This is a genomic window from Streptococcus pseudopneumoniae IS7493, from assembly GCF_000221985.1.
GTDB lineage: Bacteria > Bacillota > Bacilli > Lactobacillales > Streptococcaceae > Streptococcus > Streptococcus pseudopneumoniae.
Genome location: NC_015875.1, coordinates 1,429,113 through 1,485,869 on the forward strand (window position 1 = coordinate 1,429,113; position 56,757 = coordinate 1,485,869).

Genomic DNA, 56,757 nt, shown 5'->3' on the forward strand with positions numbered 1-56,757 from the left:
CATAGACCTTGCCAATCATATAAGACTTTCTCTGCTCGACAATCCTTAAAAAGAGTAGAATATCCCGAATGACATAGTATTTTTGGCTATTGATTTGGCCGATTCTCAGAGTCCACAAGATATGATTGCTTCCTGCTTCCACCTGACCCACAACTGATAACTCATAGGCGCATTCTGATTTTGGAGATAAAATTCGATCCAAAAACTTGCCACCCAAGGTCACCTTGGTTTCAATGGCCTCTTTTTCTTCATGACCTTCTTCCAGACTCCACAAGATTTCCTGACCACGCTCATCATTTTTCAGAAAATGCTCTAGCGCTGCCAAATGCACACAGTAGCCCCTCTTTTGAAAAAAATCACAGGCACAAAAAACCAAATCATCCTCTAAACTATAGCGCAGTTCTTCTTCTGCAACGCGAGCGTAGAGCCGATTGTTCTTTTCCTTGATGATATCAACCTTACCAGTTTCATAAAGGGCAACACCTTCGATACGAACTTTCCCCGGAATCAATTTAGCCATATTTTCACCTTTACCTTATCTTTTTATTATACCATATTTTCGCCTATGAAAATAGCCTTCTAGGAAGACTTTTCTCCTAGAAGACTGGATTTTTAACGTTTGGCAAAAGTAGCCACAATCCGCTGACAGACTTCTTGCAATAGAGATTTGGGCATAGCTATATTGATGCGGGCATGGAGACTTCCTTCCTCTCCAAAATCCAAACCACGGTTGAGGATAACCTTGGATTCATTTCTCAACAACTCTTGCAATGTTTCATCAGTCAGGTCATAGGCTGAAAAGTCAAGCCAAATCAAGTAGGTACCTTGCGGTTTCATGACCTTGATTTTAGTCTCTTTTCCAAATAGATCCACCACATAATTGATGTGATCTTCAAAGACTTGCTTGAGTTCCTCTAGCCAATCTTTACCGTATCGATAGGCAGCTTCTGTCGCCAAATAACCCAAGCCTGAAATTTCATGCTGATTATTGGCCAACAGGCGTTTCTGGAAAGCCAGTCTCAACTTAGGATTTTCAATGACTGCATAGGAATTTTTTGTCCCAGCAATATTAAATGTTTTAGTGGCACTGGTCAAGACGATAGCAAAATTTTTGAAGGCAGGATTGATGGTATTGAAAGACTGGTGTTTGTGACCAAAGAGGGTCAAATCTTGGTGAATCTCATCTGAAACTAACAAAACACCGTGTTTTTGGCAGAGTTGGCCAATCTTCTCCAACACTTCTTTTTCCCAAACACGTCCACCAGGATTGTGAGGGTTGCAAAGAATATAGAGTTTAACCTCCTCTTCCACCAAATCCTTTTCAAGTTGGTCAAAGTCAATCTCAAACAGACCATCCTTTTCCACTAAGGAATTAGTAATCAATCTACGATTGTTCAACTTGACACTGCGAGCAAAGGGTGGGTAGACAGGCGTGTTAATTAAAACCGCCTCGCCTTCTTTTGTAAAGGTTTGAATAGCTGTTGAGATGGCTGGTACCACACCCTCGATAAAAACAAGAGCCTCTTTGTCAAAGTTGTAACCGTATTGTGTAGCTTCCCACTTTTGAACTTCCTTAATTAAGTCTTCACTGGCATAGGTATAACCATAAACCAGTTGGTCTGCGTAAGTTTGCACGGCTTGGCGGATTTCAGGCAAGACCACAAAGTCCATATCCGCTATCCAAGCTGGTAGAACTTCACTATCCGTTTCTGTTTCTTTCCATTTATAGGTATGGTGCCCTAAACGGTTGGGCAGGCTTGTAAAATCATATTTTCCCATCTTTGTCTTATCCTTCTAAAGCTTGGCGCAAATCTGCAATCAAATCTCTAGCATCCTCAATCCCAATTGACAAGCGCAAGAGGTCATCTGTCAAACCATAAGAATGGCGCACTTCTGCTGGAATATCAGCGTGGGTTTGTGTCGTTGGATAAGTAATAAGACTTTCTACACCACCCAAACTTTCCGCAAAAGAGAAGACCTTAAGACTGTTCAAAATATGTGGAATGCGCGTTTCATCGGCTACTTTAAAGGAAATCATGCCCCCACGACCAGTGTAGAGAACTTCCTTAACTACTGGAGAATCCTTCAAAAAGGCAACCACTTCTTGGGCATTGGCTGTTGAGCGCTCCATACGAAGAGACAAGGTCTTGAGACCACGAAGCAACTGGTAGCTGTCAAATGGAGACAAGACTGCCCCTGTCGTATTGAGATTGTAAAAGAGCTTCTCGTATAGTTCTAAACTATTGGTTACAACCACTCCAGCCAAGACATCATTGTGGCCTGCTAGATACTTGGTTGCTGAATGGAGAACCATATCTGCTCCATCTTCAATCGGACGTTGGTAGATAGGGCTATAGAAGGTATTGTCCACCACCACTTTGGCACCCTTAGCATGAGCCAATTTTGCTAGTTTTTCGATATCAAATTCCAACATTAAGGGATTGGTTGGGGTTTCGATATAGAGAACATCCACATCCTTTTCTAACTCGGCAATCAACTCTTCTTCTGTATTGGCATAGGTAAAATGGAAACGACCTTCCTGCTCCACTTGGTTAAACCAGCGAAAAGAACCACCGTAAAGATCACGCACTGCCAAGACCTTACTTCCTACTGGAAAGACGCTAAAGGCCAGTACAATAGCTGACATCCCTGAGCTAGTCGCTAGGGCATAGTCTGCTGACTCAATAGCCGCCAAGACTTCCTCAGCCTTACTACGAGTTGGATTTTTAGTGCGCGTATAGTCAAACCCAGTAGATCGACCAAACTCTGGATGCTGATAGGTCGTTGAAAAATGGAGCGGTGTCACCAATGCACCTGTCGCTTCATCTGACTTAATGCCCGCCTGGGCCAAAATTGTGTTAATGTGTAATTCCTTGCTCATACAATACCTCCAAATCTATAGTAACTATTGTACCACTTATTTTCATCAACTCATTTTCTTCTTTTCAAGAGCTAGCTATAGTTTCAAACTATAGACTTATACTCTTCGAAAATCTCTTCAAACCACGTCAGCGTCGCCTTACCGTATATATGTTACTGACTTCGTCAGTTCTATCTGCAACCTCAAAACCGTGTTTTGAGCTGACTTCGTCAGTCTTATCTACAACCTCAAAACACTGTTTTGAGCAACCTGCGGCTAGCTTCCTAGTTTGCTCTTTGATTTTCATTGAGTACTAGCTAGTAAAACTAAAAAGAATCCAGAAAAGCTTCCAGATTCTTTTGTGAAAATCCTTGCTAGGGCTTACTTAGACTGAAAGAAATCCTGTTTGACTAAATAGTCATAATGCTCTTTGTTAAATTGATACTGACCTACATGCTGACTAATCTGACCAACATCCACAGAAAAAATATAGGCTTCATTTTGATAGTTCCAGTTCAGCCTAACTGTATTCAAGACTGGCTTATAAGTAAAATCTTGAACTTGATTCCAAGGCATCTCTACGACTTGATTAGAACGATTTTCAGTTATATCACTGATGTCCATCAAGAAAATCCCCTTAGGTGTGAATGCCAGAATTTTAGGCTTCACACTCGACTGAACATAGTAGGAACCACCTATAATGAAAAAATCAATAAAGGATTTCAACCATGTCTTTTTCTTGAAAGCCATCAGAAAATTCTTTTGCCCTTCAATGCGGCAAGTTGAGAGAAAGGATGCAATCTGTTTTTCTGTCGCAAATTCCATAATCGCGCCCATGATGATACCTTCATAAAAATCACTAAATAGGCAGATAAGAACTCTTCACATAAAAGAAGAACTTATCATTTGTTGCGTTTTATCTTACTTTTTCAGTAGACGGCATCCCTCCTATAACATTACCCTAGCATATGCATACTTCAATCAACATTGGGTAGATTTTCGAAAATAGCGTCTCACATTTATGTTATATTCATTATAACATAAACTCAAGAAACAAAGAAAAAAATGTGAGATTTTTCTTCCAAATTTACTATCATTCTATTAAAAAACGACAGCTTCCTTCGAAACCATCGTTTTTCTTGAAAAATCCTTATTTGACATGTTTTGCCAATTCTTCTTGGGCTTTTTTATTAGATTCTTCTTTTTCTTTCAACCATTTTTCTCTGGCTTTTGCATATTCGTCTGTTGTGACAATCTTATCTTGTACTTTGAGGTACTTAAATGATTCGACCCCTTTATTACCAGCCAATGAATAAGGTGCTGAGAAAGGAACTGTTTTTCTCAAGCCAGGTGTTCCACCCAATGAAACATTTGGAATCGCTAGAGAACTATCTATCAACCATGCTTGAATATCAGCATATTTTTCATAACGTTTGGCTGGGTCTTGCTCCTTATTAGCCTCTTCCAACATTTGAGTATAAGTGTCAAGTCCAACTGCCTTAGCCTTGTCGTTGGCTTCACCAGGCTCGAGTCCAAGATTTTGTAGAACCCCACCATTCTTGACACTAAAGATATCAAGATAGGTTGATGGATCTAAGTAGTCAGGACCCCAACCACCATTGTAAAGGTCATAATCTTTTTGAGCTGCTGTTTGAGCAAAGTAACTTGAGTTATGATAGTCCTCTGTTGATAACTGTTGGATATCAATAACGACGTTCTCCGTACCTAAAGCTGCTTCAATAGATTGCTTCATAGAGCTTACTTCTTGAATCCCCTTCTTAGAAGCTTGGTCAACTGTCGCATCCAAATGAATAGGGAATTGAACTCCCTTAGCTTCTAGCTCTTTCTTGGCCTCAGCAAATTTAGTCTTGGCTTTCTCAGGATTGTAATAAGGGTCTTGACCATCCGCAAAGTTGATACCTTGCCATTCCTTACCATAATTGACCATCTTAGAGGCTACTACTTCACCAAAGTCTTTTCCCTTGATACTTACAAAGGTTGGAGGAACAACCAAGTTACGCAAAATCTTAGTCGCTCCGTCTTCTCCCTGAGTTTGAGCCCCATAGGCTGTACGATCATAGGCAAAGTTAATAGCTTGACGGAAGTTTTTATTAAGAACTGCTTCCTGAGTTGATTTCTTTTCAATGTCGGTCGTCTTAGAAGTAAATTTATAAGCTTGTCTATCTAGGTTAAAATTCCAGTAATAAGACGTAGCAGTCTGCATACTGTAGATGATATCATCTTTGTATTTTTCTTTAATCCCTTCAAAACTTGAACTATTTGGATAGAGACGAGCGTAGCTATAGGCTCCGTCTGTAAAGTTACGAACAAGAGCATCTTGGTCACTACCATCATAGTAGGTCAATTTAACATCATCTACAAAGACATTCTTAGCATCCCAGTAGTTAGGATTTTTCTTGTATTCGATGACAGATTTTGAAACAAAAGCTTTCATCAAGAAAGGTCCACTGTACAAAATATTAGCAGGGTCTACCTTGCCAAAATCATCCCCTTTTGATTTTAGGAAATCCGCATTGACTGGGAAAAGAATGGTTGATGTCGTTTTTGAGTTCCAGTAAGGTTCTGGTCGAGCCAAGGTGTATTGAACCGTTTGGTCATCAAGAGCCTTGACACCGACAGTTGAAAAGTCGCTTGTTTTACCAGTGATATAGTCATCCAAACCTGCAACAGAGTCCTGCACTAGATACAAGGCTTCTGATTTTTTATCAGCCGCATATTGCAAACCTGTCACAAAATCTTGGGCAGTTACAGGAGCATATTCTTCTCCCTCAGAAGTAAACCACTTGGCATCCTTACGAAGTTTGTAGGTATAGGTCAAACCGTCCTTAGAAACACTCCAATCCTCTGCCAAGGATGGCACATAGTTCCCATATTGGTCATTTTCCATGAGACCATCTACCAGGTTGGTCACAATATCATTTGTTGTTGCGCGGTTTTCTGCTAGATAGTTCAAACTAGATGGATCACTTGAATAAACATAGTTATAGGTTTTTGATCCTGTGCTAGAATTTCCACACGCGCTCAATAAAATTCCTGTACCCAGGACAAGACCTGCCAAGGTTAGATATTTGCTCTTAGACTTTTTCATTTCCAGAACCTCCTGCTTTAAAGATTTGTTTTATTATACAACGTTTAGTTTGTTTAGTCAATGATTTTGTCCAAAAAAATCGAAAAAGGCCTCATCTTCTACTCTTAAAAGATAATTTTAGCTGTTTTGACGCTAAAAAAAGGAATAAGTTTCAAGTTCTCCTAAAAGATTGTTCAACTTATTCCTTTTATTTATAAATGCTATCTTAAGAAAACTTAAATTTTGCTCGCAACTGGGCAGCTTTGGCCTGTCCAATAACCTTATCTAAGAGACGAGTATAGAGACTCATGAATCCGTAGAGTCCACCCCCCATGGCACCGACAAGAGCTACATAAAAGAAGCTCCACAAACGTCCACTTGGTTGGAAAACAAATCCTAACAGCCACTGGATGGTTCCTATTAACAGAAACATGACTAGGGTCAGCAAACTGATTAAAATGATTCGCTTCACAATCACCTTGCGCTTAACACCCGTTACTTTACAAATATCCCGATACATCAAGACGTTAGGAATGATAAGAGCGATGGTTGTTGAAATCAAGGGACCATAACTGTGGAAAAGGGCGATGGTAGGCAGTTGCAAGACCAGCTTGGCAATAGAACCATAGATAAAATAGAGAACGGCCTTGCGGTTGCGGAACATGGCTTGAAGCATGGGGGACAAGACCATGTACAAGCCTAAAATAATAGACTGCAAAACTGCAAAGACAAATAAGCCCATGGACAAACTATCTGGCTTACCATAGAAGACCGTATAAAGAGGTTCTCCTACCATGACCACTCCAACCGTTGCTGGTAGCAGGAATACAAAAAGCATGGTAATGCTGTCCTGAACGAGACGAGAAGCTGCCTTCAAGTCCCCCTTAACATAGTTCTCCGTCAAAAGTGGCAAGCCTACACTCCCAATCGAAACCCCAACAGAAATCAAAATCATCGTGATTTTATTAGGATTGGCTGAGAAATAAGAAAACATGACAACCAAGTCCTCGTTGCTGTAGTTGGTAAACCAGCTCATACTATTGATAAAGGTCAGCTGATCCAAAATCTGGAAAAGCTGGATGGCAGACCCTGTCAGGATAAAAGGAATGGCTTCCTTAATGGTATCGACCAAAAGACGCTTGCTATTTATCTTATCTCCTGTTTCAAGGACTCTTTTGAGTAAACCTTCTTTGGCAAGGAAATAGATCAAGACTGCAAAACTGGCTACCATACCGACAAAGGCAGCAAAGGTGGATTGGGTAACCGCTACTAGGTAATCTCCTGAACCGAGCTTCATAATGATAAAGGTTGCTAGAAGCATCCAGATAACACGAATGACCTGCTCAGCAATTTGACTCATGGCATAAGGTTTGAGATTATTCATCCCTTGGAAAAATCCTCGGATAACACTCATAGATGGGAAAATCAAGACTCCCCAACCCAAGCTTTGCATGATTGGGATCAAGTCTTTGCCCACGCCAGACAAGTCTGCTAGCCAAGGAGCAAAGAGATACAAGACTAAAGCAAAAACCAGGCCAAGTCCCGTCATAAAGCCTAAAAAGCTCCGAATCAGGGCAAAGCTATGCTCCTCTTCTCGCATGGTATTATACTTGGCAACTTGCTTGGCCACCGCAACTGGAATCCCTGCTGTTGAAACCAGCAAGAACCAGGCATAGATATTGTATCCCATGGTAAAGAGTCCATTTGCTGTAGCCGCATAAGACCCCATCCAGATATACCAAGGGATAATATAGATGGCCCCAAGCAGGCGACTGATAAAGTTACTAGCCGTTAACCAAGCAGTCCCCCGTAACATCTGGGCCTGCTGGTGATTGTTTTCGTGCGACATAGATTCCTCATTCAATTTTGATAACTAGGAAAAACTCCTTATCTTCCATTATAAACTTTTCCTTGTTACTTGTAAATTTGCGACTTTCGGTTTACAATAGAAAGTATGATTAAGATTGAAACCGTATTAGATATATTAAAGAAAGATGGTCTCTTCCGTGAGATTATCGACCAAGAACACTATCACTACAACTACAGCCATGTCGTATTTGACACCATCTGCTATGACAGTCGCAAGGCTAAAGAAAAGAGCCTCTTTTTCGTCAAGGGTGCTGCCTTTAAGAAGGAATTTCTGCTTTCAGCTATCTCTCAAGGTCTCGATTGGTATGTGGCTGAAAAGGACTATGAGGTTGGTATTCCTGCCATTATCGTCAGCGATATCAAGAAAGCCATGAGTTTGATTGCCATGGAGTTTTATGGCAATCCACAGAAAAAACTCAAACTCCTTGCCTTTACTGGTACTAAGGGTAAGACAACAGCAGCCTATTTCGCCTATAACATCTTATCTCAAGGGCATCGACCTGCTATGCTCTCAACCATGAATACAACTCTAGATGGTAAGACTTTCTTTAAGTCTGCATTGACAACCCCTGAGAGCATCTACCTCTTTGATATGATGCATCAAGCTGTGCAAAATGACCGTACCCACCTCATCATGGAAGTCTCCAGTCAAGCCTATCTGGTCAAACGTGTCTATGGTCTAACCTTTGATGTGGGAGTTTTCCTCAATATCAGCCCAGACCATATCGGCCCGATTGAACACCCTAGCTTTGAAGACTACTTCTACCACAAACGTCTCTTGATGGAAAATAGCCGAGCAGTCATCATTAATAGTGACATGGATCACTTTTCTGTCTTGAAAGAACAAGTGGCAGATCAAGACCATGATTTCTATGGTAGCCAATCAAATAATCAAATCGAGAATTCCAAAGCCTTTAGCTTTTCAGCTAGTGGGAAACTGGCTGGTGATTATGATATCCAACTGATTGGTCACTTCAACCAAGAAAATGCCGTTGCTGCTGGGCTTGCTTGTCTTCGTCTCGGAGCAAGTCTTGAGGACATCAAAAAAGGAATCGCTGCAACCCGCGTTCCCGGCCGTATGGAAGTCCTCACTCAGAAAAATGGAGCCAAGGTCTTCATCGACTACGCCCACAACGGTGACAGTCTCAAAAAACTCATCAATGTGGTAGAAACTCATCAAACTGGAAAGATTGCTCTGGTCTTAGGTTCGACAGGAAATAAGGGAGAAAGTCGTCGTAAGGACTTTGGCCTTCTCCTCAATCAACATCCTGAGATTCAAGTCTTTTTGACTGCTGATGACCCCAATTATGAAGACCCAATGGCCATTGCAGATGAAATTAGTAGCTATATCAATCATCCTGTTGAAAAGATTGCGGATCGCCAAGAAGCCATCAAAGCGGCAATGGCCATCACAAATCACGAATTAGATGCAGTTATTATTGCTGGTAAGGGAGCCGATTGCTACCAAATCGTCCAGGGCAAGAAAGAAGCTTATCCAGGAGATGCAGTCGTAGCAGAAAATTATTTATAAGGATTGTAAAAAAATCAAGGGAAAATGAAACCCTTGATTTTTTCCTATTCTTTAGTAAAAACGTTTTTCAAACCTTCAACGGCACCTTCTACAGCACCTTTAGCATCTTCAACTACTTCTTTTGCCTTAGCAACTGTTTTTTCAACAGCTCCTTCAAGTTCTGTCTTGCTGTCTCCAGTAACTTTACCAAAACCTTCTTTGACAGCGCCTGTTGCTTGTTCCAATTTGTTTTCAAGTGACATATGATTGTCTCCTTTAGTTTTATTCCGATATGTGTTATCGGTTACATTAGTATAAACTTATCGATAGATAAAGTCAAACAATGTGCTCAGAAAAAGCAATCACACTAAATAGAAAGTTAATCTCTCCTTGTCAAAATCGACAGCCAACTCATACTTTCCATCTTCATTTTGGACTATATAACCCAGGACAACTAAACTGTCCACAAAGATATCACGGCGTTTCTGCATCAGTTGATCTTTTTTGAGAAATTTTAGCAAAAAAGTTGTCATGTATTTGAGGGCATACTCAGGATTAACATCTCCTAAAATGTCATAGAGTTCCTGCTGTTTTTCTGTCAAAGGATACTGATGTTTGACCTTGTAGAAATAATTGGACAGGGTCATTTTTGATCTTGCAAAGTCCGTCTTTTCAACTAAAATAGCTGCATTGGTTTGATTGCATAATTCCGTCTCAAAACGCTGCTCCAACAAGGCTTGATAGACCGGACTAGCTTCTCTGACAAAAATCTCTTGATCCAGTTCGAGACTATCAAGTGATTCAAGCATAGGAAAATTGAGGTAATAGCGCTTATTTTCACGTAGAATCAAGCCTGCCTTTATATACTCTTCCATGAGTTTATCAACTGCAATATCTGGAAATTGAGCCTTAATTTCCCGTAGAATCACATCCTCATACTGGTCCAGATAGTGGATCAATTCTCCAAAAATGGCTGTCTCGTCAAACGAGATGGATTAAAAATCTGAATCATGAAGATTCCTTTCTTTACATTCTAACAGAGGCGATGCTGCCAACTGACTGGGATTGGTTCCAGCTTGGTTAAGAGGCACAGGAAGTTCGAGTTTCCTATAATATTCTCTCCAAAAATCACTAATCTCCTGGTCCCCATTCCCAAATTTCATAGGTATGGTCTCAAAAATCGGTAGGATTTCTGCCATGTACTGGGAACAGTAAAAACCATGCCCATCTGGATAGAAAGAAGCATTGTAGGGTGCCCCTAGATGTTTGCAAGCTTTTTCCTTCGCCGACTGGATATCCATTTCTGGGTAAACATAGAGGTCGTATAAATGATTGGACTCAAAGAAGTCTGCTGGTTCCTGACAGATAACACCCACCTTTCCACTAGCATGGTAAATCATCCCATCCAAATAAATGGCAACATGGTTATAGTTGCCTGTGGAAGTCTGGATGGCCTGTCCCATATCTGACTCATCTCTCACAAAAATCAAATCGCCATTTTCTAACATGCTTCACTCCTAGAAAAAAGGAGCCGAAACTCCTTTCGATATAAGGCAAACTAGACTTTCCGATTTTGAACTGACACCCAAAATCTTAAGCATTAAAGCTTTCAGTCAATTGAGGTACCACTTGTTTCTTACGTGAAACGGCACCAGCAAGGAAGGCATGATTGTTTTCAAGTTTGAAGTTGAAAGCCGCTTCGACCTTGCCAATATTGGCACCAAGAGCCAAGATTTCTGAGTTTGAGTTGACGATATCTGTAATCATCAAGACAAAGTCAGAGTAGCCGTTTGCTTCGTTAGCAGCTTGCATTGCAGCTTCAATTTCTGCTTGACGTTCCAAGACTTCAGCGATGTCAACTGTGTTCACTTGGGCAACACGGACATTATTTCCGTTCAATTCAAAAGTTTTAGCATCGATGTCAATCAATTCGTCAGCAGATTTGCTAGCCAAGTTTGTACCAGCTTTCAACATAGCTAAACCATATTCCTCCAAGTTTACACCAGCCAATTCAGCCAATTCAGGAGCAATAGCCTTATCTGTTGGGTGTGTGGTTGGTGATTTCAAAAGAAGAGTATCTGAAATCAAACCTGAAAGCATCAAACCAGCAATCTCTTTAGGAACAGCTACACCATGTTCTTTGAACATACGATAAACGATTGAAGACGCTGAACCAACTGGCTCCAAACGCATGTAAAGTGGGCTTGCAGTTTCAAAATTAGCCACACGGTGGTGGTCCACCACACCATAAACTTCTACTTCAGCGATATCTGATACAGATTGTTGGAATTCATTGTGGTCAGTCAAGATAACTTGCTCTGCACCTTCTGCTTTGGCAGAAGTGATGACACGCGGTGCTTCCACACCAAAATAGTTCAAGACAAAGGCTGTTTCTTCATTTGGAGTTCCAAGAGCAACAGCTTCCGTATCCAAACCGTAAGCTTCTTTTGCAAGGTAGGCAAAGGCTACAGATGACCCAATGGCATCTGTGTCTGGATTTTGGTGACCAAATACTAGAATCTTAGACATGATAATACCTCATTTTGTTTATTCTCTTTATTGTAGCATTTTTTTCGCTTTTTGACAAAAGTAAGAGGAGTCAAAGGGCTCCTCACAATTCTTCAAAATAACTGACTAAATTTCTATCTTGATTTTCAGATAAAAATTGCTCCTTCTGTGGTCGTTTCTTACGCTTGAGAAGGGCTTCTGCCGACATGGCTTCTTCCTTACTGGCAAAACCTTGAGCATAGATGAGTTTGACTGGCAAGCGTGCTCGTGTGTATTTGGCTCCCTTCCCACTATTATGGACAGCGAGGCGTCTCTTCACATAAGTCGTATAGCCTGTATAGTAGGATCCGTCACGGCACTCCAGCACATACATATAAGCCTTATAATCCATAATAAATCTCTTCGAGTTCCGGCGTATAAGAGCCATCATCATTGTGAACAATGAGAGGTGGTAAGACCTTAAAGCCACTTGTTGAACCATCCTTGATAGCTTCAATCAAGAGCATATTGGCTTCCTTTTCCTTTTTTGGATAGACAAATTGCAGACGCTTAGGGGCTAGATTATGCCGTTGTAACGTATCCAAAATATCCAGAAGTCGATCAGGACGATGAACCATGGCCAAACGCCCATTAGATTTGAGAATACTCTGGGCACTACGACAGATTTCCTGCAAATTGGTCGTGATTTCATGTCGCGCCAAGAGATAATGTTCACTCTCGTTCAGGTTTGAATGAGGATCCACCTTGAAATAGGGCGGATTACACAAAATCATATCCACCTTACTTCCCTGGATATAAGCAGGCATATTTTTCAAATCATCACAGATGACCTCCATCTGCTCTTCCAAACCATTCAAACGGACAGAGCGCTCAGCCATATCCGCCAAACGCTCCTGAATCTCAACAGCCAAAATCTGTGCCTGAGTACGAGTGCTAGCAAATAGCCCCACTGCTCCATTCCCAGCGCAGAAATCCACTATCAAGCCCTTTTTAGGAAAACGTGGAAAGCGTGACAAGAGAACACTATCCACCGAATAGCTAAAAACCTCTCTATTTTGAATAATTTTGATATCTGTTGAGAAGAGCTGGTTAATGCGCTCCCCTGATTTTAATAATTGTTCTTCTTCCATGGTTCTATTATAGCAGATTCATATTAACATTACAAAAAATATAAAATTCTAAACTACTTCTTCTTTTTTAAATAGTGCAAGGCTTCTCTAGTCCAAATTGGCATCATTCGTTTAAGAGGCGCAAAGCCGTAGTTAAAACGGTCGCTTGAAAAGCGTCTCCGTCTCGGAAACTGGTGCTTTTCTTCCTCCAAAGTGCGGATAGAAAGACTTGCTTTCCCTGTAAATTCATCTAAATCCACTACTTGAACTTGAACCTCTTCATCAACTTTCAAGGCTTCATGGATATTTTCAATAAAGCCTGTCCGAATCTCTGAAATATGAATCAGCCCCGTATCACCTGTCTCTAGCTCAACAAAGGCACCGTAGGGCTGAATCCCTGTAATACGACCCTTTAGCTTATCACCGATTTTCATCTTAGTCCTCAATTTCAATTGTTTCAATCACAACATCTTCAACTGGCTTGTCCATAGCCCCTGTCTCAACAGAAGCAATGGCATCCAAGACAGCGTAAGAAGCTTCATCAGCTAGCTGACCAAAAACCGTGTGACGACGGTCTAGGTGAGGTGTCCCACCTTGGTTGGCATAAATTTCCGCAATCGGTTCTGGCCAACCACCACGAGCAATTTCTTTCTTAGAATAAGGCAGGTGTTGGTTTTGGACGATAAAGAACTGGCTGCCGTTGGTATTTGGACCAGCATTGGCCATAGAAAGGGCACCACGGATATTGTAAAGTTCTTCTGAGAATTCATCCTCAAAAGATTCGCCGTAGATGGACTCGCCACCCATACCAGTTCCAGTTGGGTCTCCACCTTGGATCATAAAGTCCTTGATAATACGGTGGAAAATGACACCATCATAGTAACCATCTTTTGCAAGAGCTACAAAGTTAGCTACTGTTTTAGGAGCATGTTCAGGGAAAAGTTTAATACGCAAGTCTCCGTGATTGGTCTTAATAGTCGCGATAGGACCTTCTACTGTTTCAATGTCTACTTGTGGGAAATGCAATTCTTTTTCTACCATACCAAATCCTTCTAAGGCATCAAAAATGCCATCTTCTTCTAGTGTTTTTGTAATATAATCTGCTTTTTCTTTGATCTTATCATGAGAAATTCCCATTGCAACGCTGATTCCAACATAATCAAAGAGTTCCAAGTCATTCAGCCCATCTCCAAAAACCATAACGTTGTCTGGTTTCAAGCCAAGGTGTTCCACAACCTTTTCCACCCCCGTCGCTTTGGAGCCTGAAATCGGAACAATATCAGACGAATGTTGGTGCCAACGAACCATGCGAAGTTTATCTGAGAGACTGTCAGGTAAGTGTAAGTCATCTCCCTTATCTTCAAAAGTCCACATCTGATAGATGTCTTCTTTCTCATGGAAATCTGGATCCACATCTAAATCAGGATAAATTGGATTGATAGCCTCACTAATCATATCTGTACGAATAGACAACTTGGCATCATGACTCCCAACCAAACCATACTCAATTCCCTCTTGCTTAGCCCAAGAGATATACTCCTCAACATCTGACTTCTCAATCTGATGTTGATAAATAACCTGACCTTTTTTATCTTCGATATAAGCCCCATTTAAGGTCACAAAAAAGTCAGGATTCAGTTCACGAATTTCTGACACGACACCAAAAATCCCTCGTCCAGAAGCAATACCTGTCAAAATTCCTTTCTCACGTAATTGCTTAAAAACAGCTGGGATTGAAGCCGGAATAAAACCTGTCTTGGAATTCCGCAATGTATCATCAATATCAAAAAAGACAATCTTGATCTTCTTTGCCTTATATCTTAATTTGGCATCCATCTCACTACCTCTTTCAATCTAACTCTTTCCATTATACCATAAAGTAGAGAAATCCCACATCCCCAATAAAATCCTTGTCTCTTATCCGAATTCTTTTACTAGATACAAAACCAAATCATCATTATTTTGGCTAGTTGCATTCATTTCCAAGGGTTGATTTCGATACCAGACACCTGTCCCATCTGGAATGTAGCCCCGTCTGATATACAATCTCTGGGCAGGGCCATAGCCTAAGTGCAAACCTACACCAAGAGTGACCTTACTCGAAACAAACTTGACTCGTTTTTCTGCTTCTTCTAGCAATTGATTCCCAATCCCTTGATTTCTAAAAGGCTCAAACACATTAAAATCTGATAATTCTGGATAGACTTCTGCAAAAGGACCATGTTTAGCAGAGGGCAAAATGGTAACGTAGCCCGCTACAGCACCATCAATCTCTGCAACTAAGACTTCTCTCTCCCCACTTTCCTGTTCCAGAAAATATCTAGCCAAAATTTCCTCTCTACCAGGCCAACCTTGATTCATAAAGCCATGAGATAAGGATTCAATATCAGACTTAATCATATTTCTAATCGTACAATTCATCTTTGACTTACCCACCTTTACTCTTTCTATTACCATTATAGCACGCCAAGGTCAGAAAAAAACTATCTCGTGAAAAAAAGATCCGTTGGGGTCTTAATTCGCATTCTTGTTTCCAAGCTCATGAAAAAGAGGTCCCCCTGACCTCAACTCGCTCTCTCATTTCAAGGCTCGTGAAAAAAAGACCCGTCGGGGTCTTAATTCGCTTTCTTGTTTTCAAGCTCATGAAAAAGAGGTCCACTGGACCTGAAAAAAAGACCCAACCGGGTCTTTTCTTTAATCTTCGTTTACGAAAGGCATCAAAGCCATTACGCGAGCGCGTTTGATAGCTGTTGTTACTTTACGTTGGTTTTTAGCTGAAGTTCCTGTTACACGACGAGGAAGGATTTTCCCACGTTCTGAAACGAAACGGCTAAGAAGCTCAGTATCTTTGTAATCAACATATTCAATTTTGTTTGCTGCGATGTAATCAACTTTTTTACGGCGTTTGAATCCGCCACGACGTTGTTGAGCCATGTTTTTTCTCCTTTATAATTTTAGTTGTCCATTAGAATGGTAAATCATCATCTGAAATATCCAATGGATTTGTTGTTCCAAATGGATTTTCATCACGTGAAAAGTCTGGTACTGAATTTGTAGGCGCTGAATAGTTTGCAGTTGGTGCAGAGTAAGCTCCACCTGTATGACCTTCACGCACACTACGGCTTTCTAACATTTGGAAATTCTCAGCCACGACCTCTGTCACGTAGATACGTTGTCCTTGCTGGTTATCGTAACTACGAGTCTGGATACGGCCTGTCACCCCGATAAGTGAGCCTTTTTTAGCCCAATTAGCAAGGTTCTCAGCCTGTTGACGCCACATAACGACATTGATAAAATCAGCCTCACGTTCGCCATTTTGACTCTTAAATGTACGGTTTACTGCAAGAGTAAAAGTCGCAACTGCTACATTTGATGGGGTATAACGCAACTCAGCGTCACGTGTCATGCGCCCTACAAGTACAACATTGTTAATCATAGTTTACCTTCTTACGCGTCAATTTTGACGATCATGTGACGAAGAATGTCAGCGTTAATTTTTGAAAGACGGTCAAACTCTTTAAGAGCTGCATCGTCGTTTGCTTCAACGTTAACGATGTGGTAAAGTCCTTCACGGAAATCTTTGATTTCGTATGCAAGACGGCGTTTTTCCCAAGATTTTGATTCAACAACAGTTGCACCGTTGTCAGTCAAAATAGAGTCAAAACGTGCTACCAAAGCGTTTTTAGCTTCTTCTTCAATGTTTGGACGAATGATATAAAGAATTTCGTATTTAGCCATTGATATGTTCCTCCTTTTGGTCTAATGACCCCAAGACTTTGCAAGGGGTAAGTGAGGTTCGCTCACAATAAACTATTATACTAGAAAAAATTTTTTTACGCAAGTAAAAACTCTGATATGCGAAAAAACGCCACATGGGCGTTTTCCTATTCTTACGGTTTAATACGGTGCAACATACGTGGGAATGGAATGGCTTCACGGATATGTTTTGTTCCTGCTGCGAAGGTTACCATACGCTCGATACCGATACCAAATCCACCGTGTGGAACTGTACCGTATTTACGAAGGTCAAGGTAGAATTCATACTCTGTACGATCCATGCCAAGTTCATCCATCTTAGCGACAAGGGCATCGTAGTCTTCCTCACGCATAGACCCACCGATAATTTCTCCATAGCCTTCTGGAGCAAGCAAGTCTGCACAAAGCACGCGCTCTGGATTTCCAGGAACTGGTTTCATATAGAAGGCCTTGATGGCTGCTGGGTAGTTCGTGACAAAAGTTGGCACACCAAAGTGGTTTGAAATCCAAGTTTCATGTGGTGAACCAAAGTCATCACCATGCTCAAGATGTTCGTAGTCAGCGTCTTCATCATTCTCATGTTCTTGCAAGAGGTCAATGGCTTGATCGTAAGTGATACGTTTGAATGGCTCTGCAATGTAGCGTTTCAAGAGCTCTGTATCACGTTCCAAGGTTTCCAAGGCTTGAGGCGCACGGTCAAGAACACCTTGTAGAAGAGCTTTCACATAAGCTTCTTGCAAGTCAAGCGACTCATCATGTGTCAAGTATGAGTACTCTGCATCCATCATCCAGAACTCGGTCAAGTGACGGCGCGTTTTTGATTTTTCAGCACGGAAAACTGGACCAAAGTCAAAGACACGACCAAGAGCCATAGCACCTGCTTCTAGGTAAAGCTGACCTGATTGGCTCAAGTAGGCTGGCGTTCCGAAGTAGTCCGTTTCAAAGAGTTCTGTTGAATCTTCTGCCGCATTTCCTGAAAGAATTGGGCTGTCAAATTTCATGAAACCGTTCTTGTCAAAGAACTCATAAGTTGCATGGATAATAGCGTTACGGATTTGCATCACGGCCACCTGCTTACGAGAACGGAGCCACAAGTGACGGTTGTCCATCAAAAAGTCTGTACCGTGTTCTTTTGGTGTGATTGGGTAGTCTTGAGATTCACCGATCACTTCGATGTCTGTGATGTCCAACTCATAGCCAAATTTAGAACGTTCGTCCTCTTTGATAATACCTGTCACATAAACAGACGTTTCTTGGCTCAAGCGTTTGATGACATCAAACTTCTCAAGTCCTACTTCTTCACCAAATTTTTCGACAAAGTTTGGTTTAAAAGCCACACCTTGGAAGAAGGCTGTTCCATCACGCAATTGCAAGAAGGCAATTTTCCCTTTTCCTGATTTGTTGGCAACCCAAGCGCCAATCGTCACTTCCTGACCAACATAGTCTTTTACATCAATAATCGTTACACGTTTTGTCATTATTTTTCCTTTTTCTTTTTTATTCTTTATGGCAAACCACTTCTATATTGTTCCCATCTGGGTCAATCACAAAAGCAGCGTAGTAAATCGGATGCTCACTGCGATAATCAGGAGCCCCATTGTCTCGCCCACCTGCCTCTAAACCAGCCTCATAACAAGCCTGAACTTCTTCCTTATTTTCTGCTAAAAAAGCAAAGTGAATAGGATCTTGTGTCCCCTGAGCCAGCCAAAAATCACCACCAGGATGAGGGCTGTTCGGGGCAAGAAAACTGATTAGAGAAGTAGTCTTAAAAGCCAATTTATAGCCCAAAGGAGCGAGAAAACTCTTATAAAATCCTTCTGAAATTTGTAAATCCTTTACCTTAATCTCAAAATGATCAATCATTCTCACTACCCATAAATGCTTTCAAGCGTTTAACTGCTTCTTTAAGCGTGTCTAGGTCTGTCGCATAGCTGAGGCGGACATTTTCTGGTGCTCCGAATCCTGCTCCTGTTACCAAGGCCACTTCGGCTTCCTCTAGGATAGCGGTTGTAAAATCTGTCACATCTGTATAGCCTTTCATCTCCATAGCTTTTTTGACATTTGGGAAGAGATAGAAAGCTCCTTGCGGTTTGAGCACTTCAAATCCTGGCACCTCAGCAAGAAGGGGATAGATGGTATTGAGACGTTCCTCAAAAGCCTGACGCATGCTTTCTACAGTATCTTGCTCACCTGATAGAGCCTCAACTGCTGCATACTGGGCTACTGCTGACGGATTCGAAGTTGTTTGACCTGCAATCTTGGACATGGCAGCAATAATGTTTGCTTCTCCAACGGCATAGCCAATCCGCCAACCTGTCATGGCATAGATTTTAGACACACCATTGATGACCACTGTTTGCTTGCGAATTGCCTCAGATAGGCTAGAAATCGGTGTGAACTCATGACCATTATAGACCAAGCGCCCATAGATATCATCTGCTAGAATGAGAATATCCTTTTCTACAGCCCAGTTTCCGATTGCCAAGAGTTCCTCACGGGTGTAAATCATACCTGTCGGATTGGATGGCGAATTCAGCACCAAAACCTTGGTCTTGTCTGTGCGAGCTGCTTCTAACTGCTCTACGGTCACCTTAAAGTGATTATCTTCCTTAGCAGGAACAAAGACTGGCACACCTTCTGCCATCTTGACCTGGTCTCCATAGCTTACCCAGTAGGGGGTTGGGATGATAACTTCATCACCTGGATTGACCACAGCCATAAAGAAGGTATAGAGAGAATATTTGGCTCCAGCAGCGACTGTCACTTGATTTGGCGCTACAGAATAGCCGTAAAAGCGTTCAAAGTAAGTATTGACCGCTGCCTTGAGCTCTGGCAGGCCTGAGGTTACTGTATAAAAAGAAGCACGCCCATCTCGAATCGATGCAATGGCGGCATCTTGGATATTTTTTGGAGTAGTGAAATCTGGCTCACCCAAGGTTAGAGACAGGATATCTCTTCCCTCAGACTTGAGTGCTTTGGCACGAGCTCCAGCAGCCAAGGTCACACTTTCTTCCATTTCTAAAACACGGTTGGATAGTTTCATAGGCCCTCCTTATTGACCAATACTCCTGTTTCAAAATCTACTAGATAAAAATCAGAGCCTGACTTGACTTCCCAGATTGGTTTGTCTTGATAACGGCCAAAGGTAATCTTGTCAATCTCGCCAGCTCCTTTTTCCTTCGAAACAGCTTCTGCTTTTTCTTGTGAAACACCTTGATTTAGCTGATAAACGTAAATATTGTGGTCATCTTTTCCAATCAGGACAGCAAGTGCTTCTTGTTTTTTATTACGGCCAAGAACGCTATAATAGGATTCCAAGCCATTGTATAAGTCAACCTGATCAGCCTGCTCTAATCCTGCATACTGCTGAGCTAATTTTTCTCCTTCACTTTTAGCTGTTTGATAAGGTTTCATACTCAGAAACACTAGATACAGAAAGGAAGCACTGATAACCACAAACAAAATCGTCATCCCTAGACCATACTGCCACAGTAGATTATTTTTTGCTTTTTTTTGTCTTTTTTTCACTCGTCTATTTTACCATCTATTGGGCTTTATTACAAGTGAATGCAAGAACAATCGCACTTTATTTCTTCCTTCAAACAAAACCGATTTTGAAAGTGAAACAGTTCTTACTTTTTCAGTCACAAATGACTAGAGTTTCCGAAATTTTACAATTTTCAAATAAACTCTGAGCAAATTTCTTGCAAGTTGTTTTGCTTTGTTGTAATATATTTTATAACAACGAGAAAATTCTCGTAAATTTAAGAAAAAGGAGACACATCATGTCTAAAAAAGTATTATTTATCGTCGGATCACTACGCCAAGGTTCTTTCAACCACCAAATGGCGCTCGAAGCTGAGAAAGCACTTGCTGGTAAAGCGGAAGTTAGCTACCTTGATTATTCAGCCCTTCCTCTCTTCAGCCAAGATTTGGAAGTTCCAACTCATCCAGCTGTAGCTACTGCTCGTGAAGCGGTTCTCGCTGCGGATGCTATCTGGATCTTCTCTCCAGTCTACAACTTCTCTATCCCTGGAACAGTAAAAAACTTGCTTGACTGGCTATCTCGCGCCCTTGACTTGTCTGATACACGTGGCGCTTCTGCCCTTCAAGACAAGTTTGTCACCGTATCATCTGTAGCCAATGCCGGTCACGATCAACTTTTCGCTATTTACAAAGACCTCTTGCCATTTATCCGTACACAAATCGTTGGTGATTTCACTGCTGCACGTGTCAATGACTCTGCTTGGGCAGACGGAAAATTGGTTCTTGAAGAAACAGTCCTAAGCTCACTTGAAAAACAAGCGGAAGACTTGGTCAATGCTATCAAGTAACTAATATAATAAAAGCGAACAAGACTACTTTTCTGACACTCAGAAGACTAGCTTGTTCGCTTTTTTTCATTTATAAACTAAAATAGCTGATGATACATATTGCCAAATACAAAATATCTGATTTCTATACTTCCTTAACAAAAACCAATTCCTGTGGCTGGGACAGATCTTCTCGGTAGGTAAATCCTGCAAAGCTTAAGCGACGAGCTTCCTCCACCGTCTGTACTTGATTTTCTATCAGGGCTGTCAGGAAGGCACCACGCGCTTTCTTGGAAATGGTTGAGTGAATTTTCAGCTGACCGCCTCTATCCTCCATGAATTTGAAGGTCACCATTTTTTCTCTGATTTCCTTAGAAAATACAGTCTCAAACTCGGATGACAAGAGAGAGAAAATCACTTCTTCCTGCTTCAGAGCTTCATCATAGGCTGCCTTCCAATGGCTCTTCAAAGTCTTACCAGCGACTTTCAACTTCATCAAAAAATCCAAACGGTGAGGAGCCATAGGTGACAAGACTGGAACGACACCGTACAAAGCCGAGGTAATGAAAACATGATTTTCAAGATAGGCTTGTTCTACCTCGGTCAATTTGTCTCGCTTGATATGGCGGTACATAAGCCCATCAAAAAGTTTAAGAGCTGGGTAGTGTTGAGCAGTTTGCCTTTTCAAAGCTTGGATATTTTGACATTCTTCCGCAGCCTTCTCGGCTGATACCTTATAAAAACTCTCCAATTGACTAGCAGAATAGAGGGCCAAGGCATCCAGCACGGCCTGACTTTCTGGTATTAAAGGTGTTGCCTCGATACTCGGCAAGTCTGTGTTCATTTCTTTTGCTGTAGGGATTAAAATTTTCATATTGATAGTGTAGCATATTTTTTAGCCACAACCAAGAAATTCATCTGATACTCAATGAAAATCAAAGAGCAAACTAGGAAGCTAGCCGCAGGCTGTACTTGAGTACGGCAAGGCGAAGCTGACGCGGTTTGAAGAGATTTTCGAAGAGTATGAAAAACCTCGGTTTGACCGAGGCTTCTCTATTTATTTGGGCCATCCTAACCAGATAGCCACGAGAACGAGGGCTGCGCCAGCTAAACTTGTTAAGATAGATAAGAATTTATCTTTTTTCTCCTTGAACTGAGAAAAACCTATCTTCAAAGCGAGCAGTCCAAGTAGCATTGAAGCAAGCATCAAATAAAAACCCCTTTCTTTGTCCTCCATTAGTCTTAATTTATTTTATTATAACATATATTTCTTAAATAAACCTTTTTTATACTCAATGAAAATCAAAGAACAAACTAGGAAACTAGCCGCAGGTTGCTCAAAGCACAGCTTTGAGGTTGCAGATAAAGTTGACGTGGTTTGAAGAGATTTTCGCAGAGTATTACTGTACTTTAAAGGTCTTGAGATAGCTGTCTTTTCCTACTTGACCTTCGAAGGTTCTACCATTTTCAAGGTAAGGAAGGTCATCTGATACTGAGGCCTTAACCTTGTAAATCTTGCCATCAACTTTAAAGAAGTAGACGGTGTCGCCCTTGATAACAGCTGATTTGAGGTCTGCTACTACTCCCTTGATGCTTTCTGTCGTTGCATTGTCAATTTCAAGGTCGTTTTTATTGGCATACTTGCTGAGCATCTCTTCCACTGTAGTAGCTACGATAACATTTTGGTACTCGACTGCGTCTACTAGAGCATACTCTTTGACCAAGCCAGCATTGTCCTTCAAACCCATGATGTAGAAAGGCTTGTCATTGAGGTTGATGAGGATTGGGAAGGTTGCTTTGTAGGATTTCTCCTGAACAGCACCTTCTGCTGATTCACGGGCTGATTCTTCTGTCGCAGAAGCCAAGCTATACTTAGTAATTTCTCCTGTTCGCATATTTTCAAGGATGAAACCAAGATTACTCTCATCCGCATTAGCCGACGTCACACCTGTGTAGAGATAGATGTCATTACCGATAGACAAGTAATTATAGCCATTGGTAGTCTGGGTCACGTTTTTCTTGGAAATCATGGCATTCAAGAAACCGTCCTTGTACTTGCCGTTGTAGTTGATTTGCTCAATGGTTTCCTCTGCTGGATAGATCCTATCCACCCATTCTGGAACATCTGATAAGCTGTATTCCTTGGTTTCTCCATTTGTAGCATCCAAGATAATGACTGAAGCAGGACGAGGAACCGCAAGTCCAAATTGCTTTTGGTAAACCGTTGCTACATAGAAAGGATTGCCCTCATCGTCCACCTCAAAAGATGGAGTTTTAAAGATTTTGGTCGGGTACTTCAAGCGCAGGTGACGTTTGACATCACGGTTAAAATACTCCGAGTCTGAATACTTGATTGGTGTCTTCAAGTCCACCAAATCCGCATTTCCAGTTACCATGTCCACCTTGATATACTCACCGATTCCCTTGGCTTGATTGTTAAACCATTTGATAGGGTCTGCATATTCTAGTGGTGTGACCCGATAAGGTTTCCCATCAATTGTCAATTGGGTATAGGTATCTGCCGCTACGTATTGCGACACCTTATCGGTTAGGGAACCCAAGTAGCGGTCTCCAATTTTTTCAGCAGTACTTCTATCTAGGATAGGAACCTTACTGGTGTCACTCTTAGGAAATTCAGTAAAGTCTTTTTCCGTAACCGTGACTACATTGGCATAATTTTTAGCCTGAAACATGCTGGAAGTTACCAAGGAAACCAAAGCTGCCAAGAGAAGAATTCCTCCAATCAAAGCTAACAGAATTTTCCCTAACCGATTGATTTTGAAACCCTCAAGATTTAAGGCAGCTTCCGCCTTACCGTGGCGCACATGAACCGTTTTGACCAGATTGATTCCCTTGCCAAAGCCAAATAAGATTGCTACAAGCAGCAAATGCCCACAGAGGAAAAAGAGAAATTCCCAGCTGGTCAGGTTAAGGGGCGGTAAAAAGATATACCAGGTCGTTGCGATAAAAATAAGTTCAAAGACTATTCGTTTCATTTGCTTTCCTCCTAAATGATTCGTCCTTCCAAGTGATCCAACTCATGCTGGCAAATCTGAGCTGGGAAGCCTGTCAAGGTAATGGTCTGTTCCTGCCACTTAATGTCTCGATAGGACACCGTTATGCTTTCATAACGCTTAGTTGATCTCACACCTACCAAGGACAAACAGCCTTCTTCTGCCTCATAGGATCCTTCAAAGGACAGAAGCACTGGGTTAAACATGACCACGGGAACCAAGCCAAGATTAAAGATAATCACGCGCTTTTGCACCCCAATCATATTGGCAGCTAGACCAATGCAGGTCTCACGATTTGCTAAGAGTGTATACTGCAAATCTCTGGCAAGATAAAGGTCTTCCTGACTTGCCGGCTGAGATACCTGAGATAAAAACAAAATATCTTTTACAATTTTCTTTTCCACTTCCTCACACTCCTCTTGTTTTTTACTATATTATAACAATTATAGCACAAAAGCCGATAACTGCAAGCCCTTTCCCTCAACTGTAGCAAAAAGCCATCCGAAGATGACTTTTTTGCTACTTATACTCAATGAAAATCAAAAAGCAAACTAGGAAGCTAGCCACAGGTTGCTCAAAACACTGTTTTGAGGTTGCAGATAGAACTGACGAAGTCAGTAACATATATACGGCAAGGCGACGCTGACGTGGTTTGAAGAGATTTTCAAAGAGTATTAATTTCTGTATAAGTTACTTCCAAGCCACGCTTAACAGCTGGACGATTGGCAATTTTTTCTGCCCATTTTACTAGATTTTGATAACTTGAGGCATCCAAGAATTTTGCAGAACCTTGGTAAAGATTTCCTTGAACTAACTGTCCATACCAAGACCAGATAGCAATATCTGCAATCGTATAGTCATTGCCTGCAATATAAGGTTTCTGAGCCAATTCCTTATCCAATAAATCCAACTGGCGTTTCACTTCCATTGTAAAACGGTTAATAGGATATTCCAATTTTTCAGGAGCATAATTGAAGAAATGTCCAAATCCCCCACCTAGAAAAGGTGCTGCACCTGCTTGCCAGAATAGCCAATTCAAAACTTCTACCTTTTCCACAGGATTACTTGGTAAAAAGGCTCCAAATTTCTCAGCAAGGTAAAGAAGAATATGAGCAGACTCAAAGACTCTTACATCTTCAGTACCTGACTGGTCCAATAAGGCTGGAATCTTGGAATTTGGATTGAGCTTCACAAAGTCTGATCCGAATTGATCCCCATCCATGATAGCAATCTTATACAAGTCGTAAGCCGCTTCCTTAAAACCAGCTTCTAGTAATTCTTCCAATAAGATAGTAACCTTCACACCATTTGGTGTTCCCAGTGAATAAAGCTGAAAAGCTTGTTCTCCTTTTGGCAAGTTTTGTTCGAAACGGGCACCTACTGTTGGTCTGTTTAGCCCCGTAAAAGCTCCTTGATTACTAGCTTCATCCTGCCATACGGTCGGTAATTGATATGCTGACATCCGAAACCTCCCTTAAATCGCATTCTTGTCAAAACCGAGTTTGCGTTGAATAAACTTAACGATTTCGACGATGATAATCATTGAGAAGCTTCCAGCCATAACAATTCCCCATTGTGACAAGTCTAGTTTGGTTACGTGGAAGATTCCTTCAAGCGGTTCTACAACGATTGTTGCCATGAGAAGGATAAAGGATACCAAGATGGACCAGTTAAAGGTCTTAGACTTGAATGGACCAACTGTCAAGATGGATTGGTAGACAGACTTGACATTGTAAGCATGGAAGAGCTGAATCAAACCAAGGGTTGCAAAGGCCATCGTTAGGGCATCTGCATGAATAGCATGATTGTCACCCACATGAACTGGGTAAGCAATCGCAAGGCCATAAACACTCATAACAAGAGCTGCTTGGAGTACACCTTGATAAATGATAGAACTCAAAACACCACCTGAGAAGAAGCTTGCCTTGCGTCCACGTGGTTTATGATTCATGACACCAGGCTCCGCAGGTTCAACACCAAGAGCGATAGCTGGGAAGGTATCCGTTACCAAGTTGATCCACAAAAGATGAACCGGCTGTAAGACATCCCAACCAAACAAGGTTGATAGGAAGATGGTTAATACTTCAGCAGTATTGGCAGAAAGTAGGTACTGAATAGTCTTTTGAATGTTTGAGAAGACCTTACGTCCTTCTTCCACTGCGACGATAATAGTCGCAAAGTTATCATCTGCAAGAATCATATCAGAAGCCCCCTTAGAAACCTCTGTACCAGTGATTCCCATACCGATACCGATGTCTGCTGTTTTCAGAGCTGGGGCATCATTGACACCGTCACCTGTCATGGCAACGACCTTACCTTGTTTTTGCCAAGCCTTGACGATACGAACCTTGTGCTCTGGAGACACACGGGCATAAACAGAGTATTGACCAACAACTTTTTCAAAGTCTTCATCAGATAATTCGTTGAGCTCAGCACCAGTTAAAACGTGGTCTTCTGTATCGTTTGCATCAATGATTCCCAAACGTTTGGCAATAGCTTCTGCGGTGTCTTGGTGGTCACCTGTAATCATGATTGGACGAATTCCAGCTTCCTTAGCCACACGAACAGCCTCAGCGGCTTCAGGACGTTCAGGATCAATCATCCCAATCAAACCAGTGAAGATTAAATTATTTTCCAGCTCTTCAGAAGTGAGGTTTTCTGGAATGCTATCGATAATCTTATACGCACCTGCAAGGACACGCAAGGCTTGATGAGCCATTTCAGAGTTGTTTGTATGAATGAGGTTTGTGACCTTCTCATCAATCGGAGCAATATCCCCAGCCTTATCACGAAGAACACAACGTTTCAAGAGTTGGTCTGGGGCACCTTTAACTGCTACGAGGAAGCGTCCATCTGCAAGTGGATGAACCGTTGACATGAGTTTACGGTCAGAGTCAAATGGCAACTCAGCTACACGAGGATATTTCTCTAAAAATCCTTTGACATCGTATCCCTTGTCCAAGGCATACTGGATAAAGGCTGTTTCGGTTGGATCACCAATGAGATTGCCTTCCACATCGATTTTCGTATCATTGGCCAAGACAACTGAACGAAGGAGGGGCATTTCAAGACCCAGTTCAATGTCATCAGCTGAGTCATGTAGGACTGCATCGTAGAAGATTTTTTCAACCGTCATCTTGTTCATGGTCAGCGTACCAGTCTTATCAGAAGCGATGATTTCAGTTGAACCAAGTGTTTCAACTGCTGGCAACTTACGAACGATGGAATGTCGTTTGGCTAAAACTTGAGTACCAAGGGAAAGAACGATGGTCACGATAGCAGGAAGTCCTTCTGGAATGGCTGCAACGGCAAGGGCAACAGAAGTCAACAACTCACCAAGTGGATCCTTCCCTTGAATAAAGACACCCACTACAAAAGTAACAAGGGCAATGACCAAGATTGCATAGGTCAAGACCTTAGAAAGGTTGTTCAAGTTTTGTTTGAGGGGTGTATCCGTCTCATCAGCGTCTTGAAGCATGCCCGCGATATGACCAACTTCCGTGTACATACCTGTATTGACAACAACTCCCATCCCACGACCGTAGGTTACGTTTGAGTTTTGGAAGGCCATATTGACACGGTCACCAATACCAGCATCTGTCGCAAGCTCGACTGTCAAGTCTTTTTCAACCGGTACAGACTCACCTGTCAGAGCAGCCTCTTCGATCTTAAGAGAGTTAGCTTCTAGCAAACGTAGGTCTGCTGGTACTACGTCACCAGCTTCAAGGGCAACGATATCTCCAGGTACCAATTCTTTAGAGTCAATCTCAGCCATGTGCCCATCACGCAGAACGCGGGCAGCTGGACTAGACATAGATTTGAGGGCTTCGATAGCTTCTTCTGCTTTTCCTTCTTGGTAAACACCAAAGGCAGCGTTAATGATAACCACGGCTAAAATGATAATGGCATCTGCGATATCTTCCCCACCAGAAGTCACGACTGACAAGATTGCTGCTGCAACTAGGATGATAATCATCAAATCCTTAAATTGCTCGATGAATTTGACCAGGATTGATCGTTTCTCGCCTTCTTCGAGTTCATTGTGGCCAAATTCGGCAAGGCGCTTTTCCGCCTCACTTGATGACAAACCTTGCTCGGTCGCATCCACAGCCTTCAAGACCTCTTCAGGACTCTGAGTGTAAAACGCTTGGCGTTCTTGTTCTTTTGACATGTGTCTCCTCCTTGACATTGTGTGCAAAACAGACTCTCTTTTCCCTCATCGCATCTTTTCACGACAAACAAAAAGAGACCTGTTAATCATAACAAGTCTCGCTGTTTAAGATAGGGCCGGAAAACATACTTTTCAGTATAAAATTCGGAATGACGACACTATCACAGGTTTCTGCCAGCTACTCCCTTGAGTAGTACTATTATACCAAATTTTGGGGAGTTTTAAAAGAGTAAAAACTACCTTATTTGAATTTTCCCTTGAAAACCAGTATAATGGTAGAATGCTATATGACTAGAAAGGAAGTTGAATGAAGCAATCTATCTCAAATCTCAAGTTAGCTGAACGTGGTGCCATTATCAGTATTTCAACCTACCTGCTCTTGTCTGCAGCGAAATTGGCTACTGGCCATCTTCTTCATTCATCCAGTTTGGTGGCCGATGGTTTCAACAACGTGTCGGACATCATTGGAAATGTGGCCCTCTTGATTGGAATCAGGATGGCACGCCAGCCTGCTGACCGAGACCACCGTTTTGGCCACTGGAAGATTGAGGATTTGGCTAGCTTAATCACTTCCATCATCATGTTCTATGTTGGCTTTGATGTTCTAAGGGATACCATTCAAAAGATTCTCAGTCGGGAAGAAACGGTCATTGATCCTCTGGGTGCAACTCTAGGAATTATGTCTGCAGCGATCATGTTTGTGGTCTATCTCTACAATACTCGCCTCAGTAAGAAATCCAACTCCAAGGCACTGAAGGCCGCAGCAAAGGACAATCTTTCTGATGCTGTCACCTCACTTGGAACCACCATTGCCATCCTAGCTAGTAGTTTCAATTATCCCATTGTGGATAAACTGGTTGCTATCATCATCACTTTCTTTATCTTGAAGACTGCCTATGATATCTTCATCGAGTCTTCCTTTAGCCTTTCGGATGGCTTTGACGACCGTCTGCTTGAGGATTATCAAAAGGCCATCATGGAAATTCCCAAAATCAGCAAGGTTAAGTCCCAAAGAGGTCGTACCTACGGTAGCAACATCTACCTGGATATTACGCTAGAGATGAACCCTGACCTGTCTGTTTTTGAGAGTCATGAAATCGCGGATCAGGTCGAGTCTATGCTGGAGGAACGTTTTGGGGTTTTTGATACCGATGTCCATATTGAGCCAGCGCCTATCCCTGAGGATGAAATTTTAGACAATGTCTATAAGAAATTGCTTATGCGTGAACAATTGATTGACCAAGGAAATCAACTGGAAGAACTATTGGCTGATGATTTTGTCTATATTCGCCAAGACGGAAAGCAGATGGATAAAGAGGCCTATAAAGCAGAAAAAGACTTGAATGCAGCTATCAAGGACATCCAAATCACTTCCATCAGTCAAAAGACCAAACTCATCAGCTATGAGTTAGATGGTATCATCCACACCAGTATCTGGCGTCGCCATGAAACTTGGCAAAATATCTTTCATCAAGAAACAAAAAAAGAATAGAAAAATCCTGTCCATGAGACAGGATTTTTCTATTCTTCTAGCTATCAAAGTCACTTAGATATTCATAGCGTTCGTATTTTTCAAGGAGTGCTTCGTTTTTCTCGTCCAATTCTTTTTGGAGAGTAGCCAGCTTACCAAAGTCAGAACCATTGGCCTGCATTTCCTCTTCAATAGCAACGATACGATTTTCCAAGGCTTCAATATCGCCTTCAATGCTTGCCCACTCCTGCTTTTCTTGGTAGGTCATGCGTTTCTTGTCTTCACGAACCTTGACCACTTTCTCCTTTTCGGCCTTTTGCACTTGATTGGCCATCTCTGTTTCAAAGGCTTTTTCATCAAGGTAATCAGTGTAATGACCAAAGAAAGGACGAATCTTACCATCTTCAAAAGCCAGAATCTTGGTCGCTACCTTATCCAAGAAATAGCGGTCATGGCTAACTGTCAAGACAGGCCCTGCAAAGCCTTGCAAGAAATTCTCCAAAACTGTAAGAGTAGCAATGTCCAGGTCATTGGTTGGCTCGTCCAAGAGGAGAACATTTGGTTTTTCCAAGAGCAATTTGAGGAGATAAAGACGCTTTTTCTCTCCACCTGACAATTTCTCAATCAAGGTTCCATGCGTTGAACGTGGGAAGAGGAACTGCTCCAGCAACTCTGCAATCGAAGTCGTAGAACCACCGCTGGTCTTGACTTCTTCTGCTACTTCCTGCAGGTAATTGATCACTCGCTTGCTCTCATCCAAGCCCTCAATTTGCTGAGAGAAATAGGCGATGCGAACAGTTTCCCCTATCACAACTTGACCTGCTGTCGGCTCAAGACTTCCTGCAATCAAGTTGAGGAGGGTTGATTTCCCAACACCGTTGTTCCCAACAATTCCAATACGATCTTTAGCCTGCACCAAGAGATTAAAATCTTGCAAAATAGGCTTGTTTTCATAGGCAAAGGAAACATCCTGAAACTCGATGACTTTCTTCCCAATCCGACTGGTTTCAAAGTTCATGGTCAAGTCTGTTTCAGCAACGCCACCTGAAACTTCTTTCTTCAAATCGTGGAAACGATTGATACGAGCCTGCTGCTTGGTCGCACGCGCCTGCGGTTGTCTACGCATCCAGGCCAATTCTTGCTTATAAAGTTGTTCCTTTTTGTGGAGAAGAGCCGCATCGCGCTCATCCTGTTCCGCCTTGAGGCGAACATAATCCTGATAATTTCCCTGGTACTCGGTCAAGCCTGCTCGATCCAACTCGAAAATACGTGTTGACAAAGCGTCTAGGAAATAACGGTCGTGGGTAATAAAAAGAACCGTCTTCTTAGAATTTTTCAAAAAGAGGGTCAGCCACTCAATAGTCGCAATGTCCAGATGGTTGGTCGGCTCATCCAGCAGCAAGAGGTCGTGGTTGCCAAGAAGAACTTGCGCCAACTGAACCCGTCTTCTTAGACCACCTGACAATTCCCCAACTGGAGTAGATAAATCCTGAATCCCCAGCTTGCTAAGAACCGTCTTGACCTGACTCTCGATTTCCCAAGCTTGGAGAGAGTCCATTTCTGCCATGATACGTTCCAAACGCGCCTGCTTGTCCTCACTATAGTTGAGCATAATCAACTCATACTCACGAATGAGCTGGATTTCCTTGAGGTCGCTGGAAAGAACCGTATCCAAGACCGTCTTGCTATCATCAAAATCAGGATCTTGAGTCAAGTAGCCAATCTGGTAATCATTCTTAGCTGAAAAGGGACTGACATCCCCATCAAAGCCAGAAACACCAGAAAGAACATCTAAAAGGGTGGTCTTACCAGTCCCATTGACACCGATTAGACCAATTCTATCCAAGTCATGGATGATAAAGGAAATATCCTTAAAAACGGTCTTGTCACCGACGGATTTACTTAGTTTTTCAACAATAAAATCACTCATTTTTTCTCCCTCAGGTAAGCATGGATGGCTTGACGGTCATTTTCCAATTCTCCATCGACAATGGCATACTCAATCTCTGTTAAAATCTCTCCCAAGTCTGGTCCCGGTTGATAGCCATATTCCTTAATCAAAATGCCACCATTAATCTGAATTTCTTTCTTGTCATGAATGGTCAGACTCTGGTAGGTTTCTGTGATAGCTTGTGGGTTAACTTCTTTTCCTTGGGCCTGACGAAGATTTTCAGCCTGTAAAAGTAAATCCAAGTCAAAGCGATAACAATCGCGCTTCCTCAATTCTCCCTTTTCACGCAAGGCCAAAATAGTCAGCAAATCCTGAACTTGCTTGGCAAACTGGCGTGAGGTCTTCCAAGCCTTCAAAAATGGCTGCGCATTTTCAATCTCCAAAGCCCATAGTAAAGCCGCCCAGGCTTGTTCAGAGGATTCAAAGGTGAAATCAGTCTCCAAATCAAACAGTCTGTTAAGCTTGTCCTGGCTAGCTGCCATATCAGGGAGATAGTCATAAGCTTGACTCTCAATCATGGAAACCAAGCCCCTTCTCCAAAACGGAGCCAGCAAGAGTTTATCAAACTCAACAAAAGTACGCTCTACAGAAATTTTCTCCAAAAGTGGCGTCAAGGTCTTCATAGCTTTAAACGTTTCTGGCTCAAGTTCAAAGCCAAGACTGGCCTGAAAACGGAAACCACGCATAATCCGCAAAGCATCTTCGTTGAAACGCTCACTAGCCACTCCAACTGCCCGCAAGACTTGGTTTTCTAAATCGTCTAAACCATGAAACAAGTCAACAATTTCTCCTGTCTCATCTAAGGCAAAGGCATTGACTGTGAAATCACGGCGTTTGAGGTCTTCTTCTAGCGAGCGCACAAAGGAAACCGCACTGGGTCTGCGATAGTCCACATAGACATCCTCTGTCCGAAAGGTGGTCACCTCATACTCCTCATCGCCATCTAAGACCAAGACGGTTCCGTGCTCGATTCCGATATCGGCTGTTCGCGGAAAAATCTGCTTGGTCTCTTCTGGATAAGAAGACGTTGCGATATCCACATCATGGATGGGACGATTGAGAAGGGCATCTCGAACAGAGCCCCCAACAAAATAGGCCTCAAAACCTGCTTCTTTAATTTTTTCTAATACTGGTAAAGCCTTCTGAAATTCAGAAGGCATTTGCGTTAATCTCATAATAAGTGTTCTAATCCATAGACAAGCTCATGACGCTTGACAACTTCTTTAATTCCCAAATTCACCCCTGTCATGAAGGAGCTGCGATCATAGGAGTCATGACGGAGGGTCAATCCTTCTCCCTGATTGCCAAAGATGACTTCCTGATGGGCTACCAAGCCTGGTAAACGAACTGAGTGAATACGCATACCATCAAAGTCAGCACCACGGGCACCTGCAATCAATTCTTCCTCATCAGGCGCACCTTGCTGAGTAGACTCTCGAACTTCCGCCATCAACTCAGCTGTTTTAATAGCTGTTCCACTCGGAGCATCCTTTTTCTTGTCATGATGGAGCTCGATAATCTCCACATTTGGGAAATATTTGGCAGCCTGTCTTGCAAATTGCATGAGCAAGACAGCACCCAAGGCAAAATTTGGAGCGATCAAACCACCCAAATTTTGTTCACGAGAAAATTCTTTTAGCTCTGCAATTTCTTCACTAGTAAAGCCTGTTGTGCCAACTACTGGAGCAAAGTCATTTTCAAGAGCAAAGCGTGTATTTTCATAGGCAACAGCTGGTGTAGTAAAGTCTACCCAGACATCTGCTTCAAAGCCTGCTAAATCAGTCTTATCCTTGAAAACAGGAATTCCCTGCCATTCTGACTCAGACTCAAAAGGATCCAAAACTGCTACCAAGTCTAAGTCTGGATCAGCCAAGACCATCTGACAAGCAGCTTGGCCCATCTTTCCCTTAAAACCGGCAATAATTACTCGAATACTCATCTCTACTCCTGTCTAAGATACAAAGGACGTTAGCTGCCCATGAAAAATAGGGAATGGCGCTGACTTTCCATGAAAGGCAAGACAGACATCTTTTTTCAAGAGGCAGGTAGTCCGTGTTCAATTGCTAAGATACAAGGCCTGTAAGAACACAAAGTGAAAATAGGAATTCTGATCAAGAAGTGTCTACTCCTTGGAAGAACTATCTTTTTCACACAGGGTCCCAGGCGTGTTCAATTATCAAGATACAAAGGACCTTAGCTGCCCATGAAAAATAGGGAATGACGCTGACTTGCCACGAAAGGCAAGACAGGCATCTTTTTTCAAGAGGCAGGTAGTCCGTGTTCAATTGCTAAGATACAAGGCATCTTAACTAGTCTAAAAGTGCCAACTAAATCACTGGAATATAACCTAGAGCAATACTTCCTGCTCCTAGGTGGGTTCCAATGACACTACCAAATGTAGCTAGTGAAATATCCGTACCCACTCCAGATTCAATCAAGTGGTGACGCAATTCTTCAGCCTTTTCAGGAGCATTCCCATGAATGACAATGACCCGATATTGGCCTGAAGCCGTTGTTTCCTTGATGATTTCAATCAAGCGCTTGGTTGCTTTCTTTTCCGTACGAACTTTTTCGTAAACTTCAATCACACCTTGATCGTTAAAATAAAGGATTGGCTTAATGCTAAGCAAATTGCCCAAAATGGCAGCCCCATTTGAAAGGCGCCCACCTTTTACCAAATGATCCAGGTCATCTACCATGATAAAAGCTGACGTACGGCTGATTTGAATAGCTAGCTTATCCTGAATGATAGCAAAATCATCGCCCTGATCTCGCCAGTTAAAGACGCTTTCAACCATGATGCCTAGGGGAGCGCTTGTAATCAAAGTGTCTGGGAAAGCAATGGTTAAACCCTCATAGTCATCCACCATATACTGGATATTTTGGTAAAAACCTGAAATTCCAGAAGATAGGAACAGCCCCAAGGCATGTGTATAACCTTGTTCTTTGAGCGAAGTTAAGATCTCATCTAACTTGGCAATACTTGGTTGACTGGTCTTAGGCAATTCAGAAGCCTGAGCCATTTTTGGGTAAAATTCCTCAGCAGTCAGATTGATGCCTTCGACATACTCCTCACCATCAATATTGACAGGAATATCCAAGACATACAAATCTTCTCTTTGCAAGGTCTCTGCACTGAGATAGGCAGAAGAATCTGTGATAACAGCTAGTTTCATATTAGAACTCCAAATTGATTCCTGGTAAGTCTAATGCAATTTCAGTTACTTCGTAAGTCAAACGGTTGAGCATATTCAAACATGGACGAGCCAAAGTTTCCACTTCTTCTTGGCTCAATTCACTTGGTTCATTGACAATACGGCCATCGATATGATTTACCTGTGAAATGGTTCCACTGATGACAAACTTATCAAATACAATCATAAATGTCAAGATGACAATCAAGGAAGTCACTTGATTTTCTTGATTATGTTGGAGCAATTGGAAGTTCACATCCACCTTAGTTTCAGGAGCTCCATTTTCATTTTCCCATTCAAAATTACGCGCATCAAAATGATACTGACTAACAAATTCTTGTTCACGTTTAAGATTCATATCTTTCTCCCTCGGCTACAATATTATAAGCTATTGTACCATAATTTTTTATTTTCATCTAGTTTTCTAAGTTTTAGTCCATCCCAATTTCAGCTCGAACTACGTCTGCGATGGTATCAACATAGTAGTCAACTTCTTCTGTGGTAGGCGCTTCTGCCATAACACGCAAGAGGGGCTCTGTTCCACTTGGGCGTACTAAGATACGACCATTCCCTGCCATTTCTTCTTCCATCTTCTCGATGATAGCCTTGATAGCTGGCACTTCCATAGCCTTTTCCTTCACGGCATTTTCCACTCGGATATTGACTAATTTTTGTGGATAGATGGTTACTTCTGCTGCCAACTCTGACAAGCTCCTACCAGTTTCCTTCATGATTTTTGTCAATTGGACAGCGGATAATTGACCATCACCTGTGGTATTGTAATCCATCAAGATAACGTGACCAGACTGTTCACCACCAAGGTTGTAGCCTGATTTTCTCATTTCTTCAACAACGTAGCGGTCACCAACTGCAGTAACTGCCTTGTTAATACCTTCGCGATTCAAGGCCTTGTGGAAACCAAGGTTAGACATCACAGTTGTCACAATTGTATTTTTAGCCAATTGTCCTTTTTCAGAAAGGTATTTTCCGATGATGTACATAATCTTGTCACCATCGACGATGTCACCATTCTCATCAACAGCAATCAAGCGGTCACTGTCTCCATCAAAGGCCAAACCAATAGCTGACCCACTTTCTTTGACCACTTCTTGAAGGGCTTCTGGATGTGTTGAACCAACATTAAGGTTGATGTTAAGACCGTCTGGTGTTTCCCCGATAACCGTCAATTGGGCACCAAGGTCTGCAAAGATTTGACGGGCACTGGTAGAAGCTGCTCCATTAGCTGTATCCAAGGCAACCTTCATTCCATCAAGAGGAGTTCCAGTTGAAACAAGGTATCCTTCATACTTACGCAAGCCTTCTGGATAATCTACCAAAATTCCTAAGCCTTCTGCACTTGGACGAGGAAGAGTGTCTTCCTCAGCATCTAGCAAGGCTTCAATTTCTGCTTCTTTTTCATCATCTAGTTTGAAGCCATCACCGCCAAAGAACTTGATTCCATTATCAAGGGCTGGGTTGTGGCTAGCAGAAATCATGACACCGGCGCTTGCTCCCTCAGTTTTTACCAAGTAAGCTACTGCTGGTGTCGCCAGAACACCTAGTTTGTATACGTGAATTCCTACAGATAGAAGACCAGCTACCAAGGCAGATTCTAGCATTTCCCCTGAAATACGTGTGTCACGTCCTATAAAGACTTTCGGTGCTTCCGTTTCATGTTGACTAAGAACATAGCCTCCAAAACGTCCTAGCTTAAAAGCTAATTCTGGAGTAAGTTCCACATTAGCTTCTCCACGGACTCCATCAGTCCCAAAATATTTACCCATTTTTATAAAATCCTTTTTCTATTTTTAATTCGTTTTTGAACTAGTTGCTTTCGTTGACGAAGATGTCTCCGATGAACTGCTTGTAGTTGAATTTGATGTGCTTGAACTTGGTGCTGCTGGTTTTGTAGTTACCTTCATTGTTGTATCAAAGGGAGTGATAACTGTCGGTAAGACAACACCATTGCGGTCGATTGCCTGCAAAGGTACTGAACCACTGTAATTACCTGTTATGTGTTCGCTAGTTGGCAAGACAGCGATAATCTTATCAATTCTATCCAATGTCTCTTGATCACTCGTAATCGACACTTCTTCATCTGACACCGTGACATTTTCAATCTGTACCCGACTATCAATTTGACTAGGGTCAATCTCTGGTACAACCTTTACCTTATCCTTCTGAGCCTTCTTCCCAATCTTGACTGTAATTTTTTGCGGAGTCGCCACAGCGGTCAGCCCATTGGGTAAATCTTCAATGCTCAAAGGAACTTCAATCGTTCCAACACTGGCATCTGTTAGGTCAGCAGTAACCTTGAATTTACGTGTGCTTTCTTGCATTTCACTAGCTAGCGATAGGCGATTTGCACCAGTCAAGACCACTGAGACTTCTGAAGCAAAACCGCTAATAAAATACTCATCACTATTATAGCGTATGTCAATAGGAACATTTGTTACTGTATTCGTATAGGTTTCCGTTTTTACCTGCCTAGCACTGGTACTGTTTTGAAAATTCGTCGCCGTAGCATAGACAAATAAGACACAAGCAAAAAAGAGTGAGGATATGATATATAAACTATTTTTTTTCATGTTTCCATCCTCCTAGCAATCGTTCTTTAAAACTAAGACCCGCTTCCTCTTTTGGAAGTAAGATTTCACGTAATTCTGTTTCAAATTCATCAAGTGTTAGGTTGTGCTTAAAGCTTCCATTATAGGTTATCGAAATTCCTCCCGTTTCCTCTGATACGACAAAAGTCAAGGCATCTGAGACTTCTGATAAACCGATAGCCGCCCGGTGTCTGGTCCCAAATTCCTTGGAAATCCCTGTGTTTTTTGTCAAGGGCAGATAGGCAGACGTCACAGCAATACGTTCTTCTTTGATAATCACCGCACCATCATGTAGGGGAGTGTTGGGAATAAAAATGTTAATGAGAAGTTCTGCAGAAATCTTAGCATCCAAGGGAATTCCTGTCGAAATATACTCCTGCAAGGTACGTACACGCTGAATAGCAACCAAGGCCCCGATTTTACGAGGACTCATGTATTCAACAGACTTAACAAAAGCACGAATCATCTGTTCCTCAGCACTAATAGGGGCATTGGAAAAGAAATCTGTCGCTCTTCCCAAACGTTCCAAACCAGTCCGAATCTCTGGAGAGAAGATAACAACCGCCGCAATAACCCCATAAGTAATAATTTGATTGATTAACCAAGAAATCGTAGTCAAACCAATCATATTTGCAAGGATTTGAGCTAAAATAAACACCAAAACTCCACGTACCAAAATCATAATCTTGGTTCCTGCAATAGCTTTTGTAAAATGGTATAAAATATAAGCAACAATCAAAATATCAATCAGATTGATAGCTATCGTCCATGGACTTGCAAACAAACTGGTCCAATATTGCAGATTGGATAATTGTTGAAAATTCATCCCTGATATCCTCCCTATCAAAACACTTTCATCCTATTATACCATTTTCTGGCATTTTTTCCCTATCCTAGTCCATTTTACATTGAACAAAAATATGATAAAATAAACTGACTAGAAAAAACAAAGGAGAAACTATGTCTCAACTCTATGATATTACCATTGTGGGTGGTGGTCCTGTCGGGCTTTTTGCAGCCTTTTATGCCCACCTACGCCAAGCCAAGGTTCAAATCATCGACTCTCTTCCCCAGCTAGGTGGACAACCTGCTATTCTCTACCCTGAAAAGGAAATCCTAGACGTACCAGGCTTCCCAAACCTGACTGGAGAAGAGTTGACTAACCGCTTGATTGAACAGCTAAACAGCTTTGATACCCCTATTCATCTCAATGAAACGGTTCTTGAGATTGACAAACAAGAAGAAGAATTTGCCATCACAACTTCTAAAGGAAGTCACCTGACTAAAACAGTTATCATCGCTATGGGTGGCGGTGCCTTCAAACCACGTCCGCTGGAACTTGAAGGGGTTGAGAGCTATGAAAATATCCACTACCACGTTTCTAACATTCAGCAATACGCTGGTAAGAAAGTGACCATTCTTGGTGGGGGAGATTCGGCTGTGGATTGGACTTTGGCTTTTGAAAAAATCGCACCAACTACCCTTGTTCACCGCAGAGATAATTTCCGTGCCTTGGAACACAGCGTTCAAGCCTTGCAAGAATCATCTGTGACCATCAAGACACCATTCGTCCCTAGCCAACTCCTTGGAGATGGAAACACGATTGATAAACTTGAAATCACAAAAGTCAAATCTGATGAAACCGAAACGATTGACTTAGATCACCTCTTTGTCAACTATGGTTTCAAATCTTCTGTCGGTAATCTTAAAAACTGGGGGTTGGAACTCAACCGACACAAGATTATCGTCAACAGCAAACAAGAATCTAGCCAAGCAGGTATCTATGCTATCGGTGACTGCTGCTACTATGACGGAAAAATTGACTTGATTGCGACAGGTCTCGGAGAAGCTCCAACTGCTGTCAATAATGCTATCAACTACATCGACCCTGAGCAAAAAGTACAACCAAAACACTCTACTAGTTTATAAAAAAGAACCACGAGTCACATAGGATGCGTGGTTTTAAAATGAACTACACCTCAAAAGTTAGACAGAAATACATCTAACTTCTGATATGCAGCCCACCTTCTCTTTGCTCTTGTTTGAATAAGAAATTTTTTGAAGAATCATTAGATTATACAAAGTATTCATATCAGCCTTTTAAAGCTATATAAAAACTCTCCAACTATTCTATTATACCATATAAAAAAATAAATAAATAGACTTGTTTTTTTCTTTTTTTGACGTATACTAATAATAGAAAGCGCTTTAAATAAAATAAAAGGAGGTTTTATGAGGAAAGTAAATAAGGACATTTTATTCTTAACTGGAATCATAGTTTTATGTTTTGGTTTTTTATTATTTCACATCAACCCCTATTATGCCGAACCCTATGCGACACTGAAAGAAAGAATAAATTTATTCTTTTGGCAACTATATTGGAGACCTGTAGGAACTCTCAGTATTATTTCGGGTTGCATTATAACTTTCAAAGGATTGAAAAAATAATCTTTTACTCATGAAGAAAGGAAATTTGTTATGATTAAACTGAAACTATTGTTTTTCTCTCTACTATCAAGTCTATTATTCTTAGTCACAACATCTACGGTTTTTGCTGATGTCTATCCTGGTACAAATTATGAAATTGTATCTAATCGTATTGTAAAAGATATCAACACAGGAGAGTTATTGTCATTTTATACGACTGAACTTAGAGACGCCTATTTAGAGTCTAAATCTACGTATCAGACTCGTTCTAATGCAACTGGTGTTGCAGACTATAGAACTAAATACTCTCACTCTTACAAGAAAAGCACCACATCAGGTCCTGTAAGTTCAACTGCCTATGGTGGAAAAGCTGGAGCTACTCTGACTGTAGGTGCAGGTGTTAGCTTTTCTGCTCCGGAGTCTGGAGCTGGACTTAGTTTAAATCACTCAGTCTCCCATAACGTACCACCCTACACTTATGGTTATATTAGACTAAAAGCATCTTACACAGTAAACGTTCGTAAACTAGAAGTTAGATACTTAGGCACCAACAAATGGGTTCCAGCTGGTGAAACCTCTACTATATCGAATGTTAGCGTTTGGAGCGAACTGGTCACTTGGAAATAACTCATTAGAGACTGGGTAAAAACTCAATTTCAGGAGAAAATGAAATAAATTTTCTCACAATAAAACGCATAGTATTACGGTTCAAGTCAACACCGGATATTATGCGTTTTTGATTTTAAAGAGCCAAATTTCTTAACTTAATGACATTGCTTTTTGCCCAACCTCTTTTTATTTCAAAAAAGAACCTCGCAAAACAAGAGCCTGGTTTTATAGTTCATCGGCTATCTTATTGATTTTTCTGAGTCTGTGATTGACACCACTTTTTGTAAGGGGATTGCTGAGGCTATCTGCTAACTGCTGGATAGAGTAGTCTGGGTGCTGAATCCGCAACTGCGCTACTTCCTGCAAATCCACTGGCAGATTTTCTAAGCCCATAATATCTTTTATTTTACTGATATTGTTAATGGTCTTCATGCTGGCAGAAACTGTCCGAGCGATATTAGCTGTCTCGGCATTATTAGCCCGATTGAGGTCGTTACGGGTTTCTCGCAAAATCTTAACCCGCTCAAAATCATCCCGTGCCTGCATGGCTCCGATTACTATCAAGAAGTCCATAATGTCTTCTGCTCGCTGGAGATAGGTCACAGCCCCCTTCTTGCGCTCAAGCACCTTGGCATCCAGTAAAAACTGTTGGAGAAGGGAGGCAATTCCTTGCGCGTGGTCCAGATAAACAGAACTGATTTCCAACTGGTACTTACCTGATTCAGGGTCACGAATACTTCCATTTGCCAAGAAAGCACCACAAAGATAAGCACGACCTGCTTCCTCATCCGATAAAATCGCCTCATCAATACCTGTTTCCAGGTCAAAGAAAGAGTCTGCCAAGTGCAAATCACTTAACAAATCCTGCACCTTTTCATCTGTAAAAACGGTATAGACCCGATTCTTGCGAAGATTGCTCCGTTGGTGGTGACGAATTTCCGATTTGATTTCATAGAAATGGAGAAAGGACTCATAGAGGTGACGGGCCAGTTTGGCATTTTCTGTCACAACTGACAAAGTCAAGCCCGAAGTCGAGAGACCGATGCTACCAGACATTTTGATAATGGCAGATAATTCATACCGGCTCAGATGGTGTTGACCTAGGATTTCTTCTTTTACTGCTACTGTGAAACTCATTTTCTCACCTGTATAATCCGCATCAACTCATCCACAATCAAATCTCCATCGTGGAAGGCACCGCCATTTTCCAGACGAAGGAAGTTGGATGAAATCACGCGCGGAACTTGCTTACAAAGACCAGCAAAATCATGTTCCACCTGGACCAAGTATTCATCAAAGCGATTGGAATTCATGTATTCTTGAGGCACTTTTTCGATATTCACCAAGACCGTATCGATAAAAGGTCGGCTAAGGTGACGATGCAAGACTTCCACGTGATCACTATCTGTAAAGTGTTCTGTCTCCCCACGTTGGGTCATAATATTGCAGACATAGGCGATTTCTGCCTTGGTTTCCAAAAGCGCCTGCCCGATTTCCTTAATCACGATATTGGGCAAAATAGAGGTAAAGAGAGAACCAGGTCCGAGGACAATCATGTCACTTTCAAGAATGGTCTGGACTACTCGACGGCTGGCCAGAGGTGTATCATCGTTGAAGGTATTGGTTACATAGACATGGTCAATCATGCCTGGATGGTCTGCGATATGACTCTCTCCAGCCACTTCTGTCCCATCTTGAAAGACTGCATGCAAGGTCAAAGGATGGTCGCTGGAAGGATAAATCTTCCCAGTTGTATGGAAAAACTTGCTCAATAACTGCATGGCATTATAGGTCGAACCCTGCATTTCTGACAGACCTGCAATAATGAGATTGCCCAATGGATGGCCAGCAAAGGCTCCGGCATCCTCGGAAAAGCGATACTGAAAGACTTTCTCATAAAACTTAGGCATATCCGACATGGCCACAAGGACATTACGAAGATCACCTGGCGGTGTCAATTGCTGCATATTTTTTCGGAGTTCACCTGATGAACCACCATCATCCGCCACCGTTACGATAGCAGCGATTTCCACATCTTTTTCACGCAGACTTTTAAGAATGACAGGGATCCCAGTCCCTCCACCAATCACCGTTATCTTTGGTTTTCTCATGAACGGTTTACCGTTTCCTTTCTTCGGTCTTTGTCGCGATGCCCTTCATTAACAGGCCAATTCTTGGATAAGTCCTGCGCCAAGCGTTTAGCAAAGGCCACACTACGGTGTTGTCCGCCCGTACAGCCCATGGCAATGGTCAAAACGGACTTCCCTTCCTTTTGGTAACTTGGCAAAATCGGCTCAATCAAGGCCAATAAATGCTGATAAAAATCTTCTGACTCAGGATGATTCATGACATAGTCATAAACAGGTTCATCCACACCCGTTTGGTTTCTCAGCTCTGGAAGGTAATATGGATTTGGCAAAAAGCGCACATCAAAAACCAAGTCTGCATCAATTGGGATTCCATATTTAAAGCCGAAAGACATGACTTCGATACGGAAAGACTGGGCTTGTTCTTGATCTGAAAACTGCTCTGCAATGGTTTTACGTAGCTCACGAGGAGTGAGTTCAGTTGTATCCACCACATTTTGGCTCATATTTTTCAAAGGTGCCAAGAGTTCACGTTCCAGCTTGATTCCATCCAAAATCCGTCCATCTGCAGCTAATGGGTGACTCCTTCTGGTTTCCTTGTAACGAGCAACCAATTCCTTATCAGCTGCATCCAAAAAGAGAATTTTAAAGTCCAGTTCTTCCTTGTTTTCCAACTCATCCAAAACAGCTTGAATCTCCGAGAAGAAAGAACGGCTACGCATATCCACTACCAAGGCCAACTTAGGATCGTCTTCCTTAGTTTCCACCAACTGCAAAAACTTAGGCAAGAGGGCTGGCGGCATATTATCAATAGTAAAATAACCTAAATCCTCGAAAGACTGAATGGCTACAGTTTTGCCCGCACCACTCATCCCTGTCACAATCACCAAGTGAAGTTGTTTCTTTGTCATCTTTTTCTCCTTATATCAAAAGAAGCTTGGCAGCACCAAACTTCAACTAGCTTATCCAATCTCTGCGATGACTTCAATTTCGACTTTTACATCACGAGGAAGACGAGCTACCTCCACAGCTGAACGAGCTGGAAATTCCTCTTTAAAGGCCGTTTGGTAAACCTCGTTAAAAGGAACGAAGTCGTTCATATCGCTCAAGAAGCAAGTTGTTTTGACAACATGGTCAAAGTCTGTTCCTGCTTCTGCCAAAATAGCACCGATGTTTTTTAAGACTTGCTCTGTCTGTTCTTGAATCGTTTCTCCAACGATTTCCCCAGTTTCAGGAGAGAGAGGAACTTGACCACTAGCAAACAAAAGGTTCCCAACGATTTTTCCTTGAACATAGGGTCCGATAGCCTTTGGAGCTTTGTCTGTATGAATTGTTTTTGCCATTTTCTTTTCCTCACAATTTTTCTAAGATTGCATCCCAAGCCTCATCCATCCCTGCCTTGCTGACAGATGAAAAGAGGATGAAATCGTCACTTGGGTCAAAGTTTAATTTCTTTTTGATTGCTGATTCGTGCTTGTTCCATTTACCACGAGGAATCTTGTCCGCCTTGGTCGCAACGATGATAACCGGAATCTCGTAATACTTGAGAAATTCGTACATCTGCACATCATCTGCTGACGGGTCATGACGAAGGTCAACTAAACTGACTACCGCACGGAGATTTTCCCGAGTCGTTAGATACTCTTCAATCATGCGCCCCCACTTTTCACGTTCCTTTTTGGAAACACGGGCATAACCATAGCCAGGAACATCCACAAAGCGCATCTTGTCGTCAATGTTAAAGAAGTTGAGCAGCTGGGTTTTCCCAGGTTTCCCTGACGTACGAGCCAGATTCTTACGATTCAACATAGTGTTGATAAAGCTAGACTTACCAACATTGGAACGCCCTGCTAGGGCAATCTCTGGCAGTTCATCCTGTGGGTAGTGGGATTTATTCGCCGCACTGAGCAAGATTTCAGCATTATGTCTATTCAGTTCCATAGTCACCTCTAGGCTGTTTCTAGGATTGGTTTATCCGTTCCATCGACAGCTTCTTTTGTGATGCGAACCAATTTCACATTTTCCTGACTCGGTACTTCAAACATAACGTCCAACATGGTTTCTTCAATAATCGAACGAAGACCACGCGCCCCAGTCTTCCGTTCGATGGCCTTGTTGGCAATCTCTTGAAGGGCCTCATCGTCAAATTCCAACTCGACATCATCATAAGAAAGCAAGGTTTGATATTGTTTGACCAAGGCATTTCTTGGCTCTTTCAAGATGCGAACCAAGTCATCAACCGTCAATTGCTCAAGAGCTGCAAAGACAGGCAAACGTCCAATCAACTCAGGGATAATACCAAATTTTTGAATATCTTCTGCGATGATTTCTTGCATGTAAGAGCTATTTTCATCAATCGCCTTGTTATTTTGACCAAATCCGATGACTTTTTCTCCAAGACGTTGTTTAACAATTTCTTCAATACCATCAAAGGCACCACCAACAATGAAGAGGATATTCTTGGTATCTACTTGAATCATTTCTTGTTGCGGATGTTTGCGTCCACCTTGAGGTGGTACGCTAGCAACTGTTCCTTCGATAATCTTGAGAAGGGCTTGTTGCACCCCTTCACCAGAAACATCCCGTGTGATAGACACGTTCTCGCTCTTCTTGGCAATCTTGTCAATTTCATCCACATAGATAATCCCACGCTCTGCGCGCTCAATGTTAAAGTCAGCAGCCTGCAAGAGTTTAAGGAGGATATTTTCCACGTCCTCACCCACATAACCAGCCTCCGTCAGAGCTGTCGCATCCGCAATCGCAAAAGGCACATTCAAGCTCTTAGCCAAGGTCTGAGCAAGGAAAGTTTTCCCTGAACCAGTTGGCCCAATCATCAAAATGTTTGACTTCTGCAAATCCACACCTTCTGACTCTTCACGCGTATCGTGGAAATTGATGCGTTTGTAGTGGTTGTAAACTGCCACTGCCAAGGCACGCTTGGCACGATCTTGACCGATTACATAGTGGTTCAAGATATGGAGGAGTTCAATTGGTTTTGGCACCTCAGACAAGTCTGCCAAGACTTCCTCAACCAATTCTTCTCGAATAATTTCTTGAGCTAACTCCACGCATTCATTACAAATAAAGGCATTGTTGCCAGCGATTATTTTTTGTACTTCTTCTTGGCTTTTGCCACAAAATGAGCAATAAACCATCATATCATTATTCCTAGTTGTAGGCATGATTTCCTTCCGTTCTATTCTATACTGTCATTCTATCTAAAATAAGGTCATGTAAAAAGCATGGATACTATTGACCAAATTGGTAAAGGCATTTAACCAGAGCAGGACAGAAAGTCCATAACGCTTTTTACGAAAAGCCTGTGCCCCTGCAAGCAAGCAGACCAAACACAGCATGGCTGTGAAAAAACCAAATATACTACGTTCCATTAGACTTCCTTTCTCTTGCGGTATTGGATGGTAAAATCATAAGGATTTTTGTCATCTTTGGTATAGGATTTGCTTGAAACAGTCTCAAAAAGAGACAAGTCAAACTCCTCAGGAAAATAGGTATCTCCCTCCACACGAGCATGAATGTGAGTCACAATCACTTCGTCAAGGTAGGGCTCAAAAGCCTGAAAAATCTGCTTTCCACCGAGAATATAGAGATTCTTGTCTTGCCCCTGATACCAGTCGAGAACAGACTGGACATCCTGAAAAGTAGTAACCCCATCTATCTTTTCTTCCGGGTTACGTGTCAAAATCAAGGTCTCCCGTTTTGGAAGCAAGCGACGCCCCATCCCATCAAAGGTCACGCGCCCCATCAAGATAGCATGATTCAGAGTTGTTTCTTTGAAGTGTTGCAGTTCTGCTGGCAAATGCCAAGGCAGACGATTGTCCTTACCAATCACACCCTCTTCATCCTGGGCCCAAATAGCTACGATTTTCTTTGTCATGCTTCCATCCTTTTCACTGATAGTACTATTTTATCAAAAAACTCGAAAAAAGACTGGTTTGGAATAGCTTACAAAATAGAAAAAATCTGTAAGAAATTTCCTACAGATTTATCTATGTTGCCTTGTTTCTTACAAACCAGGTGCTTGTCCAAGTTCTGCCGCAAGCATCCAAACTGTTTTCTCAAGTTCAGCCTTAGCACCAACAAAAATATCGTTTGTAACATCATCGCCTTCTTCGTCAGTCACATCCAACGCTTTTTGGAAAAGAGTGATGAGGTAGCGATAAATAGCTAGAACACGTTCCAAGCTTTCTTCAACATTACGGTATTCACCAGCTTCTTCTTCGATTTCACTATTTTGAAGGAATTCTGTCAATGTAGAGAATGGGCTTCCACCGAGTGTAATCAATCGTTCGCTGATTTCATCTAAATGACCATCAAGAGCATCCATGTACTCATCCATTTTTGGATGCCATACCATAAAACCGCGTCCACGCATATACCAGTGTACTTGGTGCAAAGCAACGTGGGCTACATACAAATCAGCAACAGCTTGGTTCAAGACTTCCTTTGTTTTTGCCAATGCTACTGGCGCTGCTTTTGTCAATGATGTTACATCTTTTACTGCTTCTTTTTTCAATTCTACCATTGTTTTTACCTCATTCATTATTATTTGTAACCACTTCTTAATGATTACTACCTTAGTATACTACTAAGGAAAACCAAAAGCAAGCCAAATGACTCACATGAGAAAAGTTGCAATAGACTGATAATTTAAGGATTTTTTAGAATAAAGCACAGTCCCCTTACACCTCTCTTAACTGCGACAAAATAAAGAAAAAGAGGATGCAAATTTCTTGCACACTCCTTTCTCAACTTTATATCTTAATACCAAACGCTGACATCCACACGCCCTTGGATTCCTTTCATGTATTCAGAAGAGGTATACTGCCAACCTTTTTCTCCTGAATAATGAGGATTTTCCCATTCTAAAGCATTCGTATAGGCCGCTACCCAGTTTACATGTTTTAAAATATCTGGGTGTTTTAAACGCGTCTGTAATAAACTACGATAGCTATAAACATACACATTTTGATAACCCGCCTGCTTCATCGTCTCCATGTACTTGTTGATGATCTTAACCCAAGTACCTGTATCACTCGGAGCACGCTTACTTTTATTCACATACTCCCAGTTCTCAACATCATAGTAGATAGGGTAAGACAAGTTCATATTGTATTTCTTCAGAAGTTCAATGGTCTGTTCAGCGTCATTCTCAGCATCGGTCTCATTTTCAGCATAGGTATAGAGATAGACACCATAAGGAATTCCCAGACGGTTTAACTCCTTAATGTTATGCGCTAATTCCTTGTCTTCTTTACCGCTATAACCTAGACGAACAATGACACCGTCTACTTCATTTTCATCAATAACCTTTTTCCAATCATTGATACGACCATTGTGTTCACTAATATCAATAACTTTCTTAGCATGTTCGGTTCCTACTTGTTCTTCTCTATTATTAAAGAAATAGCGTTTACCATCTTTGTGAACCCAGCCGACATTCAAATCTTTCTTTTCTTTGAGCTCACCAGAAGCCGCAAAGATATAGCGAGCACCATCCATAATCACTTCGTCAGTCGCCATGGCACCACTTCCAGTCAAATAGTAGTTGCCTTGCCACTCATTCCGAGCCATATAGCCCCATTTCTTGAAATAGTACCATTTGCCGCCCACTTTTTGCCACTCTTGGTTGGCATAAGTTCCATCGGATTTTAGATAAAAATAAGCAGAATAAGCCGGATCATAAAGCCATTCATTTTGCATCATGGCACCTTGACCATTCAAGAAATAACTTCCTTGCCATTGGCTTTTAGCCATGTAACCCCACTCCTTGAAGTAATACCACTTATTTCCAATCAATTGCCATTCTTGATGAGCATAGGCCCCATCTGACTTGAGATAAAACCAACTCTTGTAATTACTGTCATAGATCCACTCGTTTTGGGCCATATATCCACCTGATTTCAGGTAGTAATTTCCATGCCATTCATTCTGCGCGTAACGACCATCTGACTTAATATAAAACCAAGCCTTATAGTAGTTGTCAAAAATCCATTCACTTTGAGCTTTAGAACCATCAGCCTTTACATAATAATCCCCATCCCAGTGGGCAGTGACACTGTTTCTCTGTTCATTGCTACTAGTTGATGAAGTTCCTGTTGATAGACTAGATTTTTCTGAAACTGTGCTTCCACTTGTTTCATCTGCCGCAATTCCTGAAACTCTTGCGCCAAGTAAGCAAAGACTTGCTAGCCCTATACATACAAATTTTGTTTTCAATCTTTCCTCTCCTATAAAAAATGGAACAGGCACCTGAATGCTGTTCCACCTAGCTTTTGCTACTTACTGATTATTTTACAAAGTCAAGCAAAGCCAAGAAGCTTTCAGCTTCAAGTGACGCACCACCTACAAGGGCACCGTCAACGTCTGGACAAGCCATGTATGAAGCAACGTTCTCAGGTTTAACAGAACCACCGTATTGAACACGAACTTTGTCTGCCACTTCTTGACCAAAGTCAGCAGCTACAACGTCACGAACAACTTTACACATTTTTTGTGCATCGTCTTGTGAAGCTGATTTACCAGTACCGATAGCCCAGATTGGCTCATAAGCGATAACTGATGCAGCAACTTGTTCAGCAGTCAATCCAGCCAATGCAGCAGATACTTGAGCACCTACGAATTCAGCAGCTTTACCAGCTTCGTAAGTTTCAAGTGACTCACCACAACAGATAATTGGAAGCATACCGTTTGCAAAGATTGCTTTTGCTTTTTTGTTGATATCTTCGTCAGTTTCATGGAAGTAGTCACGGCGTTCTGAGTGACCGATAACAACGTAGTCAGTACCGATTTCTTTCAAAACTTGTGGGCTAGTTTCACCAGTGAAAGCACCTGCATTTTCAAAGTAGCAGTTTTGAGCAGCAACTTTAAAGTTTGAACCTTTTGCAGCAGCAAGAACAGTTGTCAAATCAAGAGCTGGAGCAGCGATACCTGCTTCAACAAGATCTGATGAAGGAAGTTTTGATGCAACTGCTTCAACAAATGCTTTAGCTTCTTCTGGATTTTTGTTCATTTTCCAGTTACCAGCGATAAATGGTTTACGTGACATTTCACATACCTCTTTTTTCAATTTATTTTCTATTTATTTTATCACAATTAAACACAGCTTGCAAATCTTACTCGGATTTCAAGCCTGCTTGCATGGATTAATCCTTCCAGAGATCCATAGCATTTCTGAAATCTGCAGATACCTGTGTCAACTGAGGATTGCTTGCTTCTCTTTCTGCCCGCTTAGCCTCGATTTGAGCCACACTTTTGATACCTTCATGGCGCCAGTTTCTCAAAATCGCCTGAATGTACTTCCAGTTTGGTTTTCCATTTAAAACAGCTTCACGAAGAGCCTCCTTAATCAAGTCAGCACTGGTCCCATCTTCCTTTAGTGTCTTGGTCAAATCCTCAATCTCAAAAGGTGTCAACAAGCGTCCCAACTCCTGCTGGAAGGTTTCCACCAAATCCTTAAGCTGATTCTGAGGTGTCAACTGGTCTGAACTCGAAGCACTAGCTCCAAGCAAGTCATCCAAACGTTCCAAAGCCAAACTAGCATCAAAAAGCAATTCAATTTCGCCATTTAATTCGATAGTACGGTACTGAAGCAGTCCCCTCTCCGTCAGATTAGAGATGGACTGGTTGACATCCGAAATTTCCTTGCCAATCCTTTCAGCAATCTGGCTTGGTGACATTTCTTCTAAGCCTGTCGTATTTTGCAAATAGAAAAATTGCCAGACCAGAAAATCATCGCTGGAAGGAAAGAGTTCCTTAAAATGCAAGAGCAGGGTACTCGGTAAAACCAAGTTCCCTGATTTAAAAGCGTCTAAATATGTCATAATTCCTCTTATAAATACCCAAATGTAGATGCATCATCTTCTATTTTTCTCCAGTCAAAAGGCGTCTCCTGATAGACCGCATAGTTCACCCAGTTACTGAAAAAGAGGGCTGCCGATGAAGACCAACAAAGACAAGGGGTCTGATTAACATCATCATCCTTAAAATAATTTTCTGGAATATGAGGAGCTAAACCTGCATCACAATCTCTGAAATACTCTTTTGCCAAGGTATCACGGTCATATTCCAAATGCCCAAAACTATAAATTTCACGCAAATCCCGACTAGCCAAAATCGAAACCCCAACTTGAGGTCCCTCTGATAAAATCTCGAGATTGGTCTTATTCAGAATCTCTTCCTTAGAAATCTCCGTATGCCGTGAATGAGGAGAAACGTAGCTATCGTCAAAGCCTCTAAAGAGAAGGTGCCCTTCTTTTAAAGTGTCCTGAGGATAAATACCTGATAACTTACTGTCCATCTGGTATTTTTCCACTCCATAGCGTAGATAAAGCCCAGCCTGAGCCCCCCAGCAGATATGAAGGGTCGAATAGACATGAGTCTTAGACCACTCAAGCACCTGGCTAAATTCCTCCCAATAGTCCACTTCCTCAAATGGTAAATGCTCGACTGGAGCACCCGTGATAATCATCCCATCAAAATACTCATCCTTGACTTCAGGAAAAGTTTTATAAAAGGTCTCCATGTGCTCTGAACGAGTTGTTTTAGAACGATGACTCTCCATATAGAGAAAATCAATATCCAGTTGCAGGGGTGTATTGGCCAAATGGCGTAATAACTGGGTTTCTGTGACCATTTTCTGTGGCATGAGATTTAAAATTAAAATCTTCAAAGGGCGAATATCTTGGTGGGCAGCACGTTGATCATCCATGACAAAGATATTCTCTGTCCGTAAAATCTCAACAGCTGGTAATTTTTTATCAATTCGAATCGGCATAACCCTCTCCTAACTGTATTCTTTCAGGAATCATTGCATATGTTTGAAACTCTTCGAAAATCTCTTCAAATCGCGTCAACGTTACCTTGCCGTACGTATATGTTACTGACTTCATCAGTTCTATCTGCAACCTCAAAACAGTGTTTTGAGCTGACTTCGTCAGTTTTATCTGTAACCTCAAAGCTGTACTTTGAGCAGCTTACGGCTAGTTTCCTAGTTTGCTCTTTGATTTTCATTGAGTATGAAACTAAATCTCAAACACTTAGTCCTTTTATTATACTGCAAGAAGATATAGTTTTCAATTATAGTTTTTCTCTAACTAGCTATAGTCTATTTTTATATCCTAATGTAGAGAAAACAGCCCTAGGGACTGTTTTTCATTAATAATGCATCAAAACTTTGTAATCGTAGTCACCGATTTTTTCACGGCCGTTCAATTCATCCAATTCAACAAGGAAGGCACAACCTGCTACAACACCACCAAGTTTTTCAATCATCTCGATGGTTGCCTTAACAGTTCCACCTGTTGCCAAGAGGTCATCTACAATAAGAACACGTTGACCTGGCTTGATGGCATCCGCATGCATAGTCAAGGTATCAACACCGTACTCTTTTTCATAGTCAGCAGAAATGACTTCACGTGGTAATTTACCTGGCTTACGAACAGGGGCAAAACCAATTCCCAACTCAAAGGCAACTGGACAGCCCACGATAAATCCACGAGCCTCAGGCCCTACAATCATGTCTATTTTCTTGTCAGTAGCATACTGAACAATTTCACGAACAGCGTAGCTATATGCATTTCCATCAGCCATCAAAGGACTGATATCACGGAAGGTAATCCCTTCCTTTGGATAATTTTCAATTGTTGCAATGTAATCTTTTAAATTCATCTTTTTCTTTCTTTCAAAGTTTTTTACTCTCTATTATACCATACTTTCTAGTAAAGAAGAAAGAGAAAACAATATTTCATCTGCTAGTCACCCTATAAGGCAAATAAGATGACCATTTTTATTCAAAGGGTATCACAAGATAGATGCATAATATGACTTCCCTAGCAAAAAGGAGAGAAGCATTTTGTTTCTCTCCTTAGATTAACTGATATCTCTCCACTACAATTGATAAAGAGATATCTTTTCTTGTAGTGCTTTGAATTTTATTTATTTTAGTAGACTGTTTTTTCAGTTTCTACATCAAAGAAGTGTGCTTTGTTCAAGTCAAATCCAAGTTCAACTGTTGCACCTGTTTGCAAGTAGTCACGAGCATCAACTTTTGCAACAAATTCATCTTTACCAACTTGGCAGTAAAGGTGAGATTCTGAACCAAGCAGTTCTGATACAGAGATAGTCGCTTTTACAACACAGTCTGGGAATGTTTCAAGGAAAGCAGGTTCTGCATTCACGTCTTCTGGACGAATACCGAAGATCAATTCTTTACCTTCGTAGCCTTTTTCACGAAGAACTTTCAAAGCACCTTCTGGAACTTTCAAACGGAAACCATCAGAAATAATTTCACTTCCAACCAATTTCACATTGATGAAGTTCATAGCTGGGCTTCCGATGAATCCTGCTACGAATTTATTAACTGGGTTTTTGTAAACTTCTTGAGGAGTACCGATTTGTTCAACACGTCCGATAGTACCTGTACCAGCAGGGTTCTTAGTTGCTGACATGATAACGATACGGTCTGCAAGTGTCATCGCTTCTGTTTGGTCGTGAGTTACGTAGATAGTAGTAGCTCCGATACGACGGTGGATTTTCGCAATCTCAGCACGCATTGATACACGAAGTTTAGCATCCAAGTTTGACAAAGGTTCGTCCATCAAGAATACTTTTGCATCACGGACGATGGCACGACCCATGGCAACACGTTGACGTTGACCACCTGAAAGGTCAGCTGGTTTACGTTCCAAAAATTCTTTCAATCCAAGAATTTCAGCTGCTTCTTGCACACGTTTGTCGATGTCTTCTTTGCTGTATTTACGCAATTTCAAACCGAAAGCCATGTTGTCATAAACAGTCATGTGTGGGTAAAGAGCGTAGTTTTGGAATACCATGGCGATGTCACGGTCTTTTGGAGCTACGTCGTTGACAACCACGCCATCGATAGATGCAGTACCTTCTGTGATGTCTTCAAGACCAGCAATCATACGGAGTGTAGTTGATTTACCACATCCCGAAGGACCTACGAAAACGATAAATTCTTTATCTTTGATGTTCAAGTTGAAATCTTCAACTGAATAGTGTTCGCTGTTTGGATATTTTTTGTAAATATTTTTAAGATTTAATTCTACCATGAGGTGAACTCCTTTTGTCTTTTGATAATTATATTATAGATGAAAACGCTTTACATTTCTATGGCAAGGTGACCAAAAAAACAAAAAAGTTCTGTGCAACTTGCACAAAACTTTAGAGAATATCGGAGAATTTTAAGAAGATAATCTTTATTATTCTTCTATACAAAAGACAAAAGCAGAAACAAGGATTAGTTTTCCCATATTTTCGCTGATTCTCCACTACATTTGACTGGATTCTAATTTTTTAGAGAAATACAAAAGAGCTAGCCTAAGCTAACTCTTATCCTATGCGGAGAGAGGGACTTGAACCCTCACGACCTAAAGCGGTCACAGGATCCTTAGTCCTGCGCGTCTGCCAATTCCGCCATCCCCGCGTCGATTACTTTACTAGTATATCAACTTTTGGGATACTTGTCAACACTTTTTTTCAAAATTTTTCATTTCATCTACCAAATTACTCAGAAAGTTCATTTAGATTTTCATCTACCAACTTAGCTCCAAGTGTATTTTTGAAATGACCTAGGGCAAATTGATGATTTTCAGGCCAGATAGAAGCAACAGCTGGTTTAACAATCTCGATGTCATATCCTAGATTATAGGCATCTATAGCTGTATGCAGGACACAAATATCCGTCAAGACTCCTGTTAAAATAACTGTAGACACTCTACGCTCTCTCAAACGAATATCTAGGTCAGTCCCTGAAAAAGCTGAGTAATGGCGTTTATCCATCCAAAAGACACGACTGTCTGAACCATGCTCTTGATAAAAGATCCCCAAATCTCCATATAAATTCCGTCCACTAGTCCCAATCAGATTATGAGGCGGGAATAGTTTACTTTCTGGATGGAAACAATCGTTTTCTTCATGAGCATCGATAGTAAAGAAGATGTAATCTCCGCGTTCAAAAGCTAATCGAGTCACCTTGCTAATGGCTTCCGAAATAGCTTGAGCTGGAGCACCTGCTGTCAATTTACCACTGTCGGCAACAAAATCTTCTGTATAATCAATCGAAATCAAAGCTTTAGTCATTAGTAATCTCTTTTCTTCACTTCTTCAAAAATATCTGAAATCAAGACCTTAAGGTAGGTTCCCTTCATTCCAAGCGAGCGACTTTCAATAATCCCAGCGGACTCAAGTTTACGAAGGGCATTGACAATCACAGAGCGGGTAATTCCGATACGGTCTGCAATTACAGACGCAGTTAACTGCCCTTCATTTCCATTTAATTCCCCTAAAATTGCGGAAACTGCACGAAGTTCTGAGTAAGAAAGGGTATTAACCGCCATGGTAACAGCAGTACGGCGACGGATATTTTTCTCATCTTCTTCACGCTGGAAGTTAAGAAGCTGAATCCCAACAACGGTACTGGCAATCTCAACCAAAATCAAATCTTCATCTTCGAATTTTTTATCATTGCGCCAAATAATCAAAGAACCAAGGCGAATCCCCGATACATGAATCGGTGCAATAGTCGTCAAGCCATCTGGAAAATCATCTCTACTCTCAACAGGGAAAATACTCATATCATGCTCAACAGGCAAGTTTGCTTCTGTTTCGTAAATCATATTAGCCCCTTGAACGTAGTCATCTGGGAAAATCTTAGTTTGGAAGAATTGCTCTACGCGATCTGTATTTGTTTTATAACGCATAAAATAGCCAAGCAGACGTCCCTTACTATTGATAATGCAGGCATTGCAATGAATAATATCCGCTAACTGACGCGTAATAGCGTTGTAAGGCAGCTCATCCTGCAACTGCTCCTCTGAGCGCTTCAAAATTGATGTAATCTTTCTTGTTTTTTCTAATAAATGTGCCATTTTTCACCTCGAATTTAATCGCTATCATTATAACATAAAAACGTCTCTTTTTCAATAATTATCTGAAAATTCCTTATTGACTTGCAATTTTTAAAAACCTGTAACTTCTCAAAGTAACTTCCACTTGCCTGACCAAAGTGGAAATTAGTCTAAAACGGATTTTTATGGTGGAATTAAGTGTGAGACGTTTGAGTTAGAAACGAGGTCTACTATGACAAAACATAAACACCTTACCCTTTCAGACCGTAATGATATCCAATTAGGTTTAGAGCGCAGTGAAACCTTCAAAGCTATTGGACAATCCATTCTAAAAGACCCGACTACTGTTTCTAAAGAAGTCAAACGAAACAGACAAGTCCGAGAGTCTACATGCCATAACCTTCCTTGCCCTCTACTCGACAAAGCTCCCTTTGTCTGTAACGGCTGCCCTAAAAGAAGACAGAATTGTGGCTATAAGAAGATCTTCTACCTCGCTAAGCAAGCTCAAAAACAATACGAACAAACTCTTGGCGAAGCTCGTGAAGGAACTCCCCTCAATTCCAAGACCTTCTGGGACATGGACAAAGTCATTTCTGATGGGGTTAAAAAAGGACAACACATCTATCATATTCTCAAAACTCATAACCTTGATGTCAGCTCCTCAACTGTCTATCGACACATCCGAAAAGGGTACCTATCTATCGCTCCGATTGATCTTGCCAGAGCCGTTAAATTCAAAGAAAGACGAAAAAGTAAGCTACCTTCCATCCCTAAAGAAGCTAAAAAAGGCCGTTCCTATGAGGATTTCCAAAACTATTTAGCACTGAATCAACTAGACTCTTGGCTGGAAATGGACACAGTTATGGGGAGAATGGGAGGTAAAGTCCTACTCACCTTCAATCTATCTTTCTGTAACTTTATCTTCGCTAGACTTCTGGATAATAAAACTGCCCTTGAGGTTACCAAACATCTCTATGACATCAAGAACACTCTTCACCAAGCGGACAAAGATTTCTTCCAACTCTTCCCTGTCATTCTTACCGATAATGGTGGAGAGTTTGCCAGGGTTGATGACATCGAAATGGATGTGCGAGGAGAGAGTAAACTCTTCTTTTGTGACCCTAATCGCTCTGACCAGAAAGGGAGAATTGAGAAAAATCACACGCTGATTCGCGACATTCTACCTAAAGGAACTTCTTTTGACAATTTAACTCAAGAGGACATCAATCTCGTCTGCTCTCATGTCAACAGCGTCAAACGTGCTGCTTTGAATGGAAAGTCAGCTTATGAACTCTTTGCCTTTACTTATGGAGAAGAAATTCCTAAG

General features: G+C 41.6%; 60 protein-coding genes, 1 tRNA gene and 1 pseudogene (2 of these 62 running past the window's edge). 6 read left to right on the forward strand and 56 right to left on the reverse strand.

What is annotated here, in order from left to right:
- The 7 genes from SPPN_RS07350 to SPPN_RS07375 all read right to left on the reverse strand — a co-directional run.
- Nucleotides 1–520, reverse strand: the start of a protein-coding gene (locus tag SPPN_RS07350; RefSeq protein ID WP_001096279.1) for a pilus expression-regulating Snf2 family helicase. The gene continues 2,579 nt to the left of window position 1, outside the view; only the first 520 of its 3,099 coding nucleotides appear in the window; its start codon is at nt 518–520; its stop codon lies off the left edge, out of view.
- Between the two features lie 92 nt (nt 521–612).
- The gene (locus tag SPPN_RS07355) at nt 613–1,779 is read right to left on the reverse strand and encodes a MalY/PatB family protein (protein WP_000521379.1); all 1,167 of its coding nucleotides are present in this window, start codon (nt 1,777–1,779) and stop codon (nt 613–615) included.
- Nucleotides 1,780–1,786: 7 nt separating this feature from the next.
- Nucleotides 1,787–2,881 (reverse strand): cystathionine gamma-synthase, encoded by a 1,095-nt coding sequence (locus tag SPPN_RS07360; protein ID WP_000031969.1) that lies wholly within the window; start codon nt 2,879–2,881, stop codon nt 1,787–1,789.
- Between the two features lie 127 nt (nt 2,882–3,008).
- Nucleotides 3,009–3,167: a hypothetical protein gene (locus tag SPPN_RS13980; RefSeq protein WP_050208363.1), complete on the reverse strand. Its 159-nt coding sequence runs from the start codon at nt 3,165–3,167 to the stop codon at nt 3,009–3,011.
- A gap of 74 nt (nt 3,168–3,241) precedes the next feature.
- Nucleotides 3,242–3,697, reverse strand: coding sequence for a hypothetical protein (locus tag SPPN_RS07365; protein ID WP_000500945.1), 456 nt, complete (start codon nt 3,695–3,697; stop codon nt 3,242–3,244).
- A gap of 313 nt (nt 3,698–4,010) precedes the next feature.
- Nucleotides 4,011–5,969 carry a peptide ABC transporter substrate-binding protein gene (locus SPPN_RS07370; RefSeq protein ID WP_000748868.1) on the reverse strand — a complete coding sequence of 653 codons (1,959 nt, stop codon included), beginning with the start codon at nt 5,967–5,969 and terminating at the stop codon, nt 4,011–4,013.
- Between the two features lie 205 nt (nt 5,970–6,174).
- Entirely contained in the window at nt 6,175–7,797 is a 1,623-nt protein-coding gene (locus SPPN_RS07375) for a putative polysaccharide biosynthesis protein (protein WP_000017788.1), read from the reverse strand.
- 105 nt (nt 7,798–7,902) lie between these two features.
- Between SPPN_RS07375 and SPPN_RS07380 the strand changes: the two genes are divergently transcribed.
- A complete protein-coding gene (locus SPPN_RS07380) occupies nt 7,903–9,348 on the forward strand; it encodes a UDP-N-acetylmuramoyl-L-alanyl-D-glutamate--L-lysine ligase (protein WP_000590270.1) in 1,446 nt (481 codons plus the stop codon).
- 44 nt (nt 9,349–9,392) lie between these two features.
- On the opposite strand, the gene SPPN_RS07385 is transcribed toward SPPN_RS07380, so the two are convergent.
- The 16 genes and pseudogenes from SPPN_RS07385 to SPPN_RS07460 form a co-directional block, all read right to left on the reverse strand.
- Complete coding sequence (locus SPPN_RS07385; protein ID WP_000051199.1) at nt 9,393–9,590, reverse strand: CsbD family protein; 198 nt, start codon at nt 9,588–9,590, stop codon at nt 9,393–9,395.
- Between the two features lie 99 nt (nt 9,591–9,689).
- A pseudogene (locus SPPN_RS07390) lies at nt 9,690–10,339 on the reverse strand (DUF1803 domain-containing protein).
- Nucleotides 10,323–10,835, reverse strand: a complete 513-nt coding sequence (locus SPPN_RS07395) for a YiiX/YebB-like N1pC/P60 family cysteine hydrolase (RefSeq protein WP_000892241.1) — start codon at nt 10,833–10,835, stop codon at nt 10,323–10,325. The pseudogene SPPN_RS07390 and the gene SPPN_RS07395 overlap by 17 nt, the downstream one beginning before the upstream one ends.
- Nucleotides 10,836–10,920: 85 nt before the next feature.
- Nucleotides 10,921–11,856, reverse strand: coding sequence for a manganese-dependent inorganic pyrophosphatase (locus tag SPPN_RS07400; RefSeq protein ID WP_000036065.1), 936 nt, complete (start codon nt 11,854–11,856; stop codon nt 10,921–10,923).
- A gap of 82 nt (nt 11,857–11,938) precedes the next feature.
- Complete coding sequence (locus tag SPPN_RS07405; RefSeq protein WP_000384642.1) at nt 11,939–12,226, reverse strand: GIY-YIG nuclease family protein; 288 nt, start codon at nt 12,224–12,226, stop codon at nt 11,939–11,941.
- A complete protein-coding gene (locus tag SPPN_RS07410) occupies nt 12,216–12,965 on the reverse strand; it encodes a tRNA1(Val) (adenine(37)-N6)-methyltransferase (protein ID WP_000390770.1) in 750 nt (249 codons plus the stop codon). The genes SPPN_RS07405 and SPPN_RS07410 overlap by 11 nt, the downstream gene beginning before the upstream one ends.
- 53 nt (nt 12,966–13,018) lie before the next feature.
- The gene (locus tag SPPN_RS07415) at nt 13,019–13,378 is read right to left on the reverse strand and encodes a S1 RNA-binding domain-containing protein (protein WP_000689593.1); all 360 of its coding nucleotides are present in this window, start codon (nt 13,376–13,378) and stop codon (nt 13,019–13,021) included.
- A 1-nt stretch (nt 13,379) separates the two neighbouring features.
- Complete coding sequence (locus SPPN_RS07420) at nt 13,380–14,780, reverse strand: bifunctional Cof-type HAD-IIB family hydrolase/peptidylprolyl isomerase (protein WP_000339001.1); 1,401 nt, start codon at nt 14,778–14,780, stop codon at nt 13,380–13,382.
- A gap of 81 nt (nt 14,781–14,861) precedes the next feature.
- Entirely contained in the window at nt 14,862–15,365 is a 504-nt protein-coding gene (locus SPPN_RS07425; RefSeq protein ID WP_004244450.1) for a GNAT family N-acetyltransferase, read from the reverse strand.
- Between the two features lie 273 nt (nt 15,366–15,638).
- On the reverse strand, nt 15,639–15,878 hold the full coding sequence (gene rpsR, locus SPPN_RS07430; RefSeq protein WP_000068664.1) for a 30S ribosomal protein S18: 240 nt from the start codon (nt 15,876–15,878) through the stop codon (nt 15,639–15,641).
- A gap of 31 nt (nt 15,879–15,909) precedes the next feature.
- Entirely contained in the window at nt 15,910–16,380 is a 471-nt protein-coding gene (ssbA, locus tag SPPN_RS07435) for a single-stranded DNA-binding protein SsbA (RefSeq protein ID WP_000609599.1), read from the reverse strand.
- 11 nt (nt 16,381–16,391) lie between these two features.
- Nucleotides 16,392–16,682 carry a 30S ribosomal protein S6 gene (gene rpsF, locus SPPN_RS07440; RefSeq protein WP_001151777.1) on the reverse strand — a complete coding sequence of 97 codons (291 nt, stop codon included), beginning with the start codon at nt 16,680–16,682 and terminating at the stop codon, nt 16,392–16,394.
- A 152-nt stretch (nt 16,683–16,834) separates the two neighbouring features.
- A complete protein-coding gene (asnS, locus tag SPPN_RS07445; protein WP_000167144.1) occupies nt 16,835–18,178 on the reverse strand; it encodes an asparagine--tRNA ligase in 1,344 nt (447 codons plus the stop codon).
- Between the two features lie 19 nt (nt 18,179–18,197).
- On the reverse strand, nt 18,198–18,563 hold the full coding sequence (locus tag SPPN_RS07450; protein WP_000565215.1) for a VOC family protein: 366 nt from the start codon (nt 18,561–18,563) through the stop codon (nt 18,198–18,200).
- On the reverse strand, nt 18,556–19,743 hold the full coding sequence (locus SPPN_RS07455; RefSeq protein ID WP_000777796.1) for a pyridoxal phosphate-dependent aminotransferase: 1,188 nt from the start codon (nt 19,741–19,743) through the stop codon (nt 18,556–18,558). Before SPPN_RS07455 ends, SPPN_RS07450 begins: the two co-directional genes overlap by 8 nt.
- A complete protein-coding gene (locus SPPN_RS07460; RefSeq protein WP_000747177.1) occupies nt 19,740–20,228 on the reverse strand; it encodes a cell wall elongation regulator TseB-like domain-containing protein in 489 nt (162 codons plus the stop codon). Before SPPN_RS07460 ends, SPPN_RS07455 begins: the two co-directional genes overlap by 4 nt.
- 257 nt (nt 20,229–20,485) lie before the next feature.
- Here SPPN_RS07460 and SPPN_RS07470 point away from each other — a divergent pair, with 257 nt between their 5' ends.
- Nucleotides 20,486–21,034, forward strand: a complete 549-nt coding sequence (locus tag SPPN_RS07470; RefSeq protein ID WP_000039624.1) for an NADPH-dependent FMN reductase — start codon at nt 20,486–20,488, stop codon at nt 21,032–21,034.
- A gap of 124 nt (nt 21,035–21,158) precedes the next feature.
- Here SPPN_RS07470 and yaaA read toward each other — a convergent pair whose 3' ends face one another.
- The 6 genes from yaaA to SPPN_RS07500 all read right to left on the reverse strand — a co-directional run bounded on the left by yaaA (nt 21,159) and on the right by SPPN_RS07500 (nt 28,198).
- Complete coding sequence (yaaA, locus tag SPPN_RS07475; RefSeq protein WP_014017306.1) at nt 21,159–21,887, reverse strand: peroxide stress protein YaaA; 729 nt, start codon at nt 21,885–21,887, stop codon at nt 21,159–21,161.
- Between the two features lie 183 nt (nt 21,888–22,070).
- Nucleotides 22,071–22,250 carry a YczI family protein gene (locus tag SPPN_RS07480; protein ID WP_044012198.1) on the reverse strand — a complete coding sequence of 60 codons (180 nt, stop codon included), beginning with the start codon at nt 22,248–22,250 and terminating at the stop codon, nt 22,071–22,073.
- A 163-nt stretch (nt 22,251–22,413) separates the two neighbouring features.
- The gene (locus SPPN_RS07485) at nt 22,414–24,009 is read right to left on the reverse strand and encodes a hypothetical protein (protein WP_000822846.1); all 1,596 of its coding nucleotides are present in this window, start codon (nt 24,007–24,009) and stop codon (nt 22,414–22,416) included.
- An 11-nt stretch (nt 24,010–24,020) separates the two neighbouring features.
- Nucleotides 24,021–24,431, reverse strand: a complete 411-nt coding sequence (locus tag SPPN_RS07490; RefSeq protein ID WP_000412232.1) for a peptide deformylase — start codon at nt 24,429–24,431, stop codon at nt 24,021–24,023.
- 260 nt (nt 24,432–24,691) lie between these two features.
- The gene (gene yghU / locus SPPN_RS07495; RefSeq protein WP_001277412.1) at nt 24,692–25,489 is read right to left on the reverse strand and encodes a glutathione-dependent disulfide-bond oxidoreductase; all 798 of its coding nucleotides are present in this window, start codon (nt 25,487–25,489) and stop codon (nt 24,692–24,694) included.
- Nucleotides 25,490–25,501: 12 nt separating this feature from the next.
- Complete coding sequence (locus SPPN_RS07500) at nt 25,502–28,198, reverse strand: cation-translocating P-type ATPase (protein ID WP_000032388.1); 2,697 nt, start codon at nt 28,196–28,198, stop codon at nt 25,502–25,504.
- A 307-nt stretch (nt 28,199–28,505) separates the two neighbouring features.
- Between SPPN_RS07500 and mntE the strand changes: the two genes are divergently transcribed.
- A complete protein-coding gene (gene mntE / locus SPPN_RS07505; protein WP_000813942.1) occupies nt 28,506–29,690 on the forward strand; it encodes a CDF family manganese efflux transporter MntE in 1,185 nt (394 codons plus the stop codon).
- 37 nt (nt 29,691–29,727) lie between these two features.
- Here mntE and SPPN_RS07510 read toward each other — a convergent pair whose 3' ends face one another.
- From SPPN_RS07510 to cdaA, 8 genes are all read right to left on the reverse strand, one after another.
- Complete coding sequence (locus tag SPPN_RS07510; RefSeq protein WP_001279109.1) at nt 29,728–31,599, reverse strand: ABC-F family ATP-binding cassette domain-containing protein; 1,872 nt, start codon at nt 31,597–31,599, stop codon at nt 29,728–29,730.
- Nucleotides 31,596–32,795 (reverse strand): CCA tRNA nucleotidyltransferase, encoded by a 1,200-nt coding sequence (locus SPPN_RS07515; protein ID WP_014017307.1) that lies wholly within the window; start codon nt 32,793–32,795, stop codon nt 31,596–31,598. Before SPPN_RS07515 ends, SPPN_RS07510 begins: the two co-directional genes overlap by 4 nt.
- Complete coding sequence (gene dapB / locus SPPN_RS07520; protein WP_000027875.1) at nt 32,792–33,559, reverse strand: 4-hydroxy-tetrahydrodipicolinate reductase; 768 nt, start codon at nt 33,557–33,559, stop codon at nt 32,792–32,794. Before dapB ends, SPPN_RS07515 begins: the two co-directional genes overlap by 4 nt.
- Nucleotides 33,560–33,947: 388 nt before the next feature.
- The gene (locus SPPN_RS07525) at nt 33,948–34,796 is read right to left on the reverse strand and encodes a DegV family protein (RefSeq protein WP_000762177.1); all 849 of its coding nucleotides are present in this window, start codon (nt 34,794–34,796) and stop codon (nt 33,948–33,950) included.
- Between the two features lies 1 nt (nt 34,797).
- On the reverse strand, nt 34,798–35,172 hold the full coding sequence (locus tag SPPN_RS07530; protein ID WP_001050094.1) for a DUF1149 family protein: 375 nt from the start codon (nt 35,170–35,172) through the stop codon (nt 34,798–34,800).
- A gap of 73 nt (nt 35,173–35,245) precedes the next feature.
- Complete coding sequence (gene glmM, locus SPPN_RS07535) at nt 35,246–36,598, reverse strand: phosphoglucosamine mutase (RefSeq protein ID WP_000521437.1); 1,353 nt, start codon at nt 36,596–36,598, stop codon at nt 35,246–35,248.
- Nucleotides 36,599–36,622: 24 nt separating this feature from the next.
- Entirely contained in the window at nt 36,623–37,402 is a 780-nt protein-coding gene (locus SPPN_RS07540; RefSeq protein WP_000742288.1) for a CdaR family protein, read from the reverse strand.
- On the reverse strand, nt 37,389–38,246 hold the full coding sequence (cdaA, locus tag SPPN_RS07545) for a diadenylate cyclase CdaA (protein WP_001011065.1): 858 nt from the start codon (nt 38,244–38,246) through the stop codon (nt 37,389–37,391). The genes SPPN_RS07540 and cdaA overlap by 14 nt, the downstream gene beginning before the upstream one ends.
- A gap of 134 nt (nt 38,247–38,380) precedes the next feature.
- On the opposite strand from cdaA, the gene SPPN_RS07555 reads away from it, so the two are divergent.
- Both SPPN_RS07555 and SPPN_RS07565 read left to right on the forward strand, forming a co-directional pair.
- A complete protein-coding gene (locus tag SPPN_RS07555) occupies nt 38,381–39,349 on the forward strand; it encodes an NAD(P)/FAD-dependent oxidoreductase (protein WP_000081020.1) in 969 nt (322 codons plus the stop codon).
- Nucleotides 39,350–39,898: 549 nt separating this feature from the next.
- Nucleotides 39,899–40,474, forward strand: coding sequence for a hypothetical protein (locus SPPN_RS07565; protein WP_000593540.1), 576 nt, complete (start codon nt 39,899–39,901; stop codon nt 40,472–40,474).
- 207 nt (nt 40,475–40,681) lie between these two features.
- Here SPPN_RS07565 and whiA read toward each other — a convergent pair whose 3' ends face one another.
- The 19 genes from whiA to codY form a co-directional block, all read right to left on the reverse strand.
- Nucleotides 40,682–41,593, reverse strand: a complete 912-nt coding sequence (gene whiA, locus SPPN_RS07570) for a DNA-binding protein WhiA (RefSeq protein ID WP_000011298.1) — start codon at nt 41,591–41,593, stop codon at nt 40,682–40,684.
- The gene (locus tag SPPN_RS07575; protein WP_001231073.1) at nt 41,590–42,567 is read right to left on the reverse strand and encodes a YvcK family protein; all 978 of its coding nucleotides are present in this window, start codon (nt 42,565–42,567) and stop codon (nt 41,590–41,592) included. Before SPPN_RS07575 ends, whiA begins: the two co-directional genes overlap by 4 nt.
- Nucleotides 42,564–43,454: an RNase adapter RapZ gene (rapZ, locus tag SPPN_RS07580; RefSeq protein WP_000163062.1), complete on the reverse strand. Its 891-nt coding sequence runs from the start codon at nt 43,452–43,454 to the stop codon at nt 42,564–42,566. The genes SPPN_RS07575 and rapZ overlap by 4 nt, the downstream gene beginning before the upstream one ends.
- Before the next feature lie 51 nt (nt 43,455–43,505).
- A complete protein-coding gene (locus tag SPPN_RS07585; protein ID WP_001140420.1) occupies nt 43,506–43,886 on the reverse strand; it encodes a RidA family protein in 381 nt (126 codons plus the stop codon).
- 10 nt (nt 43,887–43,896) lie between these two features.
- On the reverse strand, nt 43,897–44,484 hold the full coding sequence (gene yihA / locus SPPN_RS07590; protein ID WP_000422580.1) for a ribosome biogenesis GTP-binding protein YihA/YsxC: 588 nt from the start codon (nt 44,482–44,484) through the stop codon (nt 43,897–43,899).
- Between the two features lie 8 nt (nt 44,485–44,492).
- Nucleotides 44,493–45,725 (reverse strand): ATP-dependent Clp protease ATP-binding subunit ClpX, encoded by a 1,233-nt coding sequence (gene clpX, locus SPPN_RS07595; RefSeq protein WP_014017308.1) that lies wholly within the window; start codon nt 45,723–45,725, stop codon nt 44,493–44,495.
- Nucleotides 45,726–45,761: 36 nt separating this feature from the next.
- Nucleotides 45,762–45,932 (reverse strand): hypothetical protein, encoded by a 171-nt coding sequence (locus SPPN_RS13455; protein WP_000442260.1) that lies wholly within the window; start codon nt 45,930–45,932, stop codon nt 45,762–45,764.
- The gene (locus tag SPPN_RS07605) at nt 45,932–46,438 is read right to left on the reverse strand and encodes a dihydrofolate reductase (RefSeq protein ID WP_000162454.1); all 507 of its coding nucleotides are present in this window, start codon (nt 46,436–46,438) and stop codon (nt 45,932–45,934) included. Before SPPN_RS07605 ends, SPPN_RS13455 begins: the two co-directional genes overlap by 1 nt.
- Before the next feature lie 129 nt (nt 46,439–46,567).
- Nucleotides 46,568–47,086 (reverse strand): Dps family protein, encoded by a 519-nt coding sequence (locus SPPN_RS07610; RefSeq protein ID WP_014017309.1) that lies wholly within the window; start codon nt 47,084–47,086, stop codon nt 46,568–46,570.
- 236 nt (nt 47,087–47,322) lie between these two features.
- Nucleotides 47,323–48,813: a choline binding-anchored murein hydrolase LytC gene (gene lytC / locus SPPN_RS07615; protein ID WP_080564677.1), complete on the reverse strand. Its 1,491-nt coding sequence runs from the start codon at nt 48,811–48,813 to the stop codon at nt 47,323–47,325.
- Nucleotides 48,814–48,850: 37 nt separating this feature from the next.
- A complete protein-coding gene (tpiA, locus tag SPPN_RS07620) occupies nt 48,851–49,609 on the reverse strand; it encodes a triose-phosphate isomerase (protein WP_000087892.1) in 759 nt (252 codons plus the stop codon).
- Between the two features lie 97 nt (nt 49,610–49,706).
- Nucleotides 49,707–50,384, reverse strand: a complete 678-nt coding sequence (locus SPPN_RS07625; protein WP_000221602.1) for a DnaD domain-containing protein — start codon at nt 50,382–50,384, stop codon at nt 49,707–49,709.
- An 8-nt stretch (nt 50,385–50,392) separates the two neighbouring features.
- Nucleotides 50,393–51,337, reverse strand: coding sequence for a homoserine O-acetyltransferase MetA (gene metA / locus SPPN_RS07630; RefSeq protein ID WP_001122719.1), 945 nt, complete (start codon nt 51,335–51,337; stop codon nt 50,393–50,395).
- A gap of 65 nt (nt 51,338–51,402) precedes the next feature.
- Complete coding sequence (locus SPPN_RS13985) at nt 51,403–51,573, reverse strand: hypothetical protein (protein WP_050241508.1); 171 nt, start codon at nt 51,571–51,573, stop codon at nt 51,403–51,405.
- Between the two features lie 144 nt (nt 51,574–51,717).
- Entirely contained in the window at nt 51,718–52,230 is a 513-nt protein-coding gene (locus tag SPPN_RS07640) for an adenine phosphoribosyltransferase (RefSeq protein ID WP_001049318.1), read from the reverse strand.
- A gap of 272 nt (nt 52,231–52,502) precedes the next feature.
- Complete coding sequence (locus tag SPPN_RS07645; protein WP_000229957.1) at nt 52,503–53,633, reverse strand: ABC transporter ATP-binding protein; 1,131 nt, start codon at nt 53,631–53,633, stop codon at nt 52,503–52,505.
- A 288-nt stretch (nt 53,634–53,921) separates the two neighbouring features.
- A tRNA-Leu gene (locus SPPN_RS07650) sits at nt 53,922–54,007 on the reverse strand.
- Nucleotides 54,008–54,087: 80 nt separating this feature from the next.
- Nucleotides 54,088–54,663, reverse strand: coding sequence for a cysteine hydrolase family protein (locus SPPN_RS07655; protein ID WP_000158736.1), 576 nt, complete (start codon nt 54,661–54,663; stop codon nt 54,088–54,090).
- Nucleotides 54,663–55,451: a GTP-sensing pleiotropic transcriptional regulator CodY gene (gene codY, locus SPPN_RS07660; RefSeq protein WP_000940732.1), complete on the reverse strand. Its 789-nt coding sequence runs from the start codon at nt 55,449–55,451 to the stop codon at nt 54,663–54,665. The genes SPPN_RS07655 and codY overlap by 1 nt, the downstream gene beginning before the upstream one ends.
- 211 nt (nt 55,452–55,662) lie before the next feature.
- Between codY and SPPN_RS07665 the strand changes: the two genes are divergently transcribed.
- Nucleotides 55,663–56,757, forward strand: partial view of an IS30 family transposase gene (locus SPPN_RS07665; RefSeq protein WP_000160552.1) — the 5' portion only. Its footprint extends 72 nt past the window's final position; the window shows 1,095 of its 1,167 coding nt (coding positions 1–1,095); it begins with the start codon at nt 55,663–55,665; the stop codon falls past the right edge of the window.

Excerpts from the sequence above, each read along its gene's own strand:
- SPPN_RS07370 (WP_000748868.1), bottom strand. The coding sequence starts at position 5,969 with ATGAAAAAGTCTAAGAGCAAATATCTAACCTTGGCAGGTCTTGTCCTG.
- SPPN_RS13455 (WP_000442260.1), bottom strand. The coding sequence starts at position 45,932 with ATGGAACGTAGTATATTTGGTTTTTTCACAGCCATGCTGTGTTTGGTC.
- SPPN_RS07640 (WP_001049318.1), bottom strand. The coding sequence starts at position 52,230 with ATGAATTTAAAAGATTACATTGCAACAATTGAAAATTATCCAAAGGAA.
- SPPN_RS07510 (WP_001279109.1), bottom strand. The coding sequence starts at position 31,599 with ATGAGTGATTTTATTGTTGAAAAACTAAGTAAATCCGTCGGTGACAAG.
- SPPN_RS07380 (WP_000590270.1), top strand. The coding sequence starts at position 7,903 with ATGATTAAGATTGAAACCGTATTAGATATATTAAAGAAAGATGGTCTC.
- rapZ (WP_000163062.1), bottom strand. The coding sequence starts at position 43,454 with ATGACAAAGAAACAACTTCACTTGGTGATTGTGACAGGGATGAGTGGT.
- SPPN_RS07585 (WP_001140420.1), bottom strand. The coding sequence starts at position 43,886 with ATGGCAAAAACAATTCATACAGACAAAGCTCCAAAGGCTATCGGACCC.
- glmM (WP_000521437.1), bottom strand. The coding sequence starts at position 36,598 with ATGGGTAAATATTTTGGGACTGATGGAGTCCGTGGAGAAGCTAATGTG.
- mntE (WP_000813942.1), top strand. The coding sequence starts at position 28,506 with ATGAAGCAATCTATCTCAAATCTCAAGTTAGCTGAACGTGGTGCCATT.
- SPPN_RS07420 (WP_000339001.1), bottom strand. The coding sequence starts at position 14,780 with ATGGATGCCAAATTAAGATATAAGGCAAAGAAGATCAAGATTGTCTTT.
- asnS (WP_000167144.1), bottom strand. The coding sequence starts at position 18,178 with ATGACAAAACGTGTAACGATTATTGATGTAAAAGACTATGTTGGTCAG.
- SPPN_RS07555 (WP_000081020.1), top strand. The coding sequence starts at position 38,381 with ATGTCTCAACTCTATGATATTACCATTGTGGGTGGTGGTCCTGTCGGG.
- SPPN_RS07450 (WP_000565215.1), bottom strand. The coding sequence starts at position 18,563 with ATGATTGATCATTTTGAGATTAAGGTAAAGGATTTACAAATTTCAGAA.
- SPPN_RS07610 (WP_014017309.1), bottom strand. The coding sequence starts at position 47,086 with ATGGTAGAATTGAAAAAAGAAGCAGTAAAAGATGTAACATCATTGACA.
- dapB (WP_000027875.1), bottom strand. The coding sequence starts at position 33,559 with ATGAGTATTCGAGTAATTATTGCCGGTTTTAAGGGAAAGATGGGCCAA.
- SPPN_RS07385 (WP_000051199.1), bottom strand. The coding sequence starts at position 9,590 with ATGTCACTTGAAAACAAATTGGAACAAGCAACAGGCGCTGTCAAAGAA.
- SPPN_RS07470 (WP_000039624.1), top strand. The coding sequence starts at position 20,486 with ATGTCTAAAAAAGTATTATTTATCGTCGGATCACTACGCCAAGGTTCT.
- yihA (WP_000422580.1), bottom strand. The coding sequence starts at position 44,484 with ATGGAACTGAATAGACATAATGCTGAAATCTTGCTCAGTGCGGCGAAT.
- SPPN_RS07410 (WP_000390770.1), bottom strand. The coding sequence starts at position 12,965 with ATGGAAGAAGAACAATTATTAAAATCAGGGGAGCGCATTAACCAGCTC.
- codY (WP_000940732.1), bottom strand. The coding sequence starts at position 55,451 with ATGGCACATTTATTAGAAAAAACAAGAAAGATTACATCAATTTTGAAG.
- SPPN_RS07515 (WP_014017307.1), bottom strand. The coding sequence starts at position 32,795 with ATGAGATTAACGCAAATGCCTTCTGAATTTCAGAAGGCTTTACCAGTA.
- SPPN_RS07485 (WP_000822846.1), bottom strand. The coding sequence starts at position 24,009 with ATGAAACGAATAGTCTTTGAACTTATTTTTATCGCAACGACCTGGTAT.
- clpX (WP_014017308.1), bottom strand. The coding sequence starts at position 45,725 with ATGCCTACAACTAGGAATAATGATATGATGGTTTATTGCTCATTTTGT.
- SPPN_RS07565 (WP_000593540.1), top strand. The coding sequence starts at position 39,899 with ATGATTAAACTGAAACTATTGTTTTTCTCTCTACTATCAAGTCTATTA.
- rpsR (WP_000068664.1), bottom strand. The coding sequence starts at position 15,878 with ATGGCTCAACAACGTCGTGGCGGATTCAAACGCCGTAAAAAAGTTGAT.
- SPPN_RS07395 (WP_000892241.1), bottom strand. The coding sequence starts at position 10,835 with ATGTTAGAAAATGGCGATTTGATTTTTGTGAGAGATGAGTCAGATATG.
- SPPN_RS07540 (WP_000742288.1), bottom strand. The coding sequence starts at position 37,402 with ATGAAAAAAAATAGTTTATATATCATATCCTCACTCTTTTTTGCTTGT.
- SPPN_RS07405 (WP_000384642.1), bottom strand. The coding sequence starts at position 12,226 with ATGGATTATAAGGCTTATATGTATGTGCTGGAGTGCCGTGACGGATCC.
- whiA (WP_000011298.1), bottom strand. The coding sequence starts at position 41,593 with ATGAGTTTCACAGTAGCAGTAAAAGAAGAAATCCTAGGTCAACACCAT.
- SPPN_RS07415 (WP_000689593.1), bottom strand. The coding sequence starts at position 13,378 with ATGAAAATCGGTGATAAGCTAAAGGGTCGTATTACAGGGATTCAGCCC.
- SPPN_RS07655 (WP_000158736.1), bottom strand. The coding sequence starts at position 54,663 with ATGACTAAAGCTTTGATTTCGATTGATTATACAGAAGATTTTGTTGCC.
- SPPN_RS07500 (WP_000032388.1), bottom strand. The coding sequence starts at position 28,198 with ATGTCAAAAGAACAAGAACGCCAAGCGTTTTACACTCAGAGTCCTGAA.
- SPPN_RS07365 (WP_000500945.1), bottom strand. The coding sequence starts at position 3,697 with ATGGGCGCGATTATGGAATTTGCGACAGAAAAACAGATTGCATCCTTT.
- SPPN_RS07425 (WP_004244450.1), bottom strand. The coding sequence starts at position 15,365 with ATGAATTGTACGATTAGAAATATGATTAAGTCTGATATTGAATCCTTA.
- metA (WP_001122719.1), bottom strand. The coding sequence starts at position 51,337 with ATGCCGATTCGAATTGATAAAAAATTACCAGCTGTTGAGATTTTACGG.
- SPPN_RS07525 (WP_000762177.1), bottom strand. The coding sequence starts at position 34,796 with ATGAAACTAGCTGTTATCACAGATTCTTCTGCCTATCTCAGTGCAGAG.
- yaaA (WP_014017306.1), bottom strand. The coding sequence starts at position 21,887 with ATGAAAATTTTAATCCCTACAGCAAAAGAAATGAACACAGACTTGCCG.
- ssbA (WP_000609599.1), bottom strand. The coding sequence starts at position 16,380 with ATGATTAACAATGTTGTACTTGTAGGGCGCATGACACGTGACGCTGAG.
- yghU (WP_001277412.1), bottom strand. The coding sequence starts at position 25,489 with ATGTCAGCATATCAATTACCGACCGTATGGCAGGATGAAGCTAGTAAT.
- SPPN_RS07455 (WP_000777796.1), bottom strand. The coding sequence starts at position 19,743 with ATGAAACTATCCAACCGTGTTTTAGAAATGGAAGAAAGTGTGACCTTG.
- SPPN_RS07530 (WP_001050094.1), bottom strand. The coding sequence starts at position 35,172 with ATGAATCTTAAACGTGAACAAGAATTTGTTAGTCAGTATCATTTTGAT.
- SPPN_RS07480 (WP_044012198.1), bottom strand. The coding sequence starts at position 22,250 with ATGGAGGACAAAGAAAGGGGTTTTTATTTGATGCTTGCTTCAATGCTA.
- SPPN_RS13980 (WP_050208363.1), bottom strand. The coding sequence starts at position 3,167 with ATGAAAATCAAAGAGCAAACTAGGAAGCTAGCCGCAGGTTGCTCAAAA.
- rpsF (WP_001151777.1), bottom strand. The coding sequence starts at position 16,682 with ATGGCTAAATACGAAATTCTTTATATCATTCGTCCAAACATTGAAGAA.
- SPPN_RS07625 (WP_000221602.1), bottom strand. The coding sequence starts at position 50,384 with ATGACATATTTAGACGCTTTTAAATCAGGGAACTTGGTTTTACCGAGT.
- SPPN_RS07375 (WP_000017788.1), bottom strand. The coding sequence starts at position 7,797 with ATGTCGCACGAAAACAATCACCAGCAGGCCCAGATGTTACGGGGGACT.
- SPPN_RS13985 (WP_050241508.1), bottom strand. The coding sequence starts at position 51,573 with ATGAAAATCAAAGAGCAAACTAGGAAACTAGCCGTAAGCTGCTCAAAG.
- cdaA (WP_001011065.1), bottom strand. The coding sequence starts at position 38,246 with ATGAATTTTCAACAATTATCCAATCTGCAATATTGGACCAGTTTGTTT.
- SPPN_RS07355 (WP_000521379.1), bottom strand. The coding sequence starts at position 1,779 with ATGGGAAAATATGATTTTACAAGCCTGCCCAACCGTTTAGGGCACCAT.
- SPPN_RS07360 (WP_000031969.1), bottom strand. The coding sequence starts at position 2,881 with ATGAGCAAGGAATTACACATTAACACAATTTTGGCCCAGGCGGGCATT.
- SPPN_RS07400 (WP_000036065.1), bottom strand. The coding sequence starts at position 11,856 with ATGTCTAAGATTCTAGTATTTGGTCACCAAAATCCAGACACAGATGCC.
- SPPN_RS07605 (WP_000162454.1), bottom strand. The coding sequence starts at position 46,438 with ATGACAAAGAAAATCGTAGCTATTTGGGCCCAGGATGAAGAGGGTGTG.
- tpiA (WP_000087892.1), bottom strand. The coding sequence starts at position 49,609 with ATGTCACGTAAACCATTTATCGCTGGTAACTGGAAAATGAACAAAAAT.
- SPPN_RS07645 (WP_000229957.1), bottom strand. The coding sequence starts at position 53,633 with ATGGTAGAATTAAATCTTAAAAATATTTACAAAAAATATCCAAACAGC.
- SPPN_RS07575 (WP_001231073.1), bottom strand. The coding sequence starts at position 42,567 with ATGAGAAAACCAAAGATAACGGTGATTGGTGGAGGGACTGGGATCCCT.